A 57,671-nucleotide genomic window follows, 5' to 3' on the forward strand; every position below is an offset into this window, starting at 1 on the left:
CCCGGGCCACGGCGACGAGACCTTCAACGCGTTGATCTTCAGCAAGACCGCCGGGTTCCGGCACGACTCGATCCCGGCCGGGATCCAGGCCGTGCAGGACCTGGCGGCCGCGAACAACTTCACCGTCACCGCGACCGAGGACGCGGCGATGTTCAACGACACCGAGCTGGCCAAGTACGAGGTGGTCATCTGGATGTCGACCACCGGTGACGTGCTGAACGCCGACCAGCAGGCGGCGTTCGAGCGCTACGTCCAGGCGGGCGGCGGGTACGCCGGCGTGCACGCGGCCTCGGACACCGAGTACGAGTGGCCCTGGTACGGCAAGCTCGTCGGTTCGTACTTCGACAGCCACCCGGCCGGTACGCCGAACGCCAACGTCAAGGTCGAGGACCACGCGCACCCGTCCACCGCGGACGCGCCGACGACGTGGAACCGCACCGACGAGTGGTACAACTACCGGACCAACCCGCGCGAAACCGTGCACGTGCTCGCCTCGCTCGACGAGACGTCGTACGCCGGTGGCAACATGGGCGCCGAGCACCCGATCGCGTGGTGCCAGGACTACGACGGCGGCCGCGCCTGGTACACGGGCATGGGCCACACGATCGAGTCGTACGCCGACCCGGTCTTCCGCGAGCACCTGCTCGGTGGCATCAAGACCGCGGCAGGCGTCCAGCCGGCCGACTGTGGCGCGTCGCTGAGCGACAGCTACCAGAAGGTTGCCCTCGACGACGACACGTCCAACCCGATGGAACTGACCATCGCCAAGGACGGCCGGGTCTTCTACATCGACCGCAACGGCGCCGTGAAGATCGTCAAGACCGACGGCAGCGTCGTCACCGCGGGCACCCTGAACGTCTACACCGGTCAGGAGTTCGGCCTGCTCGGCATCGCGCTCGACCCGGCCTTCGACACCAACGGCTTCGTCTACCTCTACTACTCACCAGCAGGTGCAGAGGCGTTCGACCGGGTGTCGAGGTTCAAGGTGAACGGCGACACGCTCGACCTGGCCAGTGAGAAACAGGTCATCCGCGTCGACACCCAGCGGGACCAGTGCTGTCACGCCGGTGGTGCCCTCGAGTTCGACAACAACGGCAACCTGTTCATCGCGACCGGTGACAACAGCAACCCGTTCGACTCCGACGGCTACGCGCCGATCGACGAGCGGACCGGCCGCGCCGCCTGGGACTCCCAGCGCAGCGCCGCCAACAGCAACAACTTCAACGGCAAGGTGCTGCGGATCCACGTCGAGGCCGACGGTTCCTACACGGTCCCGGCCGGCAACATGTTCCCGGCCGGCACCGAGAAGACGCGGCCCGAGATCTACGCGATGGGCTTCCGCAACCCGTTCCGGATCGGCATCGACCCGACCACCAACCACCTGTTCGTCGCCGACTACGGTCCGGACGCCGGGCAGGTCTCACCGACGCGCGGCCCGGACGGCCGGGTCGAGTGGGACATCCTCGACAAGCCGGGCTTCTACGGCTGGCCGTACTGCGTCGGCAACAACACGCCGTACAACGACCACGACTTCGCCACCGGGACCTCCGGAGCGACGTTCAACTGCGCGGCGCCGGTGAACAACTCGCCGAACAACACCGGCATCACCCAGCTGCCGGCGGCCATTCCGGCCAGCCTGTGGATGGGCAAGTCGACGACCGGCGTACCGGAGATCGGTGGCAGTGGCGCGCCGATGACCAGTGGCGCGTACCAGTTCGACCCGGACAGCGACTCCGACCGCAAGTGGCCGCAGTACTTCGACGGCAAGGCGGTCTTCGCCGACTGGAACGACAGCCGGCTGTTCTCGGTGCAGCTCGACGACGACCGGTCCAAGGTCGCCGACGTGTCCCGGATGCTCGGCAAGCTGGACTTCATCCGGCCGCACGCGCTGCAGTTCGGTCCGGACGGCGCGCTGTACGTGATCGAGTGGGGCAGTGGGTTCGGCGGCAACAACGCCGACTCCGGCGTCTACCGCGTCGATTACGTCCAGGGCAACCGGGCACCGATCGCGCAGTTCACGACGGACAAGACGTCCGGCGCGGCACCGTTGACGGTCGCCTTCGACAGCACGGGATCACGCGATCCCGACGGGCAACCGATCACGCTGGCGTGGGACTTCGACGGCAACGGGACGACGGACTCGACCGAGGCCAAGCCGACGTACACCTACACGACGGCCGGAGTCTTCACTGCCCGGTTGACCGTGACCGACAGCGACGGCCGTACGGCGGTGTCGAACCGCTCGATCACCTCGGGCAACACGGCGCCGACGATCTCGATCGAGGCGCCGGTCGACGGCGGCTTCTTCGACTTCGGCGACACGATCAAGTACAAGGTGACCGTCACCGATCCCGAGGACGGGACGGTGAACTGCCAGGACGTGATCACGCAGCCGGCCCTGGGCCACGACGAGCACGCGCACGGGTACGAGCAGTACCACGGCTGCGAGGGGACGTTCCCACTTCCTGGTGACGAGGGGCACGTCGGCGCGAACATCTTCGGCATCGTGACGGTGAAGTACACCGACAAGGGTGCCCCTGGCACCGGCGCGATCACGACCGAGAAAGTCGTGCAGCTGCAGCCGAAGACCCGCGAGGCCGAGTACTTCAACGAGACCGGTGGGCCTGGTTCGACGCCCGGCGTACAGGTCGAGGACACTGGCGACGTCGCCGGTGGCGGCAAGAACATCGGGTTCATCGAGGACGGCGACTGGTGGGGCTGGAAGCCCACCAACCTGACCGGGATCGACCGGATCGAGCTGCGGGCGGCCTCGCCTGACGCCGGTGCGACTGTTGAGGTCCGGCAGGGTTCACCGACCGACGGCGCGATCGTCGCGACGATCCAGGTGACACCGACGGGTGCCTGGCAGACGTACGGGAACTTCTCGGCAGCGGTCAGTGGTGCCTCGCTGACCAGCGGTCCGCTGTACTTCGTCAAGACGACGGGTCAGCTGAACGTCAACTGGGTGAAGTTCGTCGGCAAGGGCGTCACCGACAACCAGCGGCCGGCCGTGACGGCGACCGCGTCGGTGGTCCAGGGCAAGGCTCCGCTCGCGGTGGACTTCACCTCGTCGGCGACCGATCCCGAGGGCGATGTTCCGCTCGCGTACGCGTGGAGCTTCGGCGACGGCGCGACGGGGACCGGTGCTTCGCCGAGTCACACCTACACGGCGGCCGGTACGCACACGGCGACCGTGACGGTGACCGACGCGCGCGGCGCGAAGGGCACCGCGAAGATCGCGATCAAGGTCGACACCCCGGCACCGCCGACGTGTCTGACCGGGCGTTCGGACGGGTTCGAGGGCACGACTCTCGACACCGGCCGGTGGAGTGAGGTCGTCCGTGGCAACCAGGAGCTGTCGGTTGCCGGTGGCAACTTGGTGCTGCCGTTGACGGCGACCGACATCTACGGCACCGGCAACACCGGTACGCCGAACATCGTGCTGCAGCCGCTGCCCGCCGGTGCTTGGCAGGCGACCGCGAAGCTGACGATGCCGGCCCGTCTCGCCTACCAGCAGGCCGGGTTGATCGTGTACGGCGACGACGACAACTACGCCAAGATGGTGCTGCAGGGCCGGTCGACCGGCGCTCCGTCGGCGGCGGACCGGATCTTCCAGTTCATCCGCGAGGAAGCCGGTACGCCGAACGAGGTGGCCGCGTCGAACACGGCCAACCTGGGCGCGGCGTACCCGGACACGGTCTGGGTCCGGTTCACCAGTGACGGCGCGAACCTGAAGGCGGCGTACAGCGCGGACGGCGCCACCTTCACCGAGATGTCGGAGACCAAGCAGCTGGCCGGGATCAGCAACCCCCGGATCGGGCTGTTCGGCCTGGCCAACCGGACCGAGGCGCTGCCGCTGGCGGCTCAGTTCGACTACTTCAGCATCACGCCGGACGACACGGCCGAGGTTCCGACCCCGGACGACGAGTTCGCCGGTACGACGCTGGACGCGTGCCGCTGGTCCGCGATCGTGCGGCCCGACCCGGCGGCGTACCGGGTGACCGGTGGCGCGGTCGAGATCGACACCAGCAACGGCGACATCTACCAGGGCACGGCCACGAACCCGAAGAACCTGCTGCTGCAGCCGGCTCCCGACGGTGACTGGACGATCGAGACCAAGGTGGACGGGTCGGCGTTCAACGAGGCCTACCAGCAGGGCGGCCTGATGGTGTACGGCGACGACGCGAACTACGTGAAGCTGGACTACCTCACCAGCAACGCTTCGGGCTCCGCGGTGACGCGGGGGATCGAGCTGCGCAGCGAGGTGAACGACGTGCTCGTGTCACCGCAGCCGAACGCTCCGGCCCCGACGCAGGGAGTCTGGTACCTGCGGCTGGCCAAGAGCGGGACGACCTTCACCGGCTCGTACAGCGCGGACGGACTGGCCTGGACCGCCCTCCCGGCCGTGACGAACCCGGCGCTGGCGTCGGCGAGCTTCGGCATCTACGCCTTCGGGGTCGACCAGGTCGCCTCGAAGACGGCGAAGTTCGACTACTTCAAGATCGTCCGGGACACGGTCGCTCCGCAGGTCAGCCTGTCGCTGAACCCGTCGGCGCCGTCCGGCCTGAACGGCTGGTGGAACGACGCGGTCGTCGCGACGGCGATGGCGACCGACAACCAGCCCGGGCAGGTGTACCTGGAGCAGAAGGTCGGCGACGGGGACTGGTCGGAGTACACGACTCCGGTCAGCTTCGGGACCGACGGGACGCACACGATCCAGGTCCGGGCGTCGGACACCGCGGGCAACGTGTCGGCGCCGGAGTCGGTCACTTTCAAGGTGGACCGGACGGCTCCGAAGTCGACGGTCACCGGGCTCGCGTCCGGAGGGAAGCTCGGCGTCGCGTCGACGGTCGTGGTAGCGGCCACGGCGACGGACGCGCTCTCCGGGCTCGCCGGAGTGACGCTGAAGGTCGACGGCAAGACGCTCCCGGCCGGCGGCAAGCTGGACGGGGTCGCGCTCGGGCTCGGTGCGCACGAGCTCGCGGCCACGGCCACGGACAAGGCCGGCAACACCTCGATCACCAAGGTGCCGTTCACCGTGGTGGCGTCGTACGCCGAGGCGCAGAAGCTGGTCGAGCGGTACCGGGTCGCCAAGACGTTGCCACTGGCAACGGCCACGGTGATGAAGGTGCAGCTCGCGCTGGCCGAGCAGGCGCAGCGCAAGGGTCTCAAGATCGTCGCGACCGTTGCACTGGACCTGTACCTCAAGCAGGCGAAGACGGTGCGGGACGTTCCCGCCCGGACCCTGCTGACAGCTGTCGGGCAGGACTTGAGGAAGAAGATCTGACCCGATGAACACGTCGCTGTGCGAGATCGCACCCTGTCCGACGCGGAGAGGCGTGCAGGAGCTCCCGAACGCCCTGGTGGTTCGGCCCCACCCGGACGTACGGGAGAGCGGTCTCGCACAGCGCCGGGGGACCGCCCGATGGTCCTCGTCCCCGGCGCCCGGCCAGGCGCTCCGGCCGTGCGCCGGGGACATCCCCTGGAACTTTCCTTAAGGAGTGGAGAGATGGCTCGACCGATCACCTTGTTCACCGGCCAGTGGGCCGACCTGCCGTTCGAGGAGGTGGCCCGGCTGGCCTCGGAGTGGGGCTACGACGGCCTCGAGATCGCCTGCTGGGGTGATCACCTCGACGTACGGCGAGCTGCCGAGGACGACGCGTACGTCCAGGACCGCCTCGACATCCTCGAGAAGCACAATCTGAAGGTCTGGACCATCTCGAACCACCTGCTCGGCCAGGCGGTCTGCGACGACCCGATCGACCAGCGGCACCAGGCGATCCTGCCCGCGCACATCTGGGGCGACGGCGATCCCGAGGGCGTGCGGCAGCGCGCGGCCGAGGAGATGGGCGTCACCGCCCGCGCCGCGCGCCGGCTCGGCGTCGACGTCGTGGTCGGCTTCACCGGCTCCGCGATCTGGAAGACCGTCGCGATGTTCCCGCCGGTCCCGCAGTCGATGATCGACGCCGGGTACGCCGACTTCGCCGACCGCTGGAACCCGATCCTGGACGTCTTCGACGAGGCCGGCGTGAAGTTCGCGCACGAGGTGCACCCGTCGGAGATCGCCTACGACTACTGGTCCACCACCCGCGCGCTGGAGGCGATCGGGCACCGCGAGGCGTTCGGCCTGAACTGGGACCCGAGCCACTTCGTCTGGCAGGACCTCGACCCGGTCGGCTTCCTGTGGGACTTCAAGGACCGGATCTACCACGTCGACTGCAAGGACGCGAAGCGTCAGGTCGGCAACGGCCGCAACGGCCGGATGGGGTCCCACCTGGCCTGGGGCGACCCGCGGCGCGGCTGGGACTTCGTCTCCACCGGGCACGGCGACGTTCCGTGGGAGGCGTGCTTCCGGATGCTCAACACGATCGGGTACGCCGGGCCGATCTCGGTCGAGTGGGAGGACGCCGGCATGGACCGCCTGGTCGGTGCGGCCGAGGCCCTGGAGTTCGTCAGGCGCCTGGCCTTCGACCCGCCGACCGCGTCGTTCGACGCGGCCTTCTCCTCGTAGGCGGCGCGCTTCTCGCCGGCTGCTGCTAGTCGTCGTACGGGCGCCTGTGGTGCCGGGTCCTGCCCAGACCCGGCACCACAGGTGTTCTAGGGGCGTCCGGGCAGGCGGTAGTTGTCGCCGAGGACCTGCCCGCGGTTGGGCTTGTAGAGGTCGAACCCCTTCGAGTTGCACTGCAGACCACCGTTGATGCAGTGGCTCACCAGGGCCGCCAGCGTCGGGACGTCCCAGGCGTTGAAGAAGTCGTAGTGCCAGGTGTAGCCACGTCCGCTCGCCAGCCGGACGTCGGTGACGTTCCCGTCAGCGGGGAACGCGATCTTGAACTCCAGCATCGGTACCGGGTTCGGGTGACTGGACGGGCAGGAGCCGTTGACCGGGTAGGCCATGTGGCTCTTGTGATCCGGCGTGTCGAGGTCACGTCCGTTCCAGCAACTCGGGGCCTGGTAGCGGATGTTGAGCTGGGTCCCGGCGGGACAGTTCGACGGGAAGTCCCAGTTGTGCGTGCTGTCGCCGCACTCCCAGCCCTCGACGGCGCCCGGTGAGGTCCGGAACTGGTCGAGCGTGGCGGTCGGGCTGCCGACGACGTACCGAAGACCCGGCGGGAACGGCCGGACCGCCTGGTAGTCGAGGATGCCCGTCTTGTAGTAGATGGTCTGGTGCCAGGTCTGCTGGACGGGCTGGTTGGTGCCGGGCCCGCGGAACATCGTCGGCCACCAGTACGCCGACAGGTCGTCGGGGTTGAGGCAGGTGGTCGCGTACGGGCCTGGCGCGTTGAGGCTGGCGAGCGTGGTGGCGGCGTTCGTCGTCTTGTTGCCGACGAAGCTGTGCTCGTGCGATGCGCCCGGCATGTTGGGGAACACGATGGGGTCGTCGTTGGCACGGTGGTTGACCGTGCAGTTCACCTGGAACTCGTGGTGGGTGACCAGGTCGTCGGCTTGTGCTTGGCTGCCGGCGACGGCGGTCAGGGCGGCGCTGAGGGTCAGGGCGGCGGTGCCGCCGGCGAACAGGATCTTCTTCCTTCTGCTGAACACGGATCTCCTCCTGTCGGGGGATTCCGCGGGGCGGTGGGCAGGAACTGGGTACTACGCGGCCCGCGGTCTGGAATCGCGGGAGAGCGCTCTCTGGAACAGCGTCGATCGGACCGTCCGTGCTGTCAAGGGCCGCCCGGTTCCGGAACCGGCTGAGCGTGAACGAGCCGTTGACAAGCCGCCGGGTTGCCTCCACGATCAGTTCGCGAGAGAGCGCTCTCTGACTCTCGCGCACCGTTTCCCGACGCTGCTGGCGCCGGGTCCCGGTCGCTGTGCTGTCCCGCCCTTACGCACACAGCGAAGGAGTACGACCCGATGATTTCCCCCACTCCACCGCCTCGACGCAGACGGCGCGTGCGGTCGTTGCTCGCCGCCACCGTCGCGGCGAGCACTCTGCTGCTCGGCAACGCCGTACTGCAGGCCGTGCCCGCGCAAGCGGCGACCCTGCTGTCCCAAGGGCGCCCGGTCACCGCGTCCTCGTCCGAAGGAGCCGGTACGCCGGCGACCGCCGCCGTCGACGGCGACCTGAACACCCGCTGGTCCAGCGTCTTCAGCGATCCGCAGTGGCTGCAGGTCGACCTCGGCTCGGCCGCGACGATCAGTCAGGTCGTGCTGCGGTGGGAGGCCGCGTACGCGACGGCGTACAGGGTCGAGGTCTCCGACGACGCCCAGAGTTGGCGGCCTCTTGCGAGCACTGCTGCCGGCGACGGCGGCACGGACTCGCTCACCGTCAACGGCGCCGGCCGGTACGTCCGGCTGACCGGCACCCAGCGCAACGGCGGCTACGGTTACTCGCTCTGGGAGTTCGAGGTGCACGGGACGCCCGGCACCGGTGGACCGCCGCAGGGCAACGGGACCGTCCAGGTCGCCGGCAGTCAGGGCAACTGGCAGCTGCTGGTCAACGGCGCGCCCTGGCAGGTCAAGGGCCTGACCTGGGGACCGGCCGCGGCCGACGCTCCGCAGCATCTCCCGCAGCTCAAGTCGATCGGCGTCAACACTGTGCGGACCTGGGGAACGGACGCGAGCTCGAAGCCGCTGTTCGACTCCGCGGCCGCGAACGGGATGCGCGTGATCGCGGGCTACTGGCTCCAACCTGGTGGTGGACCCGGCAGCGGCGGTTGCGTCAACTACGTCACCGACACGACGTACAAGCAGAACATGCTGGGCGAGATCCGGCGCTGGACCACGGAGTACAAGGATCATCCGGGCGTGCTGCTGTGGAACGTCGGCAACGAGTCGGTGCTCGGGCTGCAGAACTGCTACTCGGGTGCTGAGCTGGAGACGCAGCGGATCGAGTACGCGAAGTTCGTCAACGAGGGCGCCAAGGCGATTCACGCGATCGACCCGAACCACCCGGTCACCTCGACCGACGCATGGACCGGCGCCTGGCCGTACTTCAAGCAGTACTCGCCGGACCTCGACCTGCTCGCGGTCAACTCGTACGGCAACGTCTGCCAGGTCAAGCAGGACTGGATCAACGGCGGCTACAACAAGCCGTACATCCTGACCGAGGGCGGACCGGCCGGCGAGTGGGAGGTGCCGAACGACGCGAACGGCGTACCGAACGAGCCGACGGACATCCAGAAGCGTGACGGGTACCTGCAGGCGTGGAACTGCATCACCGGGCACAGCGGGGTCGCGCTCGGTGCGACGCTGTTCCACTACGGGAACGAGAACGACTTCGGCGCTGTGTGGTTCAACATCGCGCCGGGCGGTGAGAAGCGGCTGTCGTACTACGCGATCCGGCAGGCGTACGGCGGTCCTGCGGGCGGCAACACGCCGCCGGTGATCACGGCGATGAACCTGAGCCGGACGACTGATGTGCCGGCCGGTGGGACTGTCACTGTGAACGTCGCGGTGTCGGATCCCAATGGTGACCCGCTGACGCACGAGTTCAAGGTCGGCGGCAAGTACATCGACAACAACGGGGCACTGGTGACCACGCCGTCGTCGGGCAACGGGCCGTTCACGGTGACCGTGCCGCAGCGGCTCGGGGTCTGGAAGCTGTACGACTACGTGCGCGACGGCAAGGGCAACGTGGGCATCGAGACGCGGTCCTTCCGGGTCGTCGCGCCGCCGGTCTCGGGGACGAACGTTGCCCGGGGCAAGCCGGTGACGGCGTCGTCGTACCAGCAGGTCGGCAACGGCGCGCCGTACCCGCCGTCGAACGTGACCGACGGCAACAACACGACCCGCTGGGCCAGCGACTGGTCCGACCCGCAGTGGATCCAGGTGGATCTGGGCTCGGTGCAGTCGTTCGATCGGCTGCAGCTGATCTGGGAGGGCGCGTTCGCGCGGTCGTACCGGATCGAGGCGTCGGACGACGGCTCGAACTGGCGGCAGGTCTACACCACGGCCGACGGGAACGGTGACGTCGACGACCTCGGCGTAGCCGGCTCAGGCCGCTACGTTCGGCTGACTGGGACCCAACGGGGGACCGGCTTCGGCTACTCGCTGTACGAGTTCGGCGTCTACCGGCGCTGAGTTGATTGCTGGTACGGCGGTCCGCCCGGCGGGCCGCCGTACCTGTGGATGAAGAACAGGGGCCCGGCCGTTGACAGAGCTACGATCCGTTGCCATGAAGTCACCAACCCGTACGCCGACCTTGGAAGACGTCGCCAAGGTCGCAGGCGTCTCGCGTGCGACGGTGTCCCGAGTCATCAACGGCCAAGCCTCGGTCGACGCCACCCTCCAACGCAAGGTCCTCGCCGCGGTCGAAGAGATCGGCTACCGCCCGAACACGGCGGCCCGGCAGTTGGCGGGTCGGCGGGCGGGTGCGCTCGCTCTCGTGCTGTCCGGTTCCGACGGCTCAGCGGAGGAGGTGCTCAGCGACCCGTTCTTCGGCCGGATCACCGGGGGAGTGGTCAAACACCTGCGCACCAAGGGGATTCACCCGACCTTGTTCCTCGCGGACTCCGAGGCTGCCCGCCTCGAAGCTGTCGACCACGTACGCCGCGGTGCCGCGGACGGTGCTCTGCTCGTCTCCACCCACGCCGACGACATCCTCCCCGGTCTGTTCGTCGAAGCGGGCCTGCCGGCTGTCCTCTTCGCCCGGCCCGCGCTGCACGCCCCGATCAGCTACGTCGACCTGGCCCACGAGGTCGGCGCCGCCCTGGCCGCCGACCGCCTGGTCTCCCGAGGCTGCCGCAAGGTCGTCACGATCGCCGGCCCCACAGACGTCCCCGCCGCCCAGGACCGCCTCACCGGCTTCCGCCAGGCAATGGCGAGACACGGCCAACCCCACATCCCAGTTGCCTACGGCAACTTCACCCAGGACTCCGGCGAAACCGCCATGCTCCAACTCCTGGCCCAGATCCCCGACCTCGACGGAGTCTTCGCCGCCAACGACCTGATGGCAGCAGGCGCCCTCCGAGCCCTCCGAGACGCCGGCCGCCCGGTCCCCACCGAGGTAGCAGTCATCGGCTTCGACAACAGCGCGCCTGCCAGCTCAGCGGTCCCACCCCTCACCACCATCGCCCAACCGTTGGAGGAGATGGCCGCAGAAATGTCCCGCCTCCTGGTAGACCAAATAGAAACCCCAGGCCAAGCCCCCCAATGCACCATCTTCGACCCCCACCTGGTCGAACGAGAGTCCGCCTGAGCGAGGGGTCAAGCAGGGGGACGGCGGTTGGAGAGTTCGGCGCGGAGGGCTTGAACCTCGGTGAGCAGGGTGGTGAGTTGTTCGTCGCGGGTGTGGGACTCGGCTTGTTCGGCGGTGTTGAGTTGTTCGACGAACCATGAGGCGAGGGCGGCGGTGATGGTGCCGGCCAGGGCGATGCCGCCGATCATCAGGGCGACGCCGACGAAGCGGCCCTGGGGTGTGGTCGGGTACTGGTCGCCGTAGCCGACTGTGGTGATGGTGGTGGCGGCCCACCAGGCGGCGTCCGCGAACGACTTGATGTTCGCTCCCGCGCTGTGCCGCTCGGCGTCGAGGACGGCCAGGGCCGAGACGAAGCCGAGGAGTACGACGGCTCCGACGACGTACGTCGTAGTCCGGCCTCGGACCGACACCGAGGTTCGGTTGAGTCGGGCCAGGGCCGTGACCACCCGGACCGCACGTAGCGGGCGGAGGAGCGGCAGGACCAGGACCACCAGGTCCAGGAGGTGGCCTCTGACGAACTGCGACTTGCTTGGCGCGAGGCCGAGTCGCAGGAAATAGTCGAGGCCGAAGGCGATCCAGATGGCGAGGTTCGTGATCGAGCAGGCGCGGACGAGCGCGGAGTCAAGGCCTGGATCGAGGATCGGCCAGGCGTAGACCGCCAGGAACACGACGGCGGCTGCGGTCAGGATCCACGCGGATCGGCGTTCGTAGATCTGCAACCGCTGTGCGCTCGTCATGGCGCCAAGGACAGCACAGGGAAACGGCAGCCGTCGCTGGTGAAGGTGAGGTCGGTGAAGTGTCTGTGGGTGGTGGTTGGGTGGTCGCATGGGTGAACGAGTGCGGGTGGCTGCGGTGGTTGAGCGGGGTGGGTTGGTGTTGATGGTTCGGGAGCGGGTGCAGACGGCGCCGGGGCGGCATGACGGGGGTGAGTACTGGACGTTGCCTGGGGGTGGGATTGAGGAGGGGGAGGACGCGGGGGTTGCCGTGCGGCGGGAGGTGTTTGAAGAGGTGGGGCTTGAGGTGCTTGAGGCTCGGGAGGTGGGGAGGGTGCCTTATCCGTCGGGGATGACGACCGTTTTTCGCGTGGTGGTGGGGGAGGGGGAACCTCGGTTGGGGGTGGACGAGTTGGGGTGTGAGTGTCCGCGGATGGTGGGGTTGGACTGGGTGCCGGTGCCTAGGGTGGAGAGTCGGGACGGTGGGTCGCCGGTGCCGTTGGTGATCTACTCCTGGTGAAGTAGGGCGGCGGTTTGGCTGACGACGTAGGTGAGGTTGAGTTGGTGGGCCCAGCGGTTGGTTTCGGTGGCGATGGCTTGGGCGGCTACCAGGTTGCCTTCGTCGCGCGCCAGGACTGCTAGTAGGGCTTGCTGGGCGAGGGTGCCGGGGACGTGGCCGGCTGCTTGGCGTTGTTCGGTGGAGAGTTGCCAGTGGCGGCGGGCCTCGACGAGGTCGCCGGCGGTGTGCGCGTGGTCGCCCAGGTGGCGGTGGGCGTACGACGCCTGGAGGGTGTCGCCGGTGGACTCGCAGAGGGCCAACGAGTCCGTGTAGTGCTTGAAGGCTTCGTCGGGGAGAGTCAGCAGGTTGTCGGCGATGAGGCCTCGGTAGAAGAGGGCGGTGGCTCGGCGTACGTCGTCGGGGGCCTCCGCCTGAAGGGCTTCGGCCTGTACGGCGAGGCCGCCGTCGGTGGTTGCGGCGTGGACGAGCTTGGTGAAGTAGGTGTTGCGAAGCCGGAGCATGGCGCGGTCCCACTTGAGGGTGGGGTCCGGGTAGGCGGCAAGAGCGTCCGCGAGGTGGGCCAGGGCTGTGGGGGAGTGGGTGGTGGACTGGGCGAAGTCCTGGTCGACGGCGAGCTCGGCGAGGGCGAGCTTGAGGGCCGCCTGCTCGGCGAGAGCCTGAGGCTGCTCGGCGGCGGGCGTGGGTTCGGTGGCCTGGAGGAGGGCTCGGGCGGCGTCCCACTGGGCGGCTCGGGCCAGGAGGGTCGCGGCGGTCAGGAGATTGGCGAGTGGGGTCTCGGGCATGGCGTGGGCCTCACTTCCGAAGGAGTAGGCCGCGAGAGTATTTCGACGTCGAAAGTTTTGACAACTAACCTTCACCGGCTGAACAATTCGACGGGTGAAGGATTCGATCGACGACCACGTCGCCCTGTGGTCCCGTGAGCAGGCCGATCTCGACCCACGCGTCGAGGGGATCCTCGTCCGCATGCAGGTGCTGACGCGGTACCTCGACCGGCAGCGGGACGCCGTACTGGCGTCGTACGGGCTGCAGTGGTGGGAGTTCAAGACGCTGCACATGCTGCGTCGCGGCGGTACGCCGTACCGGGCGACGCCCGGCGCGCTCGCCAAGCAGCTGAGCATGTCGCCGGCGGCGATGACGAACCGGCTCGACGCGCTGGAGAAGCACGGGTACGTCGTCCGCAGCCACGATCCCGACGATCGGCGCAAGGTCGTCGCGACGCTGACCAAGGCCGGCCGAGCGGTCTGGGAGCGCGGGATCGACGACATCCAGAAGCTGGAGCAGGACCTGGTCCGCGCGCTCCCGGCGAAGGACCAGGACGTGCTCGAGGACCTCCTCCGCAGGCTGGTGAAAACCACCGAGCAGGAATGATGTCAAGAACGACCCCTCAGGTCCGACGTACCAGTGAAGGCGCCGCACATGGCGCCCCGAAACTGGAGGGCCGGACCATGGATCCGCTGAACCTGCTGGTCGCACGACAGAACGTTTCCGACCAGGTGCGCGAGACCGCCGAGGGTGGCAAGCCGAACGACCAGTGCGAACCCGCGAAGGACAAGAAGCTCGGTCCCGTCGTCCAGGTCGGCTGGTGGCGCCGCCTGCAGGAAATCGCGCGCGCGACGACCCGGCGGCGTGTCACAGTCCTGCGGTGACGGAAACGACGCGAGAAGACCAGATCGCAGCACTGTTGGCGGCGTACGACGACCAGTTGCGCGGTGGCGCCGAGACCTCGGGCGTCCCGAGTACGACGGACGGCCCGGTGATCCGGGTCGAGTACCCGACCCGCGGCTTCGTGAGTTACCGCTCTCTCGAGGGCCTCGACGGCGCCGAGCTCGACGCGCTGATCGACCGCCAGCGGGACTTCTTCGCGGCCAAGGGCCAGGCGATGGAGTGGAAGACGCGCGGCCACGACCTCCCGGCCGACCTGCCCGAGCGGCTGACCAAGGCCGGGTTCGTGCCCGAGGAGCGGGAAACCGTCGTGATCGCGGAGAGCGCGACCATCGCCGCTCGGCTGAAGGACCGCGAGACGGTCGACGGCGTGACGATCCGCCGAACGACCGAGCTGAGCGACTTCGAGAAGATCGCGGCGATGGAGTCGACGGTGTGGGGCGAGGACTGGTCCTGGCTCACCGGCGACCTGGTCAGCCGGAACGCGGCCGGCCAGACCGACATCTACGTTGCGGAGGCCGACGGGCAGGTCGTGTCCGCGGCCTGGGCCGTGCACAAGGCCGGCACCGACTTCACCGGCCTCTGGGGCGGGTCGACGCTCGCGGAGTGGCGTGGTCGCGGGATCTACAAGGCGCTGGTCGCCGTACGGGCCGCTCGTGCGGTCGAGCTCGGGCATCGCTACCTCCAGGTCGACGCCTCCGACGACAGCTCCCCGATCCTGCAGCGGCTCGGGTTCCTGCCGGTGACCACGACCACGCCGTACATCTTCACTCCGGCCGGTCACGACGGTCACCAGCAGTAGCCGGTACGACGGGCGCCGGCGATCTTCTGAACCCGGCGCTCGGAAGGTCTACGTTGGTACGGCGTTCAACTGATAGACAGGACGGGTGAACCAACTCCGCGCGCTGGGGATCTCCGCTCAGGCCGAGGCGATCTACCTCGACCTGATCGCGCGGGGTGCGCTCGACCAGGCCGATCTGGTCGAACGCCACGGCGCCGAGCTCGAGGTTCCGCTCAGCGAGCTCGCCGCGATCGGACTGGTGGAGCGCTCCGACGACAAGGTCCTGCCGCAGCCACCGCACCTCGCGATGGAGGCGGTCGCGCAGCGGCGTACGAAGGAAGCCGAGCTGGCGCGGGAGAGCGCTTCCTTGCTCTCCGAGCTGTGGACCGCGGGCATCGGTCAGCAGACGTACGTCGAACTGCTGCCGTCGCTGGAGGTCACCCGGTCGGTGATCAACTCCGTCCAGGTCGACGCGGAGCACCAGGTGCGCGCGATGACGGTCGGCAACATCGCGGCACCGACCAACCCGCAGATCGTCGGGGGCCTGTTCGACGCGCTCGCCCGCGGAGTCACGTACGAGGTCATCTACGGCACCCGCGTGCTGCAGGACCCGGACGCGCTCCGCATGGTCCAGCAGTGCGTCGACGCGGGCGAGCAGGCCCGCGTCTTCCCGGACATCCCGCTCAACCTGACCATCGTGGACGACCGCTGGGCGTTGCTCGCGGCCCGTACGACGGTCGGCGAGATCGTGAACTCCGCCGCGATGGTCGTGCACCACTCGCCGTTCCTGACCGGCCTGGTCGGCATCTTCGACGCGTTGTGGCGCGTCTCGGTCCCGATCACCGGCGGCACCGAGAACACCGAGGTGATCGGCGCGCCCGTGCTGGAGACGAAGCGGCTGCTCACCTACCTGAGCGCGGGCCTGACCGACGAGTCGATCGCGCGCGAGTTCGGTGTCAGCGAGCGGACCATCGCCCGCCGGATCAGCCGCCTGCAGGAGACGCTGGGCGCCCAGACCCGTTTCCAGCTGGGCGTCCAGGCGTCGCGACAGAACTGGCTCTGACCTCGCTTGGTCCTCTGCGGTGCCTGTCGAGAATGGGAGAGTGGCTCCGACGTTGCTGACGGAGGCGCCGGGGTGGCGCCGCATCAGAAGGAGCCGGGATGAAGTACATGCTGCTGATCCACTCGAACAAGCAAGGCTGGGACGAGATGCCCGCGCAGTGGACCGAGGACGACGTCAAGGCCATGGTCGGCTTCATGGATGACCTCAACCGCGAGCTGCAGGCGGCCGGGGAGATGGTCGAGGGTCGCGGGCTGGCCGGGCCCGACCGGATGAAGAACGTCCGCGCCGACGACAACGGCGAGCCGATCGTCACCGACGGGCCGTTCACCGAGACCAAGGAGGTCCTGGCCGGCTACTGGGTCGTCGACGTCGCCAGCGAGGAGCGGGTCCTGGAGATCGCTCTCCGGATCTCCCAGGCGCCTGGCCCGGGCGGGCGTCCGACCAACCAGAACGTCGAGGTCCACCCGGAGGGCGAAGCGCCCGCCTGATAAACCGTTCGCCTGCTGGGTGGTCGCCTGGCTAGCGTCGACGTCCATGGATCCGAAGGAGATCGTGCGGCGTGGGTACGACGCTTTGTCGGTGCGGTACGACGAGGCGTACGGCGGGGAGTCGAAGTACCGGGCCTGGATCGACCGGCTGCTCGAGCGGCTCGCCGCAGGCAGCCGGGTCCTGGACGTGGGCTGCGGGAGCGGTCTCCCGCTCGCTCGTGAGCTCGCGGGTGCGGGGCATGCGGTCACTGGGGTCGACATCAGCGAGGTTAAGATCCGGCGGGCTCGGGAGTTGGTGCCGGAGGCGTCGTTTCTGCAGGCGGATGCGGCGTCGCTCGACTTCCCGGCCGAGTCGATCGACGCCGTGGTGTCGTTCTACGCGTTGATCCACCTTCCGCAGGACGAGCAGCAGGAGTTGCTGCGGAAGGTCGCGCGGTGGTTGCGGCCCGGTGGTTTGTTCGTCTGTACGACGGGCTCGCAGGCGTGGACCGGTGTCGACGGTGACTGGCTCGACGGTGGCGTGAGCATGTGGTGGAGCCACGCGGACGCCGACACCAACCGCGCGTGGATCACGGACAGCGGGTTGGTGGTGGAGGAGCAGGACTTCGTGCCGGAAGGTGCCAGCGGGCACACGCTGTTCTGGGCTCGGAAGCCTGCTTAGGTCGCATCTCGTTCGAGGTGCCGTACGACGTGGTCGGCGACGGCGGCCATGCCGGCTTCGGTGGGGTGGTACGGGACGACGCCGCCGAGGCTCGGTGGGCGGAGGGTGAAGCCGGTCGTCCAGGGCTCGACTGAGCCGACGGCGTGCTCCTTGCTCAGCTCGGCGACCGCGACGAGTTCCGCGCCGGACTTCTCCGCGGCTGTTGCGAAGGCGCCGGCCAGGCGATCGGCCATCAGGGCGATGCTCGGGAGTTGCTCCTCGTTCAGCGGTACGTCGAGGCGCGGGCGGGTCGAGGGGCCGACCACCGCGAGGTAGTCGACGAGCAGGATCCGCGCGGCGGGAGCGCGATCCCGGATCTCGCGGACGATCTCGGCGAGCTGCCCGGCGGCCGCGTCGTACGCGGAATCGTCGCGCAGGTAGCTGACCCGCGCGCGGATCCGGTTCGCGACGCGGCGGCCGAGGATCGTGGCGGGTTTGGCGAGCGTGTTCATCATGCTGCCGCGGATGAACGCGCCGATGTACTCGAGATCGTTGCCGCCGGCCGTCACCGTGACCAGCGCGGTGTCGGGGCCGACGGCATCGATCTGAGGTGCCGCGTCGTCCTGGCGGTCGGTGAGCAGGTGCGCGGTCGTCGCGCCGGAGTACGTGACGTCGACCAGATCGAGCCCGAGCCGCTCGGCGACCAGGTGCGGGTAGTTGCGCCCCGACCTGCCCGCGGCCTTGTCCAGCACGGGCGCGATACCCGGCCCCGCCGCGAAGGAACTGCCGAGCGCGACGTACCGACTCCCAGGTGAGATCACACGGGCCAACCTACCGCGAGCGATCCCGCGGAGGAGCGTGCAGCAGGCGGACGTCGGGAGCGCCCCCTCAGCTGGTCCAGCGGCCTCGGTGGACGAGGTCGTCGGTGGGCTTGCGGCGCTTGCTGAGGTTGCGGGGCGGTTCATCGGAGTAGCCGATCGAGATCGCGCCGATCGGCATGAAGTTGTCCGGTACGCCGAACTGCTCGCGGTACACCGGGATCCGGTCCGCCGGCAGCCCGAAGCAGCACGCGCCGAGCCCCTCGTCGACCGCGGTCTGCAGGATCAGCAGCGCCGACATGCCCGCGTCGATGTCCCAGTACGGCACCGGCCACCAGTCTTCGGACCGGTCGTCGTGCCCCTTGTCCGGCTCGGCGTACCGGTCGAGGTAGGCGTCCTTGTTCGAGTGCACGACGATCAGCAACGGCGTCTCGACGTTCGCCGCCAGCCAGTTCTCCGGCTCCGCGTCCGGCCGCGCCGAGTCCCGAAACCGCGCGATGTCTTCCTGGTTGTCCAGTACGAGGTACCCGAACCCCTGCGAGAACCCTGCCGACGGCGCCCGCAACGCGTTGTCGAGAATCCGCTCGACGATCTCCTCCGGCACCGCCCGCCCCACGTCGTACCGCCGAACCATCCGCCGCCGCCGCACCACATCCTGAAAGTCCATGCGTGCAAAGTACGTGCTCGCCGGTCACTTCGGTACAGCAATTCCGCCCGGCGGTCGCCGGGCGCATAGGCTCCCGCCCGTGAGTGATGACTTCGGGAGTTCCGGGATCAGGGAGCGCGTTCTGGCCGGGTGGGCGGCGGCGCCGGTTCGGTTTCGGGAGGATGCGAACGCCGAGGAGGATCTGGCGCTCGGCGGGTACCTGGATCGGGTGGTGGTCGAGCTCGCGCAGAACGCGGCGGATGCTGCGGTGCGGGCCGGAGTGCCGGGGCGGGTGCGGTTCTCGTTGCGGGGGGAGACGCTGGTTGTTGCCAACACCGGCGCGGGGTTGACGGCGGCTGGGGTTGAGTCGCTCGCGACCTTGCGTGCTTCAGCGAAGCGGGATGACGACCTGGAGCGTTCGGGCGGGGATCTGCGGCAGTTGGATCCGCGGGCTGTGGCGGTGGGACGGTTCGGGGTTGGGTTCTCAGCGGTGCTCGCCGTGACTGATGAGCCGGTGATCCTGTCGCGGAGTGGTGGGGTGCGGTTCTCGCGAGCGGACACGGCGGCTGCGGTGGCGGCGTTGGGGTCGGACGGGCTGGATCTGGAGGTACGGCGGCGCGACGGGCAGGTGCCGGTGCTGCGGCTGCCGTTCGCGGCTGAGGGGGAGCCGCCGGCGGCGTTCGACACCGCGGTGATCCTGCCGCTGCGCGACGACGCCGCGCGGGAGCTCGTACGGCGGTTGCTCGCCGACGCGGGTGATCCGCTGCTGCTCGCGCTGCCTGGGTTGGAGCGGATCGAGATCGATGTGGACGGCGAGGAGCGGGTGCTCGCTGACGTCACCGAGCGATGGACGGTACGGCGGGCCGCGGGGGTGCTCGACGAGGACGCGAGAGAGCGGTTGCTGGGGGATCGGCCGACCGAGGAACGCGCGCGGCCGTACTGGTCTGTGCTGTGGGCGTTGCAGCGGTCTGGTGAGACCGACGTACCGCGGACCGTCTTCGCTCCGACGCCGACCGACGAGTCGTTGTCGCTGCCGGTGTTGCTGTTGGCAACCTTTCCGCTCGATCCGTCGCGGCGGCATGTTGCGAAGGGGCCGCTCGCCGATCACCTGGTGGAGAAGGCCGCGCAGGCCTACGCGCGGTTGCTGCAGACGCAGGCCGAGGCGGGGGTGAATGTCCTCCCGCTGGTGCCGACGGGTCTGGCTGCTGGACCGCTGGATCGTGCTCTCCGCGAAGAGATCATGAAGGTGCTGCCTGGTACGCCGATCCTTCCCGGCCTCGAGGGCCGGTACTTGAAAGAAGACGGCGGCGACGGCCTTGGGGCCGGTCTGCGGGATGGTGGTCTGCCCGAGCCGCGGACCGCCGGCCGGGGTGAGGGAGGGGCTGGGTCCCCGGATCTCGACCAGCGGGACGGCGGCGAGGCCGGGCGGGAGCGCGATCGGGCCGTGCCGAAGTTGCTGGCGCCGCGGGAGGCGGTGGTGGTGGCCGGGGCTGATGAGGCGTTCGAGGTGGTGCTGGCGCCGATGGTTCCTGGGCTGGTGCGGGAGCGGCGGCAGGATCGGACGGCGTTGGAGGCGTTGGGCGTACGGCGGCTGGAACTGGCTGAGGTCGTTGACCAGCTGGGCGCGGCGGGGGAGTCGCCGGAGTGGTGGCAGGCGACTTATGCCGCGCTCTCCGGGATGGTCACGGATTCCTTGCTGCGTGAGGGTTTGGGGACCTTGCCGGTTCCGCTCGCGGACGGTCGGCTGGTTCGTGGCGTGCGTGGGTTGCTGCTGCCAGGGCGGGAACTGCCGAGCGACGTACTGGCGACCTTCGGCGAGTACGGCGTACGCGTGGTGCATCCGGATGCCGCGCACGAGACGCTGGAACGGCTGGGAGCGCTCCCCGCGACGCCGCGGACGTTGCTCGAGGACAGCGCGGTCCGGGCAGCAGTGGAGAACTCGGCCGATGCCGACGACCCCGCGCTGATCGCGGCCGCGGTGCTCGGGGTTGTCGCGGTGGATCCGAGTCAGGCCGACGGGCTGTGGTGGTTGTCCGACCTCGTCCTGCGCGATGCCGACGGCGAGCTCGTCCCGGCGAACGCGCTGGTGATCCCCGGCTCTGAGGCCGAGGCGGTGCTGGATGCGGACGAGGTCGCGCCGATCCACCGCGACCTGCTCGACCGGTACGGCGTCGAGGCGCTCACGGCGGTCGGCGTACTGAGTTCGCTCGGCGTCGTCGCGGCGGCCGATGTCGTGCTCGACGAGCTGCCGGAGGAGCTGGCGGATCTCGACGGGATCGAGGACTGGGCCGACGATGTGGCGCCGGATGGTTCGCGGTACGGCGTGACTGTGGGCGAGTTGGTCGCCGTACGGGATCTGGACTGGATCACCGACGACGCGTGGCCGCGCGTGCTGGAGCTGTTCGGAACATCGCCGGAACTGCGGCGCGCGGTGGTCGATCAGCCGCGCGTGGTCGGGCCGGACGATCGCGCGTTCGGCGTACCGTCGTACGCGGCGTGGTGGATCAGAGAGCGCGTACTCCTGGAGGACGGCGAGCCGCTGGCCGGGCGTGCGGATCCCGAGGTCGACCCGGTGCTGGCGAGTCTGCTCGATCCGGCGCCGGAGTGGACGGCGCGGCTGGATCCGGAGGTGCGGACGGCGGTCGGGTTGGTGCGGACGGTCGCCGACTTGGATGTCGACGGGGTGGGGGAGTTGCTCGACCGCTTGGCGGAGCCGGGGCGGGAGATCGGGGAGAGCGCGATCCTGAGCCTCTGGCAGCAGCTGGGCACGCTGAAGGTCTTCCCCGACTCGGCTCCCGAGCACGTCCGAGTGCTCGGCGGGGAACAGTCGCGGGCGGCGTCTGCAGCACAAGCCGGTGAGCCCGGTGAGCCCGGTGGGACCGGCGAGAGCGGGGACTCCGTGGGCGACCCGGAAGAGGTGCTGAGCCGGGTGGTTGCGGCCGCCGATGCCGTGGTCGCGGATGGGCCGATGTGGTTGCAGCGTGTGGATCTGGGCGGATTCGTGGTTGCGTTCGGCGTCGTTGCCGACGGGCTGAGCGATCTGCTCGAGGTGCCGATGGCCGGGGAAGTTGCCGCAGGCAAGGTCGACGGCGTCGGCACGGCGGCCGACGTACCGGCGATCGTTCGCGAGCTGGTGCCGCAGGTGCCGGACACCTGGTGGGAGCACGAGGAACTGACCGTCGACGGAGTCGAGGTCTCGTGGTGGGTCAGCGAGGACGGCGCTCCGCACGCGGCGACGTTCAACGGACTGGCGAAGGCACTCGCGTGGTCGGCGGGCCGCTGGGATCAGCGGCACGTCATCCTCGCGATCCTCAGCAACCCGAGTCGCGCATCAGAGCTGAGGATCGACGCAACCTTCGATCCGCCGCCGACGAGCTGACGCCGAGGGGGAAGAGCTTCCAGCCCGGCCCGTCAGGCCTGATCCAGCGGGCGGCCCGTCGGCAGCGCGTCGAGGACTGACGCGGGCGCCAACTGGTGGTACGCCGCGTCGGGCCTAGTGCCCAGCGCGTCGTTGACGGTTGAGAACGCAAGCCTCAGCGCCACGAACACCGTCAGCCCGAAGATCTGACGATCGGTCCACCCGGCCTGCCGCAACGGCTCGAGATCGTCAGGAGTCGTCGCATTAGGATCCCGCGTGACCTTCCGCGCCCACGTCGCCAGCGCGAGATCGCCAGGGGAGAGCTGAGCATCGTCACCACTCAGCACAGCCGCGGCATGCTCAGCCGAGCTCTCCCCGGCCAACTTGGTGCCCCAGGCAACAGAACAGTAGGTGTCCCCAAGCGTCGACGCCATCGCCGAGATCAGGATCGCCCGCGTCCGGAAGTCGAGATCGTGCTCACGGACGACCGAGTCGACCAACCCGAACAACCCGTCCTTCAACCCCGGCTGGTACGACCACAGCCGGCTCAGGTTCATCACGAACCCCAGTTCGTCACGCTGTGCGGCAAAGCCGGCCGAGGTCGCCTCGTCCGGCTCGGGAAACGGCAGAAAGCTCATAGCCCCTCGAAAAGTCTGGTCAGTTTCGGATTGTCGATCTCGGCCGCGACCAGGCGCGCCGAGTTGATCGCGTGCGGATCGCCCAGCCGACCGAGATACAGATTCGCCCGTACGACGAGCTCCCGCAGGTCGCAGCGCGCGGCCAGCCCAGCCAGCTGAGCCGCCAGCGTCCGGGCCCGGGCCTGATCGCCCTGGTCCAGCGCCGTACCAACAGCCGTGTCGAGCACATGCGCGTGCACCCACTGGTACCGATCCGGCTCCCGACTGGCCCGCCGGGCCGCCTGATCGAGCCAGTGCACAACCCCCTGATAGTCCCCGCGCTCAGCAGCGAGCAGGCCGAGCCCCCGCGCCGCAATCCCTTCCCAGCAAGGGTCGTTGACCTGACACCCCAACGCCCAGGCCTGCTCGAACCCCTCCGCCGCAGCGCCCACCTCCCCGGCGTACAGGTCGAGCTCGGCCTGCAGAGCCTGCGGCCACGGCAGGAACGCGACCCACCGCTGCTGCCTGACCAGGTCGAGCGACTGCTCGACCACGGCACGGGCCTGGCTGTAGTCACCGCGCAGCAGATGCGCCCGCCCGAGGATCGACAACGACCACGCCTGCTGGCGTGCATCGCCGCAGCCGGCCGCCAAAGCAGCCGACTCACTGAGCTGCAGCAACGCGGCCGGATAGTCGCCCAGGTCCGACGAGTTCATTCCCCGTACGCCGAGGATCGCCGCGTTCTCCTCGTCGGTCTCCGCCAGCGCCGAGGCTCGCGCGAGCCAGCTCTCGGCCGTCGTACGACGGCCCGCCTGCACCTCGACGAACCCGAGTTGCCGGTACGCCGTGACAACCGTCGCGCGGTCACCGGCTCGTTCGGCGACCAGGATCGCCTCCTGCAGTGTGATCGCGCCTTCCTCGTCCTGCCCGCGGACCGCGTGCACGAGCGCGCCGCCGAGCGCGACGAGAGCGCGTCCCTGCAGCTCGGTGTCGCCGCAGCGGGCCGCTTCAGAGACCGCTCTCCGAAGGCACTCGAGCCCGGACTCGACCACTCCTGCGGCGACCGCGGCGCGACCGGCCTCGAAGGAACTCAATGCTGCCGCGCGGCTGCCGACCAGGCCGAGCGTCGGGCGTTGCTCGACTGTCGACGCTTGGCGTAGCGAGGCGGACGCCTCGATTCCCAGCTCTCGACGGAGCATGTCTTCGCAGACCGCGACCTGCCGCAACGCGCCGGATCGATCGCCGGATACTGCGAGACTTCGTACGAGCAGCTCGTGGTTGCCTTGCTCCAGAGGATTCGCCGCAACGGCCTTGCTGGCAAAGGGAATCGCGTCCTCGGCCCGTCCCGCGGCGACCAGTCCGACGGCGGCCTCCCGTAGGCGAGCCTCGACGGCTGACGCGACGCGGTGCCGCTCGATCGACAGCCAGGACTCGAAGTCCGGGCAGGCCTCGAGCTCGACGCCTTCGAGCAGTTCCCCGTCGAACTCCAGCAGCTGCGCAGGGTCGGCCGCGGCGAGCACCTGCAGTACGTCGACGCGCACGAGGCCGTCGAGCGAGCTCAGTACAGGATCACCAGAGAGCGCTCCCCGTACGCCGAGCGCTCGGCGCAGCTCCGCCAACGTCCAACGCAGCGCGCCGAGCGGGTCCTCGGCGTCCGCGAACAGCATCTCCGCCAGGCGTTTGCGCGCCGGCGGACGCTCCGCGAGCAGCACGTAGGCAAGCAGCGCCCAGCTCTTCCGTCCCCGCGGCGCCCGCACCGGCACGCCGCCATAAGCGATCGAAGGCCGCCCGAGCAGCCGGATCGTCCCCTCCATACCCACCCCCGAGCCCCAGTGTGAACCCCAGCCCCTGTCACCGACCAGCCCCCGCCCCCGGGCGCTGGCCCACCCCCCCGATCACCCACCTGCATCGTCCCCTCGGCGACGCCGGTGGGTGGGTGGGGCGGGGAAGGGTGGCACCGACCGCCTGGCACTCGCCGTGCGGCACCAGCCCCCGCCGTCCAGCACCTCCCCGTCCAGCGCCCGTCGACGGCTCAGCGTCGTACGCCGACCGCCTCCAGGTACTCCGCGTGCGCCGCGATCGTGCCGTCGTCGGCCTGGTTGAAGTTGCGCGGTACGTCGGCCAGCTCCGCCGCGAACTGCGCGCGGTCCGCCTCCGACAAACTCCCCGCCAGCTTGGTGATCGGGCCGTAGAACTCTCGGAACCACTCCGAGAAGTGCTCCGCCGAGTGGTAGCGGAACACGTACTCGCGCTTCTCCAATGCGGTCCACTCGACCCGGTCGCCGAACAGTTCGGCCAGGTGCTCCTCGGTGCCCCACAGCACCGCGGGCTTGACCCCGGCCGGCGGTGGCGCCCACTTGCCGACGACCTTGAACATCTGCCCGACCATCCCGCTCGGCGTCCAGCAGGAGAGCGCGATCTTGCCGCCCGGCTTGGTGACGCGGACCAGCTCGTCCGCGGCCCGCTGGTGGTCCGGCGCGAACATCACGCCGACCGTGCTGAGCACGAGGTCGAACGACGCGTCCGGGACCGGCAGGTTCTCGGCGTCACCCTCGGTGAAGGTGACGGGCAGGTGCTCGGCGGCCGCGCGTTCGCGACCCTGCTCGAGCAGGTTGGTGGCGTAGTCGATCCCGGTCGCGTCGGCGAACCGGCGAGCGGCCGCGAGCGCGGCGTTGCCCTGACCGCAGGCGACGTCCAGTGCGCGTTGCCCGGCCCGTACGTCGGCCGCCTCGACCAGCAGCTCGGCGATGATCTGCAACGTGTTGCCCACCCGCGGGTAGTCGCCGGTCTGCCAGGCGGCACGTTGCTTGTCCTTGATCGCCTCGAAATCGACAGCAGTACTCGTCATGCGGTGTTCCCCCTAGAACGTGGTTGATGACCCCAGGCAACCCACCCACCGTGTGACACCGCGTGTGACAGTGACGAAACCCCAACGTTCACAGAGCGCGAGCCATCGTTGTCAGAGGTTGGTATATCGACTGATCAGCGGAAACCGGCGATTTCTCCAAGCCTGGCAGCAAAGTCTTGCCATCGTTGTCATCGCTACTTATAGTCCGAGAAACGTTTCAACCAGTGATTTTCCGCTCTGAGCAAGTGAAACGGAGATGCCTTACGTCACACCGGCCGGGCGCGACGAGACGCGCTGAGGCCGAGCCACACCCTCGGACCGAAGGAGATCCGATCGTGAACGACGCGCCCCGCCCGCAGTTCGAAGACGTCGCACAGGTCGTGCGCCACCAGCTGAGTCGCCGCAGTCTGGTCGGGGGAGGTGCCGCCCTGGGTCTGTCCGGTCTGCTGGCCGCCTGCTCCGGCGGAGGCGGTTCGTACTCCGACAAGCCGGCCAACCAGCCGGCCGCGACCAAGTCGGTGCAGATCGGCAAGGCGAACATCCCCACGCCGCGCGACCAGACGGTCGTGATCGGCCAGGTCGAGTACAACGTCTTCGACAGCTTCAACACGATGATCCCGAACGGCTGGCAGTCCGGCGCCGGCTTCGAGTCGATCTGCCGCGAGGCGATGTTCTACCTCAACCTGGCCAACGGCGAGCTGAAACCGTGGCTGTGCACGGGGTACGAGTACAACGCCGACCACACCCAGCTGACCTTCAAGTTCGACCCGAAGGCGAAGTGGAGCGACGGCAAGCCGCTGACCGCGAACGACTTCAAGTTCACCGTGCTGCTGCTGAAGGACCGCAAGGACCTGTTCGGTGGTGGCGGTGACCTGGCCGAGTTCGTCCAGTCGATCGACGTACCGGACGCCGAGACCGCGGTGATGAAGCTGAAGAAGCCCGGGCCGCGGATGCACTACAACTTCATCGCGGCGATCGCGAGCGCGTTCGACATCCTGCCCGAGCACGTCTGGAAGGGGCAGGACCCGACGAAGTTCAAGGAGAACCCGCCGACCCGCTCCGGCCCGTACAAGCTGAAGCAGACGATCCGCAGCCAGCGGATGTTCGTCTGGGAGAAGAACCCGGAGTACTGGGCCAAGGAGCAGCTCGACCCGGCTCCGCAGTACGTCGTGTACCAGAGCACGGCCAAGCAGCTGGACTCCGCGGCGCTGGCCTTCGAGCGGGCCGAGTTCGACGTCGGCTCGATCGACGAGCAGCACGCCAAGCAGCTGCGCAACACCGGTTACCCGGCGATGGTCACCACGCAGTTCCACGACCCCAACCCGCGGATCGTCTGGCCGAACTGCGACCCGGCCCGGGGCGTGATCGCCGAGCCGAAGATGCGGCAGGCGATCAACTACCTGATCGACCGGGAGAAGATCGGCAACTCGATCTGGCCGGTGAAGGTGCCGGCCGCGATCTACCCGTGGGCCGACTACCCGAGCAACGACGCGTGGAAGAACGACGAGCTGGCCGAGAAGTACAAGTTCGAGTACAGCCTCGACAAGGCGAACGCGCTGCTGGACGAGATCGCACCGAAGAACGCGGCCGGCAAACGCACGTACAAGGGCAAGGAGATCAACCTCGAGTTCATCACCGCCTCGCCGGTCGACGGTCCCGAGTACGCGATCGCCAACGTGATCAAGACCGACCTCGCCAAGGCCGGCGTCCCGGCGACGCTGCGCAGCCTGAGCGGTCCGGTGCACAGTGAGAAGTTCGAGCGCGGCGAGTACGACCTGGACTCCAACTGGGACGGCTTCGCGTTCGATCCCCAGCAGCTGTACACGAACTGGACCAGCGACAAGGCCCAGCCGATCGGCAAGAACGCGGCCGGCAAGAACAAGCAGCGGCTGAAGAGCCCGGAGCTGGACGCGGTGTCGGCCAAGCTCGCCGTCCTGGACCCGAAGAGCGCCGAGGCCAAGCCGCTGCTGGACCAGGCGCTGGAGATCTACTTCACGCAGCTGCCGCTGATGCCGGTGATCCAGACCGGTTACCCGTCGTACTTCAACACCAGTTTCTGGACCGGGTGGCCGACCGACGACGACCTGTACCAGGTCCCGCTGAACTGGTGGTCGCACTTCATCTTCGTGCTCGGGAGGCTGAAGGCGACCGGCCAGAAGGGCCCGGCGTGACCGCGACCGCGCCGGCGGCCGAGGCCGTGGAGGAGAGCGCCGAGAGCGCTCCCTCCCGCGGTCTGCGGCCCTGGCTGGCGCGGCACCCGCTGGCGGCGTACGCGATCCGGCGGTTCGGCCTGTACCTGGTCGAGCTGTGGGGCGCGCTGACGATCGCGTTCTTCTTCTTCCGGCTGATCCCGGGCGACCCGATCCAGACGCTGATCCAGACCCTGCAGCAGAACTACGTCTACAACCAGCAGGCCAGCACCGAGGTCATCGCGCGCTACCAGGCCGAGTTCGGGCTCGACGGCAACATCGTCGTGCAGTACCTGAAGTACATGCAGAACCTGATCTTCCACGGCGATCTCGGGCCGTCGCTGATCAACTACCCGACCCCGGCGCAGGACGTCATCCTGCGGTCGTTGCCGTGGACGATCGGCCTGCTCGGCATGGCCGCGGTGATCAGCTGGGTGCTCGGCGTGCTGATCGGCGCGATCGCCGGCTGGCGGCGCGGCAAGCTCGGGTCGACGATCATCACGAACCTGTCGATCGCGCTGTCGCACGTGCCGTTCTTCTTCGTCGCGCTGATCCTGGTCTACGTGTTCGCCTACACGCTGGGTTGGCTGCCCGCGCGCTCGGCGTACGACTCGACAATCAGTCCGGGCTTCAGCCTGGACTTCATCGGCAGCGTGATCAAGTACGGCTTCCTGCCGGCGATGTCGATCGTGCTGATCGGGACGTTCAGCTGGATCCTGTCCACCCGGATGCTGATGGTTCCGGTGCTCGGCGAGGACTATCTCGTGTACGCCGAGGCGAAGGGCCTCAAGCCGTGGCGGATCCTGACCCGGTACGCGCTGCGCAACTGCTACCTGCCGCAGATCACCGCGTTCGGTATCTCGCTGGGCTTCATCTTCAACGGCAACGTGCTGGTGGAGCAGCTGTTCAACTACCCGGGGCTGGGATCGACGCTGGTGACGGCGATCCAGCAGCTCGACTTCAACACCATCCTCGGCGTCACCGACATGGCGATCTTCTCCGTGCTGACCGCCGTCCTGCTGCTCGATCTCCTGCTGCCCCTGCTTGACCCGCGCGTCAAGTACTGGAAGTGATCGCGATGAGACTACTGACCGCGACCGGACACACGATCCGGCACAGCCCCCGACTCGCGACCGGCCTGGCCCTGCTGGCGGCGATGATCCTGCTGGCCGTCTTCAGCCCGCTCATTGTCGATGCCGTCGGCAACGGTAAGGACCCGCTCGAGTTCGCGGCGTACGAGAAGTGGCTCGTCCCCGGACCGGACCACCTGCTCGGCACCGACCAGTTCGGCCGGGACGTGCTCGCGATGGTGGTGAGCGCGACTTCGGTCTCCCTGCAGATCGGCGCGATCGCCGGCGTGATCTCGACCGTGGTCGGCGTGATCGTCGCCTTCGTCGCCGGTTACAAGGGCGGCTGGATCGACGGCGTGCTGTCCACCTTCACCGGGATCCTGCTGGTGATCCCGACGTTCCCGCTGCTGATCGCGCTCTCGGCGTACGCGAAAAACGTCAGCCTGTTCCAGGTCGGCGTGATGATCTCGATCTTCAGCTGGCCGTTCGCGGCCAAGACGATCCGGTCCCAGGTGCTCAGCCTGCGATCACGCCCGTACGTCGACCTGGCGCGCGTGAGCAAGGCCCGCGACATGGAGATCATCGTCACCGAGCTGCTGCCGAACCTGCTGCCGTTCATCGGGGTCGGTTTCGCCTCGTCGGCGCTGGGCGCGATCTTCGGCCTGGTCGGCCTGGAGGTGATCGGTCTCGGACCCGGTGGCGTGATCGACCTGGGCCAGATCATCTTCAACGCGATCAACACCGGTGCGCTGACGCTCGGCGCCTGGCCGATGTTCGTGGTCCCGATCGTGCTGCTGACGTTGCTGTTCGCGGCGCTGAACATGATCAACATCGGGCTCGAAGAGGTCTACAACCCGCGGCTGAGAGGAGTGGCCGGTGAGTGACGACGACGTCGTCCTGGAGATCTCCGGGCTGGAGGTCGCCTACTCCACCAACAAGGGCGAGGTGAAGGCGGTCTCCGGCCTCGATCTCGCCGTACGCCGGGGAGAGATCCTCGGCATCGCGGGGGAGTCCGGCAGCGGCAAGAGCACGCTGGCCGTCGCGTTGCTCCGGCTGCTCAAGCCGCCGGGCAAGGTGACGGCGGGGAGCGCGATCTTCCGTCCCCGTGGGCGTTCCCCGGTCGACCTGCTCAAGGTCGACGGCGAGGAGTTGCGCGTACTGCGCTGGAGCTCGCTCTCCTACCTCCCGCAGGGCTCGATGAGCTCGCTCAACCCGGTGATGCGGATCGGTGACCAGTTCCGCGACGTCATCCTGGAGCACGCGCCGGAACGCCGGAGCACCTTGTCCGAGCTGGTCCCACGGCTGCTCGGGCAGGTCGGGCTGGAGCCGGACGTCGCGCGGATGTACCCGCACGAACTGTCCGGCGGGATGAAGCAGCGCGTGCTGATGGCGATCTGCGTCGCGCTCGAACCCGACCTGGTGATCGCCGACGAGCCGACCACCGCGCTCGACGTGACGATCCAGCGCGTCATCCTGCAGAGCCTGGTCGACCTGCAACGCGACTTCGGCGTCACGCTCGTGGTCATCTCGCACGACATGGGCGTGCACGCGCAGCTGGTCGACCGCGTCGCGGTGATGTACGAGGGCAAGCTCGTCGAAGTCGGCGACGTACGGCAGGTCTACAAGCAGCCGAAGCACGAGTACACCCGGCAACTGATCGAATCGATTCCGCGGCTCGGCAGGAGGGCATCGTGACCAAGACGATCGAGCTCAGTGGCGTCCAGCAACGGTTCCACGCCCGCGGCGCGGCCGGCGGTTACCTGACCGCGGTCGAGGACGCGAGCTTCACGCTCTCCCCGGAGCCGCCGCAGGTGGTCAGCCTGGTCGGCCAGAGCGGCAGCGGCAAGAGCACCATCGCGCGCAACGTGCTCGGCCTGCAGAAGCCGACCAGCGGCACGATCAAGTACGGCGGCAAGGACATCTTCAAGCTCGACCGCGCCGAGTACGACGACTACCGCCGCAACGTGCAGCCGGTCTTCCAGGACCCGTACGCGATCTTCAACCCCTTCTACCGCGTCGATCGGGTGCTCTGGAAGGCGGTCAAGAAGTTCAACCTGGCCAAGAGCCAGGCCGAGGGCCTCGCCATGATCGAGCGCTCTCTCGAGGCCGTGAAGCTGGAGCCGGAGCGCGTCCTCGGCCGGTACCCGCACCAGCTGTCCGGTGGCCAGCGGCAACGGGTGATGCTGGCCAGGATCCACATGCTCCGGCCGGCCTTCGTGATCGCCGACGAACCGGTGTCGATGCTCGACGCCCAGGTCCGCCGGCTGTTCCTCGACATCCTGCTGGACTTCCAGCGCGAGCACGGCATGACGACGCTGTTCATCACCCACGACCTGTCGACCGTCTACTACCTCGGCGGCCAGGTGATGGTGATCAATCGTGGCCGGATCGTTGAACGAGGCCCCGTCGACACCGTGATGCACGAACCGTCGCACCCTTACACCCGCCTGCTGCTGGACTCGATTCCACAACCCGACCCCGACCTGCGCTGGACCGGCCGGATCGAGGTCGACGAATGGTCCGGCACGGCGCAGGCCGGTACGCCGAAGGCCAGTGCGCCGGAGACCCCGATCATCTGAAAGACGTATTGAGTCGGGGTCCCGCGGCCATTAATTCGGGGTCGCCAGGGCTTTGCAAGATCGTCACTCTGTGCGTCTCTTGACGCCTGAGGTGAGGGCTCGGTTACGGTGAGTGCGTATCCAGCCGGACTGGCCGAGCGTGGGGCGAACTGGGCGCCCCGAGCAGTCGTCCGCCGGCCAGTTCCGTCCCGCGTCGGTGTTGCCGCCGACGCCTGGGCGGGGTCTCGGCTGGAAGTCATCTCCTCTCCGACGAGTCGTTGACTGCCGCCTGCCCACGATGCGTTTCTGCATGCCTCCGTCCGATCGCCGACCTCACCCCGGGTTCCCGGGGCGCTGCGTGCTGCGATCGAACGGTCCAACCGAATGGTGGTGCATTCCGCGTGACCCTGACCGAACCGGCGTCCTCCGACGCCCAAGCGCAGCGACCGCAACTCAGCCTGGGGACCGCCGCCGCGCGGAACCTGGCGACCACGACCAAGTCCGAGCCGCAGATGCAGGGGATCACCTCGCGGTGGCTGCTGAAGATGCTGCCCTGGGTGCAGGTGAACGGCGGCGCGTACCGGGTGAACCGGCGACTCAGCTACGCCGTCGGTGACGGCCGGGTCACCTTCACCACCAGTGGTGCCGAGGTCCGCGTGATCCCGCAGGAACTGTGCGAGCTCGCGCTGCTGCGCAGCTTCGACGACGTCGAGGTGCTGACCGCGCTCGCCGACCGGTTCGAGCAGCAGGAGTTCCAGCCCGGCGACGTGATCGTCGAGCGCGGCCACTCCGCCGACCGGATCTGCCTGATCGCGCACGGCAAGGTGAGCAAGATCGGCGCCGGCAAGTACGGCGAGGAGTCGGTGCTGGAGACCCTTGCCGACGGCGACCACTTCACCTACCGGGCGATCCTGGAGTCCGAGGACTACTGGGAGTACACCGTCAAGGCGATCACGCCGTGCACGTTGCTGACGCTGTCGCAGGACTCCTTCGAGGAACTGGTCGGCCGGTCGGACAGCCTGCGGGCGCACATCGAGGCGTTCCGGGCGAACCCGCAGCCCGACCAGGACGAGTTCGGCGAGGCTGAGATCGCGCTGTCGGCGGGCCACGAGGGCGAGTCCGACCTGCCCGGGACGTACGTCGACTACGAGACGACGCCGCGCGAGTACGAGCTGAGCGTCGCGCAGACCGTGCTGCGGGTGCACACCCGCGTCGCGGATCTGTACAACCACCCGATGGACCAGACCGAGCAGCAGTTGCGGCTGACCATCGAGGCGCTGCGCGAGCGCCAGGAGCACGAGATGGTGAACAACCGCGACTTCGGCCTGCTGCACAACGCGGACCTGAGCATGCGGATCCCGACCCGCAGCGGGCCGCCGACGCCGGGCGACCTGGACGAGCTGCTCGGAATGGTCTGGAAGGAGCCGGCCTTCTTCCTGGCCCACCCGCGCTCGATCGCGGCGTTCGGGCGGGAGTGCACGAAGGCCGGGATCTACCCGGACAGCGTGGACTTCGGCGGGCACCGGGTCCCGGCCTGGAGGGGTGTGCCGATCTTCCCGTGCAACAAGATCGGCATCAGTGAGACCCGGACCAGCTCGATCATGCTGATGCGCACGGGGGAGGACAGCCAGGGCGTCGTCGGTCTGCAGCAGACCGGTCTGCCCGACGAGTACGAGCCGGGGCTGTCGGTGCGCTTCATGAACATCAACGAGAAGGCGATCATCAACTACCTGGTGAGCGCGTACTACTCGGCCGCCGTACTCGTCCCGGACGCGCTCGGAATTCTCGAGGGCGTCGAGATCGGGCGCGAGGGCTAGGCCCGAGATGAGAGTGCCGTCACCACCGGGAGCCGCCGCCCGGCTCGTCTCCCGCGTCGGGCGGGACGCGACAGACGAGCCGGGCGGCCCACCACCTGGGGCCACGAAGCAGCCGTACCAACTTCCTGACTTCTACGTTCCTTATCCGGCGCGACTCAACCCGCACCTGGAGCAGGCCCGCGAGCACAGCCGCGGGTGGGCGTACGCCTTCGACATGATCGACGTACCCCAGGAGGGCAAGGCGATCTGGGACCTGCACGACTTCGAGTCCCACGACTACGCCCTGCTCTGCGCGTACACGCATCCGGACGCGAGCGCGGCCGCGCTCGACCTGGTCACCGACTGGTACGTGTGGGTCTTCTACTTCGACGACCACTTCCTCGAGCTGTACAAGAAGACCAAGGACACCGCCGGCGCGAAGGCGTACCTGGACCGGCTGAACGCGTTCATGCCGGTCGAGGGGCCGATCACCGAAACGCCGGAGAACCCGGTGGAGCGCGGTCTCGCCGATCTGTGGAACCGGACGATCCCGTCGATGTCGGCGGGCTGGCGGCGCCGGTTCGTCGACACGACGGAGGCGTTGCTGGCCGAGTCGCTGTGGGAGCTGTCGAACATCACCGCCGGCCGGCTCGCCAACCCGATCGAGTACGTCGAGATGCGCCGCAAGGTCGGCGGCGCACCGTGGTCGGCGAACCTCGTCGAGTACGCCGTACAGGCGGAGGTTCCGGACGAGGTCGCGCACCTGCGGCCGATGAAGGTCCTCAGCGACACGTTCTCCGACGCGGTGCACCTGCGCAACGACCTGTTCTCGTACCAGCGCGAAGTGGAGACCGAGGGCGAGCTCAACAACGGCGTACTGGTCGTGGAGCGCTTTCTCGGCTGCTCTCCGCAGCGAGCCGCCGACCTGGTGAACGACATCCTCACCTCGCGGCTGCACCAGTTCGAGAACACGGCGCTCACCGAGGTGCCGCCGTTGCTCGAGGAGCACGCGGTCGGTCCGCAGGGACGGCTCGACGTCCTGAGCTACGTGAAAGGCCTGCAGGACTGGCAGTCCGGTGGGCACGAGTGGCACATGAGGTCGAGCCGCTACATGAACGACGGCGGCCAGGCGGCGACGCTCGGGCCGAGCGCGTTCCTCGACGGGCCGAAGGGAATCGGTACGTCGGCCGTCCGGATCCTGCAGTCGATGGTGACCTCGGCGCCGTACCGGATCCGCACGCACACGCACCGCCCGTACGAGGTGGTGGAGCCGTACACACCACCCGAGCTGTACATGCCGTACCAGGCCAAGATGAGCCCGCACCTGCAGAGAGCGCGAGCCAACGTGCTCGAGTGGGGAGAGCGGGTCGGGATCACCGACGGCCTGGTGTGGGACCGGCACCTGCTGGAGATCGCGGATCTCGCCCTGTGTGCGGGTGGGATCCATCCGGACGCCGAGGCAGACGCGCTGGACATCTCGACGCAGTGGCTCGCGTGGGGGACGTACGCCGATGACTACTACCCGGTGGTCTACGGCCGGACGCACGACCTGGCCGGCGCCAAGGCGGCGAACCAGCGGCTGTCGGCGCTCATGCCGCTGGATCTGAGTCCGGGGATCGTTCCGGTGAACGGGCTGGAACGCGCTCTCGCGGATCTCTGGGTGCGGACCGCGGAACCGATGACGCCGGAGGCGCGGACGTCGTTCAAGGATGCGATCGACTCCATGATCGACAGCTGGCTGTGGGAGCTGGCGAACCAGGCCCAGCACCGGATCCCCGATCCGGTGGACTACCTGGAGATGCGGCGGCGCACGTTCGGGTCGGACCTGACGATGAGCCTGTGCCGGATCGGCCACGGCCGGACCGTTCCACCGCGGATCTACCGGACCCGGCCGATCCGGGCGCTGGAGAACGCGGCCGCGGACTACGCGTGCCTGCTGAACGACGTGTTCTCGTACCGCAAGGAGATCCAGTACGAGGGGGAGCTGCACAACGGCGTGCTCGTCGTACGGAACTTCCTCGACTGCGACCTGCCGACGGCGTTCGAGACGGTGAACGCGTTGATGACGGCGCGGATGCGGCAGTTCGAGCAGTTGATCGCGGTCGATCTGCCGGTGCTGTTCGACGACTACGACCTCGACGAGGACGCCCGCCGCGTGCTCAACGGGTACGCCGAGGAGCTGCAGAACTGGATGTCCGGGATTCTCGTCTGGCACCAGGGCTGCGGCCGGTACGACGAGGCCGAGCAGCTGCACATTCCACGCAAGCTGCTCGGCGGGACTTCTGGGTTGGGACAGTCGGCGCTGCGGATCCCGCGGCCGGCTAGCGCGAAGCGACTGGAGGGTGCATTGTGACGACGTCTGACACCGAAGCCAAGCCGCAGCTCAGCCTGGGAACCGCGGCGGCGCGGCAGCTGGCGAGCACGACCAAGTCCGTCCCGCAGATGCAGGGCATCTCGCCACGCTGGCTGCTCCGCGTCCTGCCCTGGGTGGAGACCAAGGGCGGCGCCTACCGGGTGAACCGCCGGACCAGCTTCGCGGTCGGCGACGGCCGGCTCAGCTTCTCGGTCGCCGGCGCCGACGTCCGGGTGATCCCGCAGGAGCTGACCGAGCTGCCACCGCTGCGCGAGCTAGCCGACCCGGATCTCCTGCAGGAGCTGGCGAACCGCTTCGGCGTGGAGGAGTACGAGCCGGGCTACTCGCTGACCGAGTTCGGCAGCCGGATCGACGACGTGCTGCTGATTGCCCACGGCAAGATCAGCAAGGTCGGCGTCGGCCGGTACGGCGACGGCACCGACCTCGGGACGTCGGCCGACGGCGACTACCTGGGCGAGCAGCTGTTCCTCGACCCGCCGGAGAGCATCTGGGAGTACACCGCCCGGACGACGACCCGGTGCACGATCCTGCGCCTGACCCGGCAGTCGCTCGACGAACTGAAGGACCGCTCGGAGAGCCTGCGGGCCTACCTGGACGACGTCCGCGCACGGCCGCGGCCGGCGCAGAACAAGAACGGAGAGGCGGAGATCGCGCTCTCCTCGGGGCACACCGGCGAGGACGACCTGCCCGGGACGTTCGTCGACTACGACCCGGCGCCGCGGGAGTACGAGCTGAGCGTCGCGCAGACGATCCTGCGCGTGCACACCCGGGTGTCCGACCTCTACAACCACCCGATGAACCAGACCGAGCAGCAGCTGCGGCTGACCATCGAGGCGCTCCGCGAACGCCAGGAGCACGAGCTGATCAACAACCGCGACTTCGGGTTGCTGCACAACGTGGACTTCAAGCAGTGCCTCTACCCGCGCAGCGGTCCGCCGACCCCGGACGACTTCGACGAGCTGCTCACCCGGCGGCGCAAACCGCGGGCGCTGCTGGCCCACCCACGAGCGATCGCGGCGTTCGGCCGGGAGTGCACCAAGGCCGGCGTGTATCCGGAGAGCACGCTCGTCGAGGGACAGCGCGTCCAGTCCTGGCGCGGCGTACCGATCCTGCCCTGCAACAAGATCCCGATCAACGCGGACAACACGACGTCGGTGCTGGTGATGCGGACCGGGCTCGAGGACGAGGGCGTCGTCGGCCTGCGGCAGACCGGTTTGCCGGACGAGGTCGAGCCGGGCCTGAACGCCCGGTTCATGGGCATCAACGAGAAGGCCCTCACGTCGTACCTGGTCAGCACCTACTACTCCGCCGCGGTCCTGGTCCCGGACGCCCTCGGCGTTCTCGAGCACGTCGAACTCGGCGGATGAGGAGCCTGCGATGACGACAGTCGAACAGACCGGTCCGTCCACGGACCCTCCGATCCAGCGCGTGCAGAGCGCGGGAATTCCGGCTCAGCAGTTGCTGGCCTGGTCGCGGGACCAGGTGGAGCCGGCGCTGCGGGAAGCGGTCGGAAGGATGCCGCTGGCAACGCAGCGGATCACCAACTACCACTTCGGCTGGGAGGACGAGGACGGTACGCCGACCCGCGCGGACGGCGGGAAGGCACTCCGCCCGGCGCTCGCCCTGCTCGCCTCACAAGCAGTCGGCGGTACGGCGGCCGACGGCGTCCCGGCGGCGGTCGCGGTCGAGCTGGTGCACAACTTCTCACTGCTGCACGACGATGTGATGGACTGCGACACGACCCGGCGCCACCGGCCGACGGCGTGGACGGTCTTCGGACTCGGCCCGGCGATCCTGGCCGGGGACGCCCTGCTCAGCTTGGCGTTCGACGTACTGGTTGCCAGCGGCCACTCTTCCGCCGACGAGGCCGCGAAGACGCTGGGCCAGGCCGTGCAGGAACTGGTCGAGGGACAACTGGCCGACGCGCACTTCGAGACCAGGACCGAGGTCGCGCTCTCCGAGTGCGTCCGGATGGCGCAGCTGAAGACCGGCGCACTGCTCGGTTGCTCGACTGCTCTGGGAGCCCTTCTCGGTGGAGGCCGGCCTGAGCAGGTCGATCATCTGCGGCTGTTCGGCGAGGACCTCGGTCTGGCCTACCAGTACGTCGACGACCTGCTCGGCATCTGGGGCGATCCGCGGGTCACCGGCAAGCCGGTGCACTCGGATCTGCGACGACGCAAGAAGTCCTTGCCGGTGGTCGCTGCGTTGAGCTCGGGCACGGAGGCCGGGCAGGCGCTCGGCGAGCTGTACGGCGGGACGCACGACCTGTCCGACGACGAGTTGGTCCGCGCGGCCGACCTGATCGAGCAAGCGGGATCGCGCGCCCAGAGCCAGGCCCAGGCCGACGCTCTGCTCACCGCGGCCCTGGGGGAACTCCGGTCGGCGGCGACCGGGCGGCCGGCGGACGACCTGGAGCGGCTGGCGCGATTGGCGACCCGCCGGGACCGATGAGTTGGGGGGAGCTATGCCGAAACGCACCATCTTGCTCGCGTCGCCGCGTTCTTTCTGTGCCGGTGTCGAACGAGCGATCGAGATCGTCGAGGTCCTGCTCGAGCAACGCCGGCCACCGGTGTACGTCCGCAAGCAGATCGTCCACAACAAGCACGTCGTGGCCGACCTGGAGAGCCGTGGCGCCGTCTTCGTCGAGGAGCTGGACGAGGTCCCGGACGGCGCGACCGTCGTGTTCTCGGCCCACGGGGTGGCGCCCGCGGTCCGCGCCGAAGGGGAGCGGCGTGGACTGGACGTGGTCGACGCGACGTGCCCGCTGGTGACGAAGGTGCACGCCGAGGCCCGCCGGTACGCGGCGCGCGGCGACACCGTCGTACTGATCGGGCATGCCGGTCACGAGGAGGTCGAGGGGACGATGGGCGAAGCCCTGGAGCAGACCGTGCTGGTGGAGAGCGTCGAGGACGTCGCGGCCTTGGAGGTCGACGATCCTTCGCGCGTCTCCTACCTGACCCAGACCACGCTGGCGGTCGACGAGACGACGGCGATCCTCGATGCCCTGCGCAACAAGTTCAAGGCGTTGCGGGGACCGGACTCCGCGGACATCTGTTACGCGACCACCAACCGGCAGGAGGCGCTGGGAGCGCTCTCCGAGGAGGCCGACCTGGTGCTCGTGGTCGGATCGGTGAACTCGTCCAACTCGGTGCGCCTGGTCGAGCTCGCCGAACGCCGGGGCACTCCGGCGTACCTGATCGACGACGCTTCCGGCGTACGGGAGGAGTGGCTGGACGGCGTCGAGGTGATCGGGCTGACCGCGGGAGCGTCGGCGCCGCCGCGGCTGGTCGAGGGTGTGATCGCGGCGATCCGCGAACGCGGTCCGGTCGAGGTGATCGAGCGGGAGGTCGCCCAGGAGACCATCCACTTCACGCTGCCGGTGGCGGTGAGGAATCCATGACCGCGGTGTCGCTGGGGATGCCGCCGCTTCCCGTCGTACGGCGGAAGTCCCGGCAGGTGATGGTCGGGTCGGTGCCGGTCGGCGGGGGTGCGCCGGTGTCGGTGCAGTCGATGACGACGACGCCGACCGCCGACGTGAACGCGACGCTGCAACAGATCGCCGAGCTGACGGCGGCGGGCTGCCAGATCGTGCGCGTCGCCGTACCGTCGCAGGACGATGCGGACGCGTTGCCCGAGATCGCCAAGCGGTCGCAGCTGCCGGTGATCGCGGACATCCACTTCCAGCCGAAGTACGTGTACGCCGCGATCGACGCGGGGTGTGCGGGGGTCCGGGTGAACCCGGGCAACATCCGCAAGTTCGACGACCAGGTCGCGGGGATCGCCCGCGCGGCGTCGGCGGCCGGTGTACCGATCCGGATCGGTGTGAACGCGGGCTCGCTGGACCAGCGGCTGCTGGTCAAGCACGGCAAGGCGACCGCCGCGGCGCTGGTCGAGTCGGCGCTGTGGGAGTGCTCGCTGTTCGAGGAGCACGGGTATCAAGAGCTGAAGATCTCCGTGAAGCATCACGATCCGTTGGTGATGATCGCGGCGTACCGGGAACTGGCCCGGCGCTGCGACTACCCGCTGCACCTCGGCGTGACCGAGGCCGGACCGTTGCTGCAGGGAACCATCAAATCCGCGGTCGGTTTCGGCGTACTGCTTGCCGAAGGCATCGGCGACACGATCCGGGTCTCGCTGTCCGCGCCGGTGGTCGAGGAGGTCAAGGTCGGCTCGCAGATCCTGGAGTCGTTGGGGTTGCGGCCGCGGACCTTGGAGATCGTCTCGTGCCCGTCGTGCGGGCGCGCGCAGGTCGACGTCTACACGCTGACCGAGAAGGTCGCGGCGGCGTTCGAAGGGTTCCCGGTGCCGCTGCGGGTCGCGGTGATGGGCTGCGTGGTGAACGGGCCCGGAGAGGCCAGAGAGGCCGATCTCGGGGTCTCGTCGGGCAACGGGAAGGGCCAGATCTTCGTCCGGGGCGAGGTGGTCCGGACGGTGCCGGAAAGCCAGATCGTCGAGGCACTGCTCGAGGAGGCGCTCGGGCGTGAGTGGGGAGCACAGGAATGACGATGACCTTCAACGGTCTGTTCTGGGTGTTCGGGCTGATGATCGTGACCGCCGTCCTGGCGGTGATCCTGCGCAAGGCCCGGCAACGGTTCGGGCGGGAAGCGAACAACGAGGTCGCCGGACAGGTGTTCACGATCGTCGGCGGAGTGAACGTCGTCGTTGCGGCGTTCGTACTGATCTCGCTGTTCGACGCGACCGACAGCGCCGACGAGAACAACTACCAGGAAGCGAACTCGCTGGTCGCTGTTCAGTGGGCGAGCGACTCGCTCGCCGAGCCGGCGCGCACGAAGATCGGTGAGCTGACGCGGGCCTATGCGACCGAGGTCGCCGAGAAGGAGTGGCCGGATCTGCGGTCCGGTACGCCGGTGAACGACCGCGGCTGGGAGCTCCTGACCCAGCTGCAGAACGAGCTCGAGGGCGTTCCAACGAAGACCGACCGCGAGGAGGACAGCCGGATCGAGGCGTCGACGCAACTGTGGAACGTGTACCAGGCCCGGCAGGTCCGGCTGAACTCCGCCGGGAGCGGGGTGAGCGCGGTGGTGTGGTTCGCGATCCTGGTCGGGAGCTTGATGTCGATCGGGCTGATGTTCATGTTCGGCGGGCCGGGGGTCTACTCGTACGCCGTCATCGTGTCGATGCTGTCCGGCGCGATCGCACTGCTGCTGTTCGCGATCTACCAACTGCAGAACCCCTTCAGCGGGGGCGCGAACATCGGGCCGGATGCGTTCGTCGCGGCGCTGTCCCGCCTCAGCCACGGAGGATGAGCGCGAATGCGAGGGGGATTCGAGAGGGTGGGGCCGGGCGCTCCGGCTCCGGCCAGCCGGCCGCGCCGGCGGCCTGTGGGGCCCCTCCACCTGCGCGCCCGGCGGGTTGGGGCGTTGACCGTTGCGGCGGGGCTTGCGGTTGCGCCTGCTGTGTTGGTGGTGCAGGAGTCTTCGGCTGAGGCTGACTGCTCGGCTCTGCAGGTGGACTCGAGTGGGCCGACTTCGCTGTCTCGGTTGCGGCGGGTGGAACTGCCGTCGGGGCGGATCACCGACCTGGGCAAGCTCGACTACCAGGTCGACGCGATGGGGTACTCCCGCTCGCAGGACCTGGTCTACGGAATCGCCTCGCGGGATCGGCGCGGCTGGTTGCACCGGAAGCCGCATCTCGTGTCGATCACCCGGCGGGGGACTGTCACCGACCTCGGGGAGATCCGGCGCGGGGTAGGCGGGATCGCGGATCCGGTCGCGGGAGCGGTCTCCGGCAACCGGCTCTACCTGCGGGACGCGCTGCGGCTGTACACGATGGACATCGACCCCGGCAGCCCGACGTACAAGAGTGTGCTGCGGGTGGTCCGGCTGAAGACGCTGATCGGGACGCTGACGCTCGACGACTTCGCCGTGGATTCGTCGAGCGGGCTGCTGTACGGCGTGTCCACGCTCGGGATCGGGCCGGCGAAGGTGGTCAGCATCGACCCGGGCAGCGGGGTGATTCGCGCGGTCGCCACCGTGCGCGGCGTGCCGTCGATCGCGTCGTACAGCTCGGTGGTGATGTCCGGGAGGACCTTGTACGCCGTCCACACGCACCCGGGTCTGAAGAGCCGGCTTGTGCGCATCACGCTCTCAGGCGACGCACGTGAGGTGAGCACCCTCCCATCAGCCTGGACCAGTGACTCAGCTGGTTGCCTCCAGCAAGCACCCCCGCCGCCTCCTCCACCACCACCGCCACCACCGCCACCACCGCCGCCTCCTCCGCCCCCACCTCCGACACCGACACCCACCCCGCGGCCGACTCCGCGCCCGCCGAAGGCGACGCCCAAGCCGCCGGCTCCGCCGACTGCGAAGCCGCCGGTCCCGCGCCCGCCAACGCCTACCCCGACCCCGACTCCTACCCCCACGCCTCGGCCGACGCCGACGCCGACGCCCACCCTCACACCGACGGAGGCGATCGAGCTGCCGCCACCTCCGGTGCCGACCCCGACGCCGCGGCCGACCCCTAGGCCGAGGCCGGCGGAGGTGACCCCGCCGGTGGTCAGCATCGCGCCGCAGATGGCGGCGGTCCCGAAGGAGGACGACCGCACCGTCCAGGTACTCCGCCGTTGGTCGATGGCAACCCTGCTGGTCATCCTCAGCAGCGGTGCCGCCATGGCCGCCCAACGCCGGATGCGCCGATGAGCAAGGAACGCCGACCGCACCCGCCGGGAACCGACGGGATCGCCGGGTACGTGCCCGTGAGCAGTCGGCTCGTGCGAACTTCCGCCGGCGGCGGCGGGACGTTTCGGCGTCGTCACCCGGCGGGAGCGCGGCGGCCGGCCACGGCAGTTGGAACCGGCGCGGATGACGTCGCCTGCTGGCCTGGGCACGTTGGGGCCCAGCAACTGGCGGCCCGAGGGCGGGACGTGCGATCAGGTCGCATGAGGTGGACGGTGCGTGGGGAGATTGAAGATGAAACCGGCTCAGTTCGACTGGGGGTCGGCGGGGCTCGGAAACAGGGGAGCGGTCACACTATGTGCGTGATGCGGTTGACTGAGAGTAGTTGGAACGAAACAAACGGGCACCGGACCGGCGTACGGACACGGAGGGTGGCCACTGGCCGCCCGGCGGGGACGTACTAGGCGAGTGGCGGTGCGTACGACGAACGGGGACCGGCCGGAGGGGCCTCGGCTGGTCGGCAGGGAACGTGAGACGCGGCTGCTCAAGGCCGCGCTGGCGGCGGCGCCGAGCCTGGTGCTGGTGGTCGGCGAGGCGGGGACCGGTAAGAGTCGGCTCGTTGCCGAGATCGCGCGGGACCATCCGGCGCGCTGGCTGACGGGTCAGTGTCATCCGGTGCAGGATCAGGCACCGCTGACGCCTGTGCTCGAGGCGTTGGCGCCGGTGCTGGACGCGCGACCAGGGACCGGTACGCCGTGGCGTGGTGAGCTGGTGCCGGGGATGCGGCACTCGGTGTTCGCGCGGGTGACCGAGGTGCTCGGGTCGCTCGGGCCGGCGGTGCTGTTCGTGGAGGACCTGCACTGGGCCGATCGGGGGACGTTGCAGCTGCTGCGGTTTCTCGCGAGCCGGCTGCCGCGGGAGGTTCGGCTGGTGGGGACCTACCGGCCGGAGGATCTGCGGTCGGCGGGGGAGATCACGGCGCTCGCGGGATGCGTACGGGCTGGGACGCGTACGGCGGAGGTGCGGGTGCAGCCGCTGCAGGCGGCCGCCGTACGGGAGATGGCTACGCAACTGCTCGGTGTGGATGCGTTGCCTGAGGCATTGGCCAACGAGTTGTTCGAGCGGACGGGTGGGTTGCCGTTCGTCGTCGAGGAGTTCGTGCGGGATGCGCCGGTGGGGCCGGACGGGCTCATCGCGGCGGTGGAGCGCGCTCTCGCGGAGACGCGGGCGCCGGTTGCGTTGCGGGCTTCGGTGACGATCAAGTTGGAGCAGGTGTCGGAGGCCTGTCGGCGCGTGGTGTGGGCTGCCGCCGTACTGGATTCGCCGGCGTCGGACAGCTTGATCGGTGCGGTTGCCGAGAGCAACGGGATGGAGCTGACCGAGGCGGTCGACGTCGGATTGGCGCGCGGGCTGCTCGGGCAGGTGCGGCCGGGGTTGTACGACCTGCGGCATGCGTTGGCGCAGAGAGCGGTGTACGAGACGATCCCGCCGGACGAGCTGCGGCGGTTGCATCGGCGGGCGGCTGAGGCTTTGGCCGCGCGAGAGCCGGGCGCGCACGCGCGGATCGCGGATCACTCGCGGCGGGGTGGGTTGATCGACGTGTGGTTGGCGCAGGCCGAGCTTGCCGCCGGACAGTTGGTCGCGGCGGGCGAGGCGGAGAGCGCGATCTCGCAGTTGCTGGAGATGCTGCGGGTCGAGGTGCTGCCGTGGACGGACCGGGCGCGCTTGGCGACGCGGCTGGGGCATGCGGCGGTCGAATCGTCGCTGTGGTCCGAGGCGGTGGTCGCGATCCGAATGGTGCTGGACGAGGCGCTGGAGCCGAGTGCCGATCGGGGCCGGTTGCGGTTGGCGCTGGGGGTGTTGCTGCACGATCGCGCGGGGGAGTTCGGTACGGCGCGTCGCGAGCTCGCGGCGGCGGTCGCGGAGCTCGCGGACGACCCGGCGAGCGCGGCCTGGGCGATGTCGGCGCTCGCCGTGCCGACGTCGGGGATGGAGGAGATCGCCGAACACCGCGCGTGGATGCACCGGGCCTCGCGGCTGCTGAGGGAGACGGACGAAGCGGATCCTGGGCGCGCTGCCCTCCGCGCTCGGCAAGCTCCACGCGTCGGCGACGCGGATGAAGGCCCCGGTCGCGCAGGACGCGGCCAGTCGGCCGGTGACGCGGATGACGGTCGCGGGCAGATGCTGGGCGGGGGCGATGGGGCTGCTGCTCGGCTGATGGTGCGGCGGAATCGGGGGCGGTTGGGGGTGGCGTTGGGGGACTTGTCGGAGGTGGACGAGTCGGCGTACTCGGCGCGGGGGCTCTTGTGGTTGGGGCACGATCGGCGGAGTGCGGCGTTGCCGGCGGGGGTGGGGACTCGGTTGTGGCAGGCGTGGCTCGCGGGGGACTGGGAGTTGTTGCCGGAGAGGTTGCTGAGGGCAAGGGCCGTGGGGGCGTCGGCGCCGTTGGTGCAGGCGCAGCTCGAGCTGATCGGCGGGCGGATGCGGTTGGCTCAGGGGGATGTTGCCGGGGCCAAGGAGTTGTTGCTAGCGGTCGGCGGGGAGCTGCCGGTGCGGGCGGCGGCGTTGGCGACGGTCGGGCGGTTGCACCTTGCGGCCGAGCAGGGTGGTGCGGCGCTGGAGGCGATCGAGGAGTTCGTGGAGGTTGTACGGCGTAAGGACGGGTGGGCTTGGGCGAGTGAGTTCGTGGCGACTACTTGTCTGGCGCTGGACGCTGTGGGGCGGCGGGAGGATGCGGTCGCGCTGCTGACCGAGTTCGAGGCTGGGCTGGTCGGGCGGGATGCTCCGGCGTCTGTTGCTGCGGGCAAGTTGGTACGGGCGTTCGTGGTTGGTGATCTCGGGTTCGACGAAGCGGCAGCGGCGTACCGGGCGATCGGTCGGCCGTACGACGAGTGCCTGGCGCTGGAGGAGAAGGCGCGGCGGGCGCTCGACGTGGGGGAGTCGGCGCAGTTGGTCGCGCTGGCGGCGACGTACGAGAAGTTCGGGGCGCGGTGGGACGCGCGTCGGTGCCGGGACGCTTTGCGCGAGGCGGGGGTTGCGGTGACGTCGCGGCGGGGGCGGCGCGGGTACGGGAACGCGCTCTCGCCGCGGGAGACGGAGGTCGCGCGGCTGGCGGCGCGTGGGTTCAGCAACAGCCGGATCGCGGCGGAGCTGTCGGTGTCGGTCAGTACGGTCGAGGATCACCTGACCAACGCGATGCGCAAGTTGAAGATTCGCTCGCGCCACGAGTTGGGGCCGTTGGTGAATCCGTAGACCGGGAGCAGGACGGGCCGGCCGGTGCGCTGCTGCTGATGAAGCCTCAGGTGGTCACCATCTTTTCAGGTCTTCCCCGTCGTCCGGGGAAGACTTGAAAAGACGTGTTGTGCCTATACCTTCGCTGGGCTAGCGGGTGTGGATGCCCGGGTCGGACAGGCTTGGCTTGCCGGTTTCCACGTGGCCGGCGAGGCGGCGGTGCCAGGCGGCGTCGGCGCTGCTGGTCAGCTCCACGTCGTACCAGCTGTGGCTGTGGTGCAGATCGACCGTGTACTTGGCCGTCGTACCGGCGCGGACCTTCAGCTGCTTCGGCTGACCGCCGTACGCGTTGGTGACCGTGACGTGATGGTCGACCGCCGACGAGTTGGTGATCGTCAGGTCGAGGTCACCGGTCCGCGCGTTGTGCCGCGCCTTCACCTCCGGACCGGGGACCGGCTTGCCGCGGAAGCCGCGCAGGAAACCGTTCGGCCCGTAGACGTCCAGGTCGTAGACGCCGTGCGAGTACGTCGTGTTCCAGCTGTCCGCGAGCGTCTTGCCGGCGCCGGTCGTGTAGGTCCATGGCCCGTCGGTCCGGTTCGGTGCGGCGACGTGGAACTGGGCGGCGGCCTCCGGCCCGGACTCGAACGAGAGCGTGTACTTGCCCGTGCTCGGCGTCACCGTGCCGTCGACGATCGGTGCGTACGGCAACGGTCGCGTCTTCCGGCTGCCGCCCTCCTGGACCGGCAGCGTGCCGACGGCGGGCGGCGTCGGCTTGTAATCCGGGTGCCGGTCGCCGTCCGGCGGCTGGTACGACGAGGTCTCGGGCAGCCGGGCCGGTCGGGTCTGCTCGGTGCCGAAGTCGAATGCCGAGGTGAGGTCGCCGCAGATCGCACGCCTCCACGGCGAGATGTTCGGCTCCTTGACGCCGAACCGGCGCTCCATGAACCGGATCACCGACGTGTGGTCGGAGACCTCGGAGTTCACGAACCCGCCGGTGCTCCACGGTGAGACGACCAGCATCGGGACCCGCTGCCCGAGCCCGTACGCGCCGGCGGCGTACTTGCTGCTGCCCGCGAACAGATCGGGGCCGACAGCAACGGTCGAGAGGCCCTGGTTCGCCGAGGACGGCGGGAACGGCGGGACGACGTGGTCGAAGAAGCCGTCGTTCTCGTCGTACGTGATGAACAGGGCGGTCTTGCTCCACACCTCGGGGTTCGAGGTGAGCGCGTCGAGGACCTGCGAGATGTACCAGGCGCCGTAGTTGGCCGGCCAGTTCGGGTGCTCGGTGAACGCCTCCGGCGCCGCGACCCAGGAGATCTTCGGCAGCTTGTTCGCCTTCACGTCGGCGCGCAGCCGGTCGAACAGACCGTCGCCGTCGGCAACGTTCGTGCCGGTGCGCGCCTTGTCGTACAAGGGGTTCCCGGGCTGCGCGTTGCGGTACTTGTTGAAGTAGAGCAACGAGTTGTCGCCGTAGTTGCCGCGGTAGGCGTCGTCGATCCAGCCCCAGCCGCCGGCTGCGTCGAGACCGTCGCCGACGTCCTGGTAGATCTTCCACGAGACACCCGCGCGCTCCAGCCGTTCGGGGTACGTCGTCCAGTCGTAGCCGGCCTCGTCGTTGCCGAGCACGGGCCCGCCACCGGTCCCGTCGTTACCGGTGTACCCGGTCCACAGGTAGTACCGGTTCGGGTCGGTCGAGCCCATGAACGAGCAGTGGTACGCGTCGCAGATGGTGAACTTGTCGGCGAGCGCGTAGTGGAACGGGATGTCCTCGCGGGTGAGGTACGCCATCGTGGTCGCGGTCTTGGCCTGGATCCACCGGTCGTACTTGCCGTTGTTGACCGCGTCGTGCGCGTCTCCCCAGCTGTGTGCGAGGTCCTGGATGAACTGCATGCCGAGGTCGTTCACCTGCGGGCGGAACGGCAGGACTTCCTTGGTGCCGTCGGACTGGTGCCAGACCGACTTGCCGCTCGGCAGGTTCACCGGGCGGGGGTCACCGAAGCCGCGGACGCCTTGCAGCGAGCCGAAGTAGTGGTCGAACGACCGGTTCTCCTGCATCAGGACGACGATGTGCTCGACGTCCTCGATGGTGCCGTGCCGGCGGTGCGCCGGGATCGCGGCAGCGGTCTCGATACTGCTCGACATCGCGGCCAGGGCGGCGGTGCCGCCGGCCATCTGCAGGAACCTGCGACGGTTGACTTCTGCCATGCTGCTCTCCTTGTGGGCGGTCGGATCGGAGTTTTCACCATCAGCACTGCGTCGCAGACACCCGTCACGCGAACAGTCGAAGGACGGCACGTGAACGGGCGCCGCGCAGGACGCTACGCGCGAAACTGTCCGTTAACAAGATTAAACGTGCAGTGAATTGCATCCCGGCTGATCGGCCTGTCGATGGGTACGGTGAGGTCCGTGGACATCGTCGACGCGTGGATGCAGCACCCGACCGAGCGGATGCTGGCTCAGGACTGGCTCGCCTCGCTGCGGCGCTGGGTCGGGACCGAGGAGGTGTCGACCGCTCTGCCCTTGGAGCGCACGATCGCGGCGATGGACGCCGGCGGCGTGACCATCGGGCTGATCAGCGCCTGGTACGCCCCCGAAGGACCGCTCGTGTCGAACGACGAGGTCGCGGACTTCGTCGCGCAGTACCCGGACCGCCTGGTCGGGGTCGCGTCGGTCGACCTGCGCGAGCCGGTCAAGGCCGTCCGCGAGCTGCGGCGCGCGGTGAGAGAGCGCGGCCTGCGGGCTCTCCGGATCGTGCCGTGGGTGTGGGGGTTACCGCCGAACGACCGGCGCTATTACCCCTTGTACGCCGAGTGCGTGGAGCTGGGGATTCCGTTCTGCACGCAGGTCGGCCACACCGGCCCGCTGCGGACGTCGGAGACCGGTCGGCCGATCCCGTATCTGGATGATGTCGCGCTGGAGTTCCCGGAGCTGACGATCGTTGCCGGGCACATCGGGTATCCGTGGACCACGGAGATGATCGCGGTGGCGACGAAGTACCCGAACGTGTACATCGACACCTCGGCGTACACCGTGCGCCGGTACCCGCCCGAACTAGTCGCGTACCTGCGGACGAACGGCCGGCGCAAGGTGCTCTTCGGGACGAACTACCCGATGATCACCGCCGAGAGAGCGCTCTCGGATCTGGAGACGCTGGAGCTGGACGCCGAGACCACCGAACTCTTCCTGAGCGGCAACGCCCGCCGGATCTTCGGTTTGTGAACACAGCCTGGTACGTCGCGTACGGCTCGAACCTCGCCAGCGATCGGTTCCGGTGCTACCTCGCGGGCGGTCAGCCGGCCGGCGGACGCCGGGTCTACCCGGGCTGCCGCGATCCGCGGGAGCCTCAAAGGGTCGCTGCTGTTGAGGTGCCGGGAGGCCTGGTCTTCTCCGGCGAGTCGGCGGCGTGGGGCGGCGGTCGCGCGTTCTACGACCTGGCGGCGCCGGGAGTTGTTGCTGGCCGGGCCTATCTGGTGACAGCCGAGCAGTTGGGCGACGTCGCCGCCCAGGAGATGTACCGCGAGCCGGGGAGCGAATTCGCACGAGACCTCACCGAGGCACTCGACGACGTCGACGAGGTACGCGTGATGGGCCCGGGCCGCTACGAAACCATCGCGCGGCTGGGGGAGCGGGACGGCGTACCGATGTTCACGGTGACCGACGTGAACGCCGCCGACCTCGAGCCGTCCGCGCCGAGTGCCGCCTACCTGCGCTGGATCGCAACCGGCCTGAAGGAAGCACACGGCTGGGATCCAGCGCAGGTCGCCGACTACCTGAGTGAGGCTCGGGGTGTTGCGGGGGCCTGGGACCTGGACGAGCTTGCGAGGATCGCTAGCGCCGAAGGTCCCGCCACAGGTGCGCCCGCGCCAGGCGCCCGGTCCGGAACAGACGGCTGAGATCGGCGCGGTTGTCGTACATGAGCTGCCAGTGGAAGTAGTTGACGTACTCGGCGGCGGCCAGCAGCAGGAGAACCATCCCAGCGGCGTACTCGGAGACCGGGCCGGCGAGGCCGGGGGCGATCGTGAGCGCGGCGGCAAGGACGACGAGAGCGCAGAGGACGCGGAGCCGCCGGAAGGCGCCGGCGTGCGGGAGGCGGGGGAGCCCGGCGCGCACCTGGCCCAGCTTCACCGTCCAGTACGACGCCCCGACGACCAGCAGGATCGCCGTCGCGCAGTACCCGGCGACGTTCGCGACGCTGCGGGGCGCGTCAAGGGCGAAGAACACGAACCAGCCGATCAGCGCAATGTTGATCAGCTCGAGAACGGCGAGAGAGCGCATCCTCGAGCTGACCTTTCGCATCGGGACATTCTTGCGTACTACTCGTACTGCAACGCCTCCAAGGGGTTCAGGCGGGCGGCTCGGCGGGCGGGCCAGATGGCGGCGAGGATGCCGACGACGATGGACAGGAGGCCGAAGATCACCAGTTGAGCCACCGGTACGGCGAACGCGACCTCCTCCAGCCGGGCTGCGAGCAGCAAAGCCAGGCCGAGGCCTAGCACGATGCCGATTGCGGCGCCGATCAGCGCGGTGATCACGCTCTCGTGCCGGATCATCTTCTTCACCTGGCCGCGCGTCAGCCCGACCGCGCGCAGCATGCCGAGCTCGCGGGTGCGCTCGAACACGGTCAGCACCAGCGTGTTGACGATGCCGAACAGGCTCACCAGCACCGACAGCGCCAGCAGCACGTAGAGCACGTTGAGAATGCTCTTGATGCCGTCCGTCTGCGACTTCTTGAACGCGTCGCGGTCGAGCGCCTTGGCGTTCGGGAACGTGCTCAGCGCGCCTTCGAGCGCAGCGGTGTTCGCGGCCGTGACCCCACCGGTCAGGTTGACGAACGTGTAGACGTTCAACGGCTGCGGGTTGTTCGCGTCGAACGTCGGCGTCGAGATCGTCACGTTGCCGAACGGCGACCCACCGGCCGGCGGCCGGAAGACCCCGAGCACCTTCAACGGCAGCGCCTTGCCGGTCACCGTGGTCAGCGCGAGCTGCGAACCCACGGAGAGCGCGTGCTTGTCGGCGTAGTCCGCGTCCACGATCGCGCCGTCGGTCCCGAGATCGGCGAGCGCCTGCTGCGAACCCGATCGCCAGTCGAAGGCCAGCAACTCCGGAGCGGCAGCGTCGACACCGGTGATCTGGATCCTCTCGCCGTACGCCGACGCCTGCCCACCGCGCACGCTGGTCACTGCCGAGACGCCCGGAGTGGTGGCGACGGCCGCGGCGACGTCAGGCGGCAGCGGGCTGAAGTTGTTCTGCGCCGTGATCGCGTAGTCCGCGCTGAAGATGCCGTCGACGGCGTCCTCGAACGGCTTGATGATCCCGGCTCCGAGCGTCGCGACCAGCGTCACGAGCGCGAGCCCGATCATCAACGCCGCCGCGGTCGAAGCGGTCCGGGCCGGATCGCGCCGGCTGTTCTGCCCGCCGATCGTGGTCGCCGGTCCGTCCGGCAGCACCCGCGGGAACTCCGCCGTACGACGGAACGCGCGCTTGATCAGCCAGGAGAGCGCGAGCACCGGCCAGACGATCACGGTCAACGTCACCACGGACCAGCGCGCGATCGGATCGGACGCCGCGGCCAGCGGCTTGACCAGCCGGGACGAGAACAGCGCGACCCCGACGAACAGGAGCAGGACACCCCCGCCGAGCATCACGAGCAGAGTCGATGTCGGCAGCCCGTCGACGAACAGCCCGACCACGACCAGGGCGATCCCGGCGATCGCGAGCAGCGCCGCGCCGAGCGGCCGGTACCGGTTGAAGCGTCCCGGAATCGGCTTCGCCCCTTCCCGTACGGCGGCGATCGGCGGTACCCGCGTCGCACGCCACGCCGGCCGCAGGCTGGCGAAGACGGTGACGAGGATGCCGACCAGCAGACCGACCACGATCGTTCGGGTCTGGAACACGAGCCCGTTGTTCGGCAGCGTGAACCCGACCGCGTCGAACAGGTTGAACAGCCCGGTCGCGATCGCGAGCCCGAAGAGCAGCCCGGCGATCGACGCCAGTACGCCGGTGATCAGCGCCTCGAGCACGACCGAGCCGAGGATCTGCCGGCGCGAGGCGCCGAGCGTCCGCAGCGTGGCGAACTCACGGGTGCGCTGGGCGATCGTGATCGACAGCGAGTTCGCGATCACGAACGAGCCGACAAAAAGCGCGATCCCACCGAACACCAGCAGGAAGGTCCGGAAGAAGTCGAGGAACCCACTGGTGTCCTCGGCGTCGGCGGCGGCCTGCTCCTCCGCCGTACGGACTTGTGTCCCGGCGGGCAGAACCTTGCCGACGGCATCGACCAGTTGTTGCTGCGACACCCCGTCCTTGGCGGAGATCAGGATCTGGTCGTACTGGCCGGTCTTGCCGAACAGCTTCTGTGCCGTACCGAGGTCGAACCCGGCCAGCGTCGCGCCACCGATCGACGACACCTCGCCGAACTCGACGAGTCCGGAGACCCGCACCTTCTCGGCCGGGCCGCGGGCCTGGACGCTGATCTCGTCGCCGGCCGCGAAGCCCTTCTTCTCGGCGGTCTGGGTGTCGATCACGATCTCGTTCGGCCCGGGCCAGTTGCCGCCGACCAGGGTGAGCGCGTTGAACTGCGGCAGGTCCGGGTTGACGCTGAAGCCGAGGTTGGGCGCGCCGCCGAAGACGATCGCCTTGCCGTCGCGGCCGATCATCTGGACCTCGCCGAAGACGCTGCCGTCGGCCGCGTCGACCTCGGGCAGCTTCTCGATCTCGGGCAGCGCGCTGGCGGCGAACGGGGGAGCGACGCCGCCCGCGGAGTCCGTCGTGGTGTCGAAGGCGGTCTTGCCGGTGACCGTGGCGTCGGTGTTCTTGTAGTTCTCGGAGAAGATCGAGTCGAAGGCGCCGGTGATCGAGTCGGTCAGCACGTAGGTGCCGGAGATCAGGGAGACGCCCAGTACGACGCCGATCGCGGTGAGCGCGGTCCGGAGTTTGCGACTGAGCATTCCGGCCAGCGCGAAGCGGATCACTGCAGGTCCAGGGTGTCGATCAGCTGCAGGATCTCGTGCTGGCTGATCCGCCCGGTCTCCTTCACGATCTGGCCGTCGGCCAGGAACAGGATCCGGTCGGCCATCGCGGCCGCGCGGGCGTCGTGGGTGACCATCACGGTGGTCTGCCCGTACTCCTCGACGGACTGCCGCAGCAGATCGAGGATCTCCTTGCTGGTGCGCGAGTCGAGGTTGCCGGTCGGTTCGTCGGCGAACACCACGGTCGGCTGCGACACCAGCGCGCGGGCGATCGCGACTCGTTGCTGCTGGCCACCGGACAGTTCGGCCGGGCGGTGCGTGAGCCGGTCGGCGAGACCGACCCGCGCGACGAGCGCGTCGAAGTACTCGGGATCCGCCCGCCGGCCCGCGATCGTCAACGGGAGCAGGATGTTCTCGCGCGCGGTCAGCATCGGCAGCAGGTTGAAGAACTGGAAGATGAAGCCGATGTGCTGCCGCCGTAGCTTGGTCAGATCGTCGTCACCGAGGGTGGTGATCTCGGTACCGGCGATCCGCACCGAGCCGGTCGTCGGCTTGTCCAGCCCCGCCAGGATGTGCATCAACGTGGACTTGCCCGACCCGGACGGCCCCATCACCGCCGTCAGTTGCCCGGGCTCGATCCGCACGCTCACCCCGTGCAGCGCGCGCACCGCGGTGTCGCCCTCGCCGTACACCCGCACCAGTTCTTCGGCCTGTACGACGCCCGTGGTTCGATTCGTTGGTTCTTCCGTGCCGATCATGTGCCCCTCCCGGCTGATCAGCGGCCCCCAGCCGAGATTGTTCCCCGTCCCTGGCCCGAGTCTGCTCCTGCTCCCTGGACCACCACAACGCCTTTCCCGCGAAGTGGGGGATCGCTCAGGGATCAACCTGGGGGATGTGGTGCGGTCCGGATCTACCACTCGGCGAACGCCGCGTGCATCGCGAAGGCCAGCCAGAACGCGACCGCGATGTGCAGGTAGGCGCGCCACGGATGCGCGACGTACTCGCGACGGGTCTCGGTCGGCATCGTACTGTTCACCAGATGCGGTACGTCGTGCAGCAATCGCGCCACCGCGAACGCGAGCCCTGCCAGCAGCACGATCAGCGCTGCACGACCCGCAACCAGGTCCGCCGGAGCTCCGCCTCGGTCTGCGGGTCATCAGCGCCTCCACCGAGGGTCGCCCCCACATGAATCCATCCGAATTCGGCGGCCTTCCCGACGCTACGGACGCGGCCTTCAGCAGCCTGTCGCGCGCCAAGGCCTTCTGTCAGCGGAACACCTCTAGAGGCACCTGAACCCGATGCAGTGCAGGGGCAGAATAGTCGCGAATTTCAGGCCAGCCGATCTCGTGCCAAGTTGGATCGGTCAGCGCATTGGTGACGATCACCAACCTCCAGCGCGGATCGATCGCGGCGTGCTGATACTCGTTCGCCGTGAGAAAGAAGCGGGGGAGCGGGCCAGAGGCACCCTTCACCTCGACGTGAAGAGCGTCCTCACCTCGGCTGACCGTGAGATCCCAGCCACAATGGTCTCGTTCGACGCTGCGTACCGAGTACTTCTCGGCCCTGTAGGCCCTGACGACAAAGTCGACGGCAGCCTTCTCCACCCGACGATTGGCTTCGGATTCTCCAAAGCCTGCGCCTGCCAGCATGGCGTCGGGCAGCGGCGACATCCTGAGCGTCCTATCGGCCCACAGATCAGCCAGTCGGCGGCCCTCTTCGCCGGGCACCTCCCGGCCGGAGCTATAGACTTTGCGCCACGCAAAATTTGGAACATGCGATTCGAGTTCGTCGAGGGTGAGCATCTCCTCAAGGGGCAGACAGTCGAGCCAGCGAAGACCGGCGTATCCGGCATCACCTTCTCTGTCACGCCAATCTGGCTCGAAGTGCGGACCGCGCATGATCTCGGCAAGTGCGACAATGCCGCGGCCATGCTCTCCTTGGCGGTAAAGGTAGCCACGGTCGCCCTGCTCAATCCCGCGTGTGCGACGCCCGATGCTCCACCTGTTGCCGGGTGCGCGGCCGCTGGCCGCGCCCCTGACCATCGATCGCTGCCACTGATCAGGCGTCCATTGCTTGTCGTTGTTCGGCCCGGGATTCCAGGTCAGCAAAATGTGGCGCATGCATGTCCGCTTCTTGGGCCGAGGTTGGTACTGGCATCCTCTGCGATCAGCGAGCTTGCAACAACCGGTCGCCGACTATTCACTAGACGGGCGGTGGCGGGTAACCATGCCCTCGTGGACGTGCTCGACGCCCGGGGCATCGCGGATGCGGAAGAAGTGGAACGGCGTTGCGGTGGTGCGGGAGGCAACGAGCTTGTGCACGGGCCAGGCAGTAACCGGCCCGGTCTCACACCGTACGACGACCTGCTCGGCCGTGGGGAGCGCTTGCTGCAGGTCGCCGACGTACTGGAGTGGGTGAACGTCAGATGGTCATCACGAGCTTGCCGCGGGGATGGCCGTCGCGGAGGTGGTGGATGGCGGTGGCGGCTTCGGCGAGGGGATAGGTGCGGTCGATCGCCGGTGTGACCTTGCCGGACTCGATCAGGTCGCGGAGCTCGGCGTAGACCTCGGCGCGTTCGGTGCTGATCAGGCCGCTGAGTTGCTGGCTGATCAGGAGGGAGAGCAGCTTCGCCGACAGGATGCGGCTCATGCCGCCGAGCGGGCCTTTGGTTTCGCTGCCGATGATCACCAGGCGGCCCTTGGGTTTCAGGGCGCGCCGCAGGATCTTGAGAGAGCGGTTCCCGCCCGTGTCCAGGATGAAGTCGTACGACGACGCCGGCAGTTCGTCGCGGGTGTAGTCGAGGGCCTCGTCGGCGCCGAGTTCGCGGACCAGGTCGAGCTTCGCCGTACTGCTGACGCCGGTGACGTGCGCGCCGGCGGCCTTCGCCAGTTGGACGCCGTACGAACCGACGCCTCCGGCGGCGCCGAGCACGAGAACGCGCTCTCCGGGCTGAATCCCGCGCGTGCCTTGCAACGCCGTACCACCAGAGACCGGTACGGCGGCCGCCTGCTCGAAGGTCAGGTTGGCCGGCTTGCGGGTGAGTCGGTCGACCCGGCCCACGGCGTACTCGGCGAAGGAACCGCTGACGCAGGTCCCGTAGACCTCATCGCCAACAGCCAGCGCCGTCACCCCAGGACCGACCGCCTCGACAACCCCGGCGACGTCCCGCCCGCTGACCCGCATCCTCGGTCCGCGCAGCCCGAGCGCGAGCCGGACCATCCGCGGCTCACCGGCCATCAGGTGCCACGTCCCCTGATCGACGCCCGCCGCCACGACCTTCACCAGAACTTCGTTGCCCCCAGCAACAGGCCTGTCGATCTCGTCCACCCGGAGCACCTCCGGCGGTCCGTACCGATCCTGAACCACTGCCCTCATGATCATTCCTCCCCTGGATACTGAAAAACCTCTTCGAGTCGTACGCCGAACACCTTCGCGATCTGGAACGCGACCTCCAGCGACGGCGAGTACTTTCCCTGCTCGATCGCGATCACCGTCTGCCGCGTGACCCCGATCCGCCGCGCCAGCTCGGCCTGCGTCATCTCGTCCTGCCCGAACCGCAACGCGCGGATCGCGTTCGTCACCCGGGTCGGCTTCACCACGGCAGCCCCCGCCGGTAGGCCGCGATCCGCGCCATCGACCCGAGCACCGCGGACAGGAAGAACGCCAGGTACACCGCGTTCGCGATCCAGAAGTAGCCCACCTCCAGCATCGCCAGCCCCATCGCGATCAACCCACCGATCACCACGAACGACTGCCCCACCTGCTCCCCGAACCGCGCGATCTCCCGGTCCCGTTGATCCATCTGCGGCCCGTCGTCCTTCCCCGCCGTGGCCGCCACCACCACCTCGAGCACGATCGCCGCGACGATCGCCGCCCCGATCGTCCAGAGCATCACCGCGATGTACGGCGTATCGCCCCAGGATCCGTCGACCCGGCCGAGCACGATCAGCGCGTACACGACGTACCCGACGACCGAGACCGTCATGAACACCCAGGCCCGCTTCTCCTGAAACGCCACCACAACCCCCTGAGTAAAAAATCTTTGACACTCCCGAAGGTAAAGCACACCAGACACGATGTCAAAGATTCTTTACAGCACCTCGCAAAGAAAGGCCGGGCGGGGTGTCCCGCCCGGCCGGAAGAGCGAGCTACTTGGCGAGCGCCACGCAGCTCGTCGTGGACTTCTTGGTGGGGTCGGACTCCGAGACCGCGGTCAAAGTGACCTTGGCGAGGGAGGCCGAGCGGCCGTCGTACTTGGCCTGGACGGGGACGGCGACGCTGGTGCCGGCCTTGGCGGTGGTGAGCGCGTTGGGGAGGTTGACCGACCAGCCGCGGCCCTCGATCTTGGCGGTGAGGCGGTAGACGTCGCTGTTCAGGTACTTGCTGACGTCCTCGGGGTGCTGGCCCTGCGGAGCGGCCGCCTTGCCCGTGTTCGTGAGCGGGAAGTTGCAGGTCGCGACGCCGCTGCGGGCGGGCAGACCGACCGTGGGGAGGAGCCGGACGCCGCGCTTGGCGGGACCGTTGCCGTCGAGGGAGCGGACGGCGACGGTGTACGACAGGATGCCCTTCTTGTCACGCTTCACGTTGGTGACGTAGAAGTGCAGCCGGTTCGCCTCGTCGACGTACTCGTACTCGCTGCCGGAGTTCGTGCCGGCGTGGAACAGCGCGTCGGACAGCTGGCGGTAGTCGCCGATCGTGATCGGGACCTTGGTGCCGTCGGGCAGGACGTAGTCGGTCATGTTGATGTCCTGCGGGTTGGCGTCGACCACCCACTCGAACGGCGCGCGGTCCTGGTCCTTGGTCTTGGCCAGCAGTACGCCGGAGTCCGGCGTGAACGAGTCCGTGCCCATCCGGTCGACGACCTCGAGCGTGTAGTTCTGGTAGCCACGGCCGTCGCACAACGGGTCGGTCGCCGTGTTGCATGCAGGCGCGAGGTCACCGCCGCCGAGCGTGATGTTGACGCCGGACAGGCCGGTCGGACCTGGCTGGGCGACCCGCGCGGTCACGTCCGCGACGACGACGCCGGACTGCGCGAGCGCGGCGCGATCGAGCCGGAGCACGTTCTGCTCGTCGACCATCGCGAGCTTGATCTTGTTGCGCAGCATGTGTTGCGCGCCCATCGACGCGCCGCCGGTCGCGGGGATCATCCACCGGCTGTGGGGACCACCCGGGCCGTTGAAGCTGCCGCGGCTGAGCATCTCCCAGATGCCGGTGTACGCCCGGCGTGCTGGTACGCCGTACGGGTTGTTGTAGTTGTCGCCGATGCCGAGGATGTGGCTGAACTCGTGCGCGAAGACGCCCATCCCGGAGCTCTCGGCCTGCGTCGACGAGCCGCCGCCGGCGTTCGGCCAGATGGACGAACCGGCCTGCCACGACGTCCAGTCGACGTACCGGGTGTCGGACCAGTTGCGCTGCTCGGGCACCGGTCCGCCGAACTCCTCGGTGACCTCCTCCTTGGTCGGGAACTTCATCATCCCGAACTCCTGCCAGGTGGACGACTCGTCCTGCCCGGCGCTGAGGAAGAACACGAAGTCGAACCCGGCCGGGACCTCGACGCCT

Annotated in this window: 46 protein-coding genes (2 of these 46 cut by a window edge); 28 read left to right on the forward strand and 18 right to left on the reverse strand. The window is 68.8% G+C overall.

The features are described 5' to 3' along the window. Together ACYVIO_RS39525 and ACYVIO_RS39530 are read left to right on the forward strand one after the other, a co-directional pair. Nucleotides 1-5,287: the 3' portion of a ThuA domain-containing protein gene (locus ACYVIO_RS39525; RefSeq protein ID WP_460656137.1), read on the forward strand. 107 nt of this gene lie to the left of the window's left edge; only the last 5,287 of its 5,394 coding nucleotides appear in the window; its start codon lies beyond the left edge, outside the window; the stop codon is at nucleotides 5,285-5,287. A 222-nt stretch (nucleotides 5,288-5,509) separates the two neighbouring features. Continuing rightward, nucleotides 5,510-6,511: a sugar phosphate isomerase/epimerase family protein gene (locus ACYVIO_RS39530; protein ID WP_460656138.1), complete on the forward strand. Its 1,002-nt coding sequence runs from the start codon at nucleotides 5,510-5,512 to the stop codon at nucleotides 6,509-6,511. An 86-nt stretch (nucleotides 6,512-6,597) separates the two neighbouring features. Here ACYVIO_RS39530 and ACYVIO_RS39535 read toward each other — a convergent pair whose 3' ends face one another. Continuing rightward, on the reverse strand, nucleotides 6,598-7,539 hold the full coding sequence (locus ACYVIO_RS39535) for a DUF1996 domain-containing protein (RefSeq protein ID WP_460656139.1): 942 nt from the start codon (nucleotides 7,537-7,539) through the stop codon (nucleotides 6,598-6,600). 351 nt (nucleotides 7,540-7,890) lie between these two features. On the opposite strand from ACYVIO_RS39535, the gene ACYVIO_RS39540 reads away from it, so the two are divergent. Continuing rightward, nucleotides 7,891-10,020 (forward strand): discoidin domain-containing protein, encoded by a 2,130-nt coding sequence (locus ACYVIO_RS39540; protein WP_460656140.1) that lies wholly within the window; start codon nucleotides 7,891-7,893, stop codon nucleotides 10,018-10,020. Between the two features lie 94 nt (nucleotides 10,021-10,114). Next, nucleotides 10,115-11,137, forward strand: coding sequence for a LacI family DNA-binding transcriptional regulator (locus ACYVIO_RS39545; RefSeq protein WP_460656141.1), 1,023 nt, complete (start codon nucleotides 10,115-10,117; stop codon nucleotides 11,135-11,137). Between the two features lie 8 nt (nucleotides 11,138-11,145). Here ACYVIO_RS39545 and ACYVIO_RS39550 read toward each other — a convergent pair whose 3' ends face one another. Further along, a complete protein-coding gene (locus tag ACYVIO_RS39550; protein WP_460656142.1) occupies nucleotides 11,146-11,874 on the reverse strand; it encodes a potassium channel family protein in 729 nt (242 codons plus the stop codon). An 88-nt stretch (nucleotides 11,875-11,962) separates the two neighbouring features. Between ACYVIO_RS39550 and ACYVIO_RS39555 the strand changes: the two genes are divergently transcribed. Further along, complete coding sequence (locus ACYVIO_RS39555) at nucleotides 11,963-12,370, forward strand: NUDIX domain-containing protein (RefSeq protein ID WP_460656143.1); 408 nt, start codon at nucleotides 11,963-11,965, stop codon at nucleotides 12,368-12,370. Here the strand turns inward: ACYVIO_RS39555 and ACYVIO_RS39560 are convergent. Further along, nucleotides 12,358-13,152 carry a hypothetical protein gene (locus ACYVIO_RS39560; protein ID WP_460656144.1) on the reverse strand — a complete coding sequence of 265 codons (795 nt, stop codon included), beginning with the start codon at nucleotides 13,150-13,152 and terminating at the stop codon, nucleotides 12,358-12,360. The genes ACYVIO_RS39555 and ACYVIO_RS39560 overlap by 13 nt on opposite strands. 94 nt (nucleotides 13,153-13,246) lie before the next feature. Between ACYVIO_RS39560 and ACYVIO_RS39565 the strand changes: the two genes are divergently transcribed. From ACYVIO_RS39565 to ACYVIO_RS39590, 6 genes are all read left to right on the forward strand, one after another. Continuing rightward, nucleotides 13,247-13,738, forward strand: a complete 492-nt coding sequence (locus ACYVIO_RS39565; protein WP_460656145.1) for a MarR family winged helix-turn-helix transcriptional regulator — start codon at nucleotides 13,247-13,249, stop codon at nucleotides 13,736-13,738. A gap of 77 nt (nucleotides 13,739-13,815) precedes the next feature. Continuing rightward, nucleotides 13,816-14,016 carry a hypothetical protein gene (locus ACYVIO_RS39570; protein ID WP_460656146.1) on the forward strand — a complete coding sequence of 67 codons (201 nt, stop codon included), beginning with the start codon at nucleotides 13,816-13,818 and terminating at the stop codon, nucleotides 14,014-14,016. Continuing rightward, nucleotides 14,013-14,834, forward strand: a complete 822-nt coding sequence (locus ACYVIO_RS39575) for a GNAT family N-acetyltransferase (protein WP_460656147.1) — start codon at nucleotides 14,013-14,015, stop codon at nucleotides 14,832-14,834. Before ACYVIO_RS39570 ends, ACYVIO_RS39575 begins: the two co-directional genes overlap by 4 nt. An 85-nt stretch (nucleotides 14,835-14,919) precedes the next feature. Further along, nucleotides 14,920-15,876: a hypothetical protein gene (locus tag ACYVIO_RS39580; RefSeq protein WP_460656148.1), complete on the forward strand. Its 957-nt coding sequence runs from the start codon at nucleotides 14,920-14,922 to the stop codon at nucleotides 15,874-15,876. Between the two features lie 98 nt (nucleotides 15,877-15,974). Beyond that, on the forward strand, nucleotides 15,975-16,364 hold the full coding sequence (locus ACYVIO_RS39585; protein WP_460656149.1) for a YciI family protein: 390 nt from the start codon (nucleotides 15,975-15,977) through the stop codon (nucleotides 16,362-16,364). A gap of 46 nt (nucleotides 16,365-16,410) precedes the next feature. Further along, a complete protein-coding gene (locus ACYVIO_RS39590; RefSeq protein ID WP_460656150.1) occupies nucleotides 16,411-17,025 on the forward strand; it encodes a class I SAM-dependent methyltransferase in 615 nt (204 codons plus the stop codon). Here the strand turns inward: ACYVIO_RS39590 and ACYVIO_RS39595 are convergent. After that, a complete protein-coding gene (locus tag ACYVIO_RS39595; RefSeq protein ID WP_460656151.1) occupies nucleotides 17,022-17,825 on the reverse strand; it encodes an SGNH/GDSL hydrolase family protein in 804 nt (267 codons plus the stop codon). The genes ACYVIO_RS39590 and ACYVIO_RS39595 overlap by 4 nt on opposite strands. A gap of 67 nt (nucleotides 17,826-17,892) precedes the next feature. Then, nucleotides 17,893-18,489 carry a nitroreductase family protein gene (locus ACYVIO_RS39600; protein WP_460656152.1) on the reverse strand — a complete coding sequence of 199 codons (597 nt, stop codon included), beginning with the start codon at nucleotides 18,487-18,489 and terminating at the stop codon, nucleotides 17,893-17,895. Between the two features lie 79 nt (nucleotides 18,490-18,568). Here ACYVIO_RS39600 and ACYVIO_RS39605 point away from each other — a divergent pair, with 79 nt between their 5' ends. Beyond that, complete coding sequence (locus tag ACYVIO_RS39605; protein WP_460656153.1) at nucleotides 18,569-21,847, forward strand: sacsin N-terminal ATP-binding-like domain-containing protein; 3,279 nt, start codon at nucleotides 18,569-18,571, stop codon at nucleotides 21,845-21,847. Between the two features lie 32 nt (nucleotides 21,848-21,879). Here ACYVIO_RS39605 and ACYVIO_RS39610 read toward each other — a convergent pair whose 3' ends face one another. From ACYVIO_RS39610 to ACYVIO_RS39620, 3 genes are all read right to left on the reverse strand, one after another. After that, a complete protein-coding gene (locus tag ACYVIO_RS39610) occupies nucleotides 21,880-22,464 on the reverse strand; it encodes a carboxymuconolactone decarboxylase family protein (RefSeq protein ID WP_460656154.1) in 585 nt (194 codons plus the stop codon). Then, nucleotides 22,461-24,257, reverse strand: a complete 1,797-nt coding sequence (locus tag ACYVIO_RS39615) for an AfsR/SARP family transcriptional regulator (RefSeq protein WP_460656155.1) — start codon at nucleotides 24,255-24,257, stop codon at nucleotides 22,461-22,463. Before ACYVIO_RS39615 ends, ACYVIO_RS39610 begins: the two co-directional genes overlap by 4 nt. Before the next feature lie 218 nt (nucleotides 24,258-24,475). Next, nucleotides 24,476-25,291 carry a class I SAM-dependent methyltransferase gene (locus ACYVIO_RS39620; protein ID WP_460656156.1) on the reverse strand — a complete coding sequence of 272 codons (816 nt, stop codon included), beginning with the start codon at nucleotides 25,289-25,291 and terminating at the stop codon, nucleotides 24,476-24,478. A gap of 335 nt (nucleotides 25,292-25,626) precedes the next feature. Here ACYVIO_RS39620 and ACYVIO_RS39625 point away from each other — a divergent pair, with 335 nt between their 5' ends. The 14 genes from ACYVIO_RS39625 to ACYVIO_RS39690 all read left to right on the forward strand — a co-directional run bounded on the left by ACYVIO_RS39625 (nucleotide 25,627) and on the right by ACYVIO_RS39690 (nucleotide 45,165). Then, the gene (locus ACYVIO_RS39625) at nucleotides 25,627-27,462 is read left to right on the forward strand and encodes an ABC transporter substrate-binding protein (protein WP_460656157.1); all 1,836 of its coding nucleotides are present in this window, start codon (nucleotides 25,627-25,629) and stop codon (nucleotides 27,460-27,462) included. Continuing rightward, complete coding sequence (locus tag ACYVIO_RS39630; RefSeq protein ID WP_460656158.1) at nucleotides 27,459-28,553, forward strand: ABC transporter permease; 1,095 nt, start codon at nucleotides 27,459-27,461, stop codon at nucleotides 28,551-28,553. The genes ACYVIO_RS39625 and ACYVIO_RS39630 overlap by 4 nt, the downstream gene beginning before the upstream one ends. 5 nt (nucleotides 28,554-28,558) lie before the next feature. Continuing rightward, nucleotides 28,559-29,434, forward strand: a complete 876-nt coding sequence (locus tag ACYVIO_RS39635; protein ID WP_460656159.1) for an ABC transporter permease — start codon at nucleotides 28,559-28,561, stop codon at nucleotides 29,432-29,434. After that, the gene (locus tag ACYVIO_RS39640; protein WP_460656160.1) at nucleotides 29,427-30,245 is read left to right on the forward strand and encodes an ABC transporter ATP-binding protein; all 819 of its coding nucleotides are present in this window, start codon (nucleotides 29,427-29,429) and stop codon (nucleotides 30,243-30,245) included. Before ACYVIO_RS39635 ends, ACYVIO_RS39640 begins: the two co-directional genes overlap by 8 nt. Then, a complete protein-coding gene (locus ACYVIO_RS39645; RefSeq protein WP_460656161.1) occupies nucleotides 30,242-31,129 on the forward strand; it encodes an ABC transporter ATP-binding protein in 888 nt (295 codons plus the stop codon). The genes ACYVIO_RS39640 and ACYVIO_RS39645 overlap by 4 nt, the downstream gene beginning before the upstream one ends. A gap of 380 nt (nucleotides 31,130-31,509) precedes the next feature. Then, nucleotides 31,510-32,925 (forward strand): family 2B encapsulin nanocompartment shell protein, encoded by a 1,416-nt coding sequence (locus tag ACYVIO_RS39650; protein ID WP_460656162.1) that lies wholly within the window; start codon nucleotides 31,510-31,512, stop codon nucleotides 32,923-32,925. A 7-nt stretch (nucleotides 32,926-32,932) separates the two neighbouring features. Beyond that, complete coding sequence (locus tag ACYVIO_RS39655; protein WP_460656163.1) at nucleotides 32,933-35,257, forward strand: terpene synthase family protein; 2,325 nt, start codon at nucleotides 32,933-32,935, stop codon at nucleotides 35,255-35,257. Next, entirely contained in the window at nucleotides 35,254-36,645 is a 1,392-nt protein-coding gene (locus ACYVIO_RS39660) for a family 2B encapsulin nanocompartment shell protein (protein WP_460656164.1), read from the forward strand. The genes ACYVIO_RS39655 and ACYVIO_RS39660 overlap by 4 nt, the downstream gene beginning before the upstream one ends. 10 nt (nucleotides 36,646-36,655) lie before the next feature. After that, complete coding sequence (locus tag ACYVIO_RS39665; protein WP_460656165.1) at nucleotides 36,656-37,729, forward strand: family 2 encapsulin nanocompartment cargo protein polyprenyl transferase; 1,074 nt, start codon at nucleotides 36,656-36,658, stop codon at nucleotides 37,727-37,729. A gap of 13 nt (nucleotides 37,730-37,742) precedes the next feature. Next, nucleotides 37,743-38,678, forward strand: a complete 936-nt coding sequence (gene ispH / locus ACYVIO_RS39670) for a 4-hydroxy-3-methylbut-2-enyl diphosphate reductase (protein WP_460656166.1) — start codon at nucleotides 37,743-37,745, stop codon at nucleotides 38,676-38,678. Next, on the forward strand, nucleotides 38,675-39,781 hold the full coding sequence (gene ispG, locus ACYVIO_RS39675; RefSeq protein WP_460656167.1) for a flavodoxin-dependent (E)-4-hydroxy-3-methylbut-2-enyl-diphosphate synthase: 1,107 nt from the start codon (nucleotides 38,675-38,677) through the stop codon (nucleotides 39,779-39,781). The genes ispH and ispG overlap by 4 nt, the downstream gene beginning before the upstream one ends. Further along, complete coding sequence (locus tag ACYVIO_RS39680) at nucleotides 39,778-40,545, forward strand: bestrophin-like domain (protein WP_460656168.1); 768 nt, start codon at nucleotides 39,778-39,780, stop codon at nucleotides 40,543-40,545. Before ispG ends, ACYVIO_RS39680 begins: the two co-directional genes overlap by 4 nt. 201 nt (nucleotides 40,546-40,746) lie before the next feature. Then, a complete protein-coding gene (locus tag ACYVIO_RS39685) occupies nucleotides 40,747-41,937 on the forward strand; it encodes a DUF6923 family protein (RefSeq protein WP_460656169.1) in 1,191 nt (396 codons plus the stop codon). 450 nt (nucleotides 41,938-42,387) lie between these two features. Beyond that, a complete protein-coding gene (locus tag ACYVIO_RS39690) occupies nucleotides 42,388-45,165 on the forward strand; it encodes an ATP-binding protein (RefSeq protein WP_460656170.1) in 2,778 nt (925 codons plus the stop codon). Between the two features lie 129 nt (nucleotides 45,166-45,294). Here the strand turns inward: ACYVIO_RS39690 and ACYVIO_RS39695 are convergent, their stop codons facing one another. Then, nucleotides 45,295-47,349: a phosphocholine-specific phospholipase C gene (locus tag ACYVIO_RS39695; protein ID WP_460656171.1), complete on the reverse strand. Its 2,055-nt coding sequence runs from the start codon at nucleotides 47,347-47,349 to the stop codon at nucleotides 45,295-45,297. Between the two features lie 201 nt (nucleotides 47,350-47,550). Here ACYVIO_RS39695 and ACYVIO_RS39700 point away from each other — a divergent pair, with 201 nt between their 5' ends. Both ACYVIO_RS39700 and ACYVIO_RS39705 read left to right on the forward strand, forming a co-directional pair. Beyond that, nucleotides 47,551-48,363: an amidohydrolase family protein gene (locus ACYVIO_RS39700; RefSeq protein WP_460656172.1), complete on the forward strand. Its 813-nt coding sequence runs from the start codon at nucleotides 47,551-47,553 to the stop codon at nucleotides 48,361-48,363. Next, nucleotides 48,360-49,037, forward strand: coding sequence for a histone deacetylase (locus ACYVIO_RS39705; protein WP_460656173.1), 678 nt, complete (start codon nucleotides 48,360-48,362; stop codon nucleotides 49,035-49,037). Before ACYVIO_RS39700 ends, ACYVIO_RS39705 begins: the two co-directional genes overlap by 4 nt. Here the strand turns inward: ACYVIO_RS39705 and ACYVIO_RS39710 are convergent. From ACYVIO_RS39710 to ACYVIO_RS39750, 9 genes are all read right to left on the reverse strand, one after another. Further along, nucleotides 48,973-49,440: a multidrug transporter gene (locus tag ACYVIO_RS39710; RefSeq protein ID WP_460656174.1), complete on the reverse strand. Its 468-nt coding sequence runs from the start codon at nucleotides 49,438-49,440 to the stop codon at nucleotides 48,973-48,975. The two genes, ACYVIO_RS39705 and ACYVIO_RS39710, sit on opposite strands and share 65 nt — an antisense overlap. A 17-nt stretch (nucleotides 49,441-49,457) precedes the next feature. Beyond that, the gene (locus ACYVIO_RS39715) at nucleotides 49,458-52,115 is read right to left on the reverse strand and encodes an ABC transporter permease (protein WP_460656175.1); all 2,658 of its coding nucleotides are present in this window, start codon (nucleotides 52,113-52,115) and stop codon (nucleotides 49,458-49,460) included. Beyond that, nucleotides 52,112-52,870: an ABC transporter ATP-binding protein gene (locus ACYVIO_RS39720; protein WP_460656176.1), complete on the reverse strand. Its 759-nt coding sequence runs from the start codon at nucleotides 52,868-52,870 to the stop codon at nucleotides 52,112-52,114. The genes ACYVIO_RS39715 and ACYVIO_RS39720 overlap by 4 nt, the downstream gene beginning before the upstream one ends. 152 nt (nucleotides 52,871-53,022) lie before the next feature. Beyond that, on the reverse strand, nucleotides 53,023-53,208 hold the full coding sequence (locus tag ACYVIO_RS39725; protein WP_460656177.1) for a hypothetical protein: 186 nt from the start codon (nucleotides 53,206-53,208) through the stop codon (nucleotides 53,023-53,025). A gap of 169 nt (nucleotides 53,209-53,377) precedes the next feature. Continuing rightward, nucleotides 53,378-54,232 (reverse strand): protein NO VEIN domain-containing protein, encoded by an 855-nt coding sequence (locus ACYVIO_RS39730; protein ID WP_460656178.1) that lies wholly within the window; start codon nucleotides 54,230-54,232, stop codon nucleotides 53,378-53,380. 301 nt (nucleotides 54,233-54,533) lie between these two features. Continuing rightward, nucleotides 54,534-55,487, reverse strand: coding sequence for an NAD(P)-dependent alcohol dehydrogenase (locus ACYVIO_RS39735; RefSeq protein ID WP_460656179.1), 954 nt, complete (start codon nucleotides 55,485-55,487; stop codon nucleotides 54,534-54,536). A 2-nt stretch (nucleotides 55,488-55,489) separates the two neighbouring features. Beyond that, nucleotides 55,490-55,711 carry a helix-turn-helix transcriptional regulator gene (locus ACYVIO_RS39740; RefSeq protein ID WP_460656180.1) on the reverse strand — a complete coding sequence of 74 codons (222 nt, stop codon included), beginning with the start codon at nucleotides 55,709-55,711 and terminating at the stop codon, nucleotides 55,490-55,492. Continuing rightward, a complete protein-coding gene (locus ACYVIO_RS39745; protein WP_460656181.1) occupies nucleotides 55,705-56,130 on the reverse strand; it encodes a hypothetical protein in 426 nt (141 codons plus the stop codon). Before ACYVIO_RS39745 ends, ACYVIO_RS39740 begins: the two co-directional genes overlap by 7 nt. Before the next feature lie 130 nt (nucleotides 56,131-56,260). Beyond that, a protein-coding gene (locus ACYVIO_RS39750) for a M6 family metalloprotease domain-containing protein (RefSeq protein ID WP_460656182.1) crosses the window boundary here: on the reverse strand, nucleotides 56,261-57,671 show its 3' portion. 722 nt of this gene lie beyond the right edge of the window; the window shows 1,411 of its 2,133 coding nt (coding positions 723-2,133); the start codon falls outside the window, past its right edge; its stop codon occupies nucleotides 56,261-56,263.

Source organism: Kribbella endophytica, from assembly GCF_054781295.1.

Bases quoted from the DNA above. Each gene is read 5' to 3' on its own strand.
- ACYVIO_RS39530 (WP_460656138.1), top strand. From the start codon at position 5,510: ATGGCTCGACCGATCACCTTGTTCACCGGCCAGTGGGCCGACCTGCCG.
- ACYVIO_RS39545 (WP_460656141.1), top strand. From the start codon at position 10,115: ATGAAGTCACCAACCCGTACGCCGACCTTGGAAGACGTCGCCAAGGTC.
- ACYVIO_RS39550 (WP_460656142.1), bottom strand. From the start codon at position 11,874: ATGACGAGCGCACAGCGGTTGCAGATCTACGAACGCCGATCCGCGTGG.
- ACYVIO_RS39555 (WP_460656143.1), top strand. From the start codon at position 11,963: ATGGGTGAACGAGTGCGGGTGGCTGCGGTGGTTGAGCGGGGTGGGTTG.
- ACYVIO_RS39560 (WP_460656144.1), bottom strand. From the start codon at position 13,152: ATGCCCGAGACCCCACTCGCCAATCTCCTGACCGCCGCGACCCTCCTG.
- ACYVIO_RS39570 (WP_460656146.1), top strand. From the start codon at position 13,816: ATGGATCCGCTGAACCTGCTGGTCGCACGACAGAACGTTTCCGACCAG.
- ACYVIO_RS39585 (WP_460656149.1), top strand. From the start codon at position 15,975: ATGAAGTACATGCTGCTGATCCACTCGAACAAGCAAGGCTGGGACGAG.
- ACYVIO_RS39590 (WP_460656150.1), top strand. From the start codon at position 16,411: ATGGATCCGAAGGAGATCGTGCGGCGTGGGTACGACGCTTTGTCGGTG.
- ACYVIO_RS39600 (WP_460656152.1), bottom strand. From the start codon at position 18,489: ATGGACTTTCAGGATGTGGTGCGGCGGCGGCGGATGGTTCGGCGGTAC.
- ACYVIO_RS39610 (WP_460656154.1), bottom strand. From the start codon at position 22,464: ATGAGCTTTCTGCCGTTTCCCGAGCCGGACGAGGCGACCTCGGCCGGC.
- ACYVIO_RS39615 (WP_460656155.1), bottom strand. From the start codon at position 24,257: ATGGAGGGGACGATCCGGCTGCTCGGGCGGCCTTCGATCGCTTATGGC.
- ACYVIO_RS39620 (WP_460656156.1), bottom strand. From the start codon at position 25,291: ATGACGAGTACTGCTGTCGATTTCGAGGCGATCAAGGACAAGCAACGT.
- ACYVIO_RS39635 (WP_460656159.1), top strand. From the start codon at position 28,559: ATGAGACTACTGACCGCGACCGGACACACGATCCGGCACAGCCCCCGA.
- ACYVIO_RS39655 (WP_460656163.1), top strand. From the start codon at position 32,933: ATGAGAGTGCCGTCACCACCGGGAGCCGCCGCCCGGCTCGTCTCCCGC.
- ACYVIO_RS39665 (WP_460656165.1), top strand. From the start codon at position 36,656: ATGACGACAGTCGAACAGACCGGTCCGTCCACGGACCCTCCGATCCAG.
- ispH (WP_460656166.1), top strand. From the start codon at position 37,743: ATGCCGAAACGCACCATCTTGCTCGCGTCGCCGCGTTCTTTCTGTGCC.
- ispG (WP_460656167.1), top strand. From the start codon at position 38,675: ATGACCGCGGTGTCGCTGGGGATGCCGCCGCTTCCCGTCGTACGGCGG.
- ACYVIO_RS39680 (WP_460656168.1), top strand. From the start codon at position 39,778: ATGACGATGACCTTCAACGGTCTGTTCTGGGTGTTCGGGCTGATGATC.
- ACYVIO_RS39695 (WP_460656171.1), bottom strand. From the start codon at position 47,349: ATGGCAGAAGTCAACCGTCGCAGGTTCCTGCAGATGGCCGGCGGCACC.
- ACYVIO_RS39710 (WP_460656174.1), bottom strand. From the start codon at position 49,440: ATGCGAAAGGTCAGCTCGAGGATGCGCTCTCTCGCCGTTCTCGAGCTG.
- ACYVIO_RS39720 (WP_460656176.1), bottom strand. From the start codon at position 52,870: ATGATCGGCACGGAAGAACCAACGAATCGAACCACGGGCGTCGTACAG.
- ACYVIO_RS39730 (WP_460656178.1), bottom strand. From the start codon at position 54,232: ATGCGCCACATTTTGCTGACCTGGAATCCCGGGCCGAACAACGACAAG.
- ACYVIO_RS39735 (WP_460656179.1), bottom strand. From the start codon at position 55,487: ATGAGGGCAGTGGTTCAGGATCGGTACGGACCGCCGGAGGTGCTCCGG.